The following is a 57,671-nucleotide window of genomic DNA, read 5'->3' as shown; positions in this document are numbered from 1 at the left end:
CTTCCACATAAGGGGAATAATATGGCCAGTGGGGAACAAATCGGTAATACATGTACAAACATCCTCTCAGAATGACATATATCAGCTTATGCCCAACAAGTTTGGGTGGTGTCTAAGACAGTTTCGTGTGAGTGACAGTTCTGTGACTGTGAGGAAACCCAAACGAAGGATTATACAAGACTTTGTAAGCCCAAAATACTCTAGGTCAAAGTTTTGGGAGCTATGGAATCTTTGGTGGAGTTCCGCAGTGCAGTTAAACCCATAAATCCTAACGCCAACATTCTGGGCGAATATTTGGGGGAACGCGTCATCTTGGACGGCGGCTGGTGATCAGTGGGACGGAGCGACGAATTTCGATGGCTTCACACAGCCGGTATCGGAATGGATTACAGGTAAAGACTATAGCAATAATGCAGCATCGATACCGACATCTTAATTTGACAGTTGGCTGCTAGGCACTCGGGCGAATTATCCGTCGAACGTCCAACAGGTGATGAGCAATCATTTGGGCAATCATGACATTACGCGATTCGGAACGAGGGCGGGAGGAGACATTTGGAAAACATATCTCACTCTATTTTTCCAGATGACCTATGTTGGAACACCAACCATCTATTATGGGGATGAATATGGCATGCAGGGCGGTGCGGATCCCGACAACCGTCGCCCATTTGATTGGGCGCAAGGAACTACCTCTAACAGCGCTGTTTCTCTGACGCAGCAATTAATTAGTATTCGTAATCAATATCCTGCACTAAGGATGGGGTCGTTTATGACACTGCAGGCAGATGATGCCTCTGACATTTATTCATATGGTCGACTTGATAATGCAAACCGAATTGCTGTTGTTTTAAACAATGATACGGCCCGGAAATCCGTTACGGTTCCTGTGTCGAAGCTGAGTGTTGTGGACGGAAGCATTATGACTGATCAAATGACAGGAACGGCATACATGGTTCAAAATGGTTCAGTGACCGTTTCTGTGAATGGGCATTACGGGGCTATTTTAACCCAATAGAGAACTTCCGGTCACATGAAAAATGACAGTTTTGTGTGATTTTACACCAGTTCTGTTCCTAGAATCTATGTTGACTATCACGTACAATTGGATTTGTAGGAGCAAAGACTGAGAGACGTGAAAGCGTTATCTTTAAAAAGATGATGAATCTAGGGGGTTAACCATTTTGGTCAAAAACAGATTGCGTAAGGTAAACACGCTAGCAGCGACAGCCGTTCTAACGGCCTCATTAATTGGCTGTTCTTCCGCTTCAACCACGAATTCATCTTCTGGAGATTCGAAAGCTGCTGCACCGATGGATTTAAGCGTGATGTTTTACACATCGGCTAATATCCAGATTACACATGACGATAATGAGGCTATCAAGTTTTTGGAGAAAAAGTTTAACGTTAAGCTGACGATTATGGACACGCCAATTAATGATTACACAACCAAGCAAAACACGATTGTGGCTTCTGGCAGTATACCGGATGTGATGGTCTGGAATGCATTTCCCGATGCGGCTTTAAGCGGCTATTTGAAGCAAGGGGCTTTCATGCAATTAGATAAATATATTGATAAAGCGCCTAATTTGAAAAAATACCCGCAAATGATTTGGGACAATGTGAAAGTAGACGGACATTTCTATATGATTCCGAGGGTGAGGCCGATTGTGCGCACAGGCGTCCTTATTCGGAAGGATTGGCTGGATAAACTTAATTTACCCATTCCCAAAACAACGGAAGATTTTGCTAAAGTCGCAATCGCCTTCACCAAAAATGATCCTGATGGCGATGGCAATGCAGATACGTATGGGATTGCCACAGATCCCAAATTATCGAATTTGAACCCATTGTTTGGTGCATTCGGAACAGGAAACGGCTGGTTGAAACAGGCAGACGGGAACCTTGTCAATTCATTTATTACCCCAGGAATGAATCAGTCGCTTCAATATTTACGGGATTTATATGCACAGGGAGCCTTAAGCAAAGATTTCCCGGTTCAACAAGGAAACACTCGAAAAGAGATTCAAAGCGGAAAAGCGGGGATTATGCTAGAGAGCTATATCATTGACTACGCTCAGGACATTGCTGCGTTGAAAAAAGTGGATCCAAAAGCGGAGCTTATTTATATCGATCCTCCTGTAGGGCCAACTGGAGCCAGTGGATACTTTGCTGGCAGCGGCAACGCTGCTGGATGGGTCATACCTGCAACCGCAAAACCAGAGAAAGTAGAAAAAATACTAGAGATTATGAACTGGGAAGCAAGTGATGAAGGGTATCATTTCAATAAATACGGGATAGATGGTATCCATAACACGAAGAATGCGGACGGTACGTTCACTACGAACGAGAAATACATTAAAGATGATCTTAAAGAATTGATCATGGTTTCACCCTATGACATCTACAGCTATTCCGATACGGGAGCACCGCTCGATGTCCAAAAAGTTCAGCGTGATGCGCTCGATAAAAATAAGGACAAGGGAATTGCCTTAACGCTTCCATCCTACATATCTCCTACTCAAATTCAGAAGAACGAAGAAATAAACAATAAGCTTAGATATGATTACTTTACAAGAATTATTACAGGGCAGCTGCCGGCCAATGCATTCGATGAGTTTGTTACGAAATGGAAATCCGGTGGAGGCGATCAAATCACGAAGGAAACCAACGAGTTCTATAAATCTCAGGGAACGAAATAAAGGAAGCCGCATTCGTTCAGTTCACTTGTCGTACAGGGTGCGGCAAGTGAACTAGTATCATTGGGGGATGACATGTATGAACCAATTTTCAGGGCAGTCCAGCTTAACCCAGCCGATAACGAAGAAGGCAACGAAACGGAAATTTGTTGCTTTTATACAAGATTGGGATCTTTATTTGCTTGCCCTTCCTGGGATCGTTTATTTTCTTTTATTTAAATATCTGCCCATGTGGGGAATTTTGATTTCCTTTCAGGATTTCAGTCCCTTTTTGGGGTTTTGGAAAAGTGAGTGGGTTGGGCTTAAGCATTTCCAGGAGCTTTTTGCTTATGATCATTTTTGGAATTTAATGAGAAACACGTTGTTAATTAGTTTCTATCAGCTGATCTTTTTCTTTCCCGTTCCGATCATTTTTGCCCTAATGCTGCATGAAATAAGCAAAACATTTTTTAAAAAGTTAATCCAGACGATCATTTATCTCCCGCATTTTATTTCTTGGGTCGTCATTGCCTCAATTACGTTTGTCTTGTTGTCAGGCGGGGGAGTCGTTAACCATATCATTGAAGCAATGGGTGGAAAAACGGTCAATTTCTTGTCGGAACCGGCCATTTTTAGAACACTGATTGTATTACAAGATATTTGGAAAGAAGCGGGTTGGGGAACCATCATCTATTTGGCTGCACTCGCAGGTGTCGATCCGCAATTGTATGAAGCTGCGGTCATGGATGGAGCGAACCGATGGAAACAGTTATGGCATGTTACGCTGCCAACGATTCGCAGTACGATTATTATTTTGTTTCTACTGCGACTGGGACATATTATGGATGTCGGATTTGAGCAAATTTTCCTCATGCTAAACAGTTTGGTGCGAAATGTAGGAGATGTTTTCGAAACGTTTGTCTATCAAAAGGGACTGGTTGAGGGGCAATTAAGCTTTTCTACGGCGGTTGGACTCTTTAAATCAATCATCAGTCTCATTGTTGTTGCGGTTGCGAATTGGTTGGTTAAAAAGGCCGGCGAAGATGGCATCTACTGAACAGGGAATGAGAAGGAGGATTACAGCATGATTCGAAATAGAGGGGTAGGCAGTCGGATTTTCGATGGTGCAAACTATCTATCATTGTTCTTAGTAGCGGTAATAACCTTTATTCCCTTCTATTATGTCATTGTCGCATCCCTATCACCGATCAAGCAGGTGCTTACGGAAAGCATTATTTTATGGCCGGAGAAGTTTACTCTTACGTCCTACCACATGATTCTTACCACCCCGTCGTTTGTAAGAGCGCTACTCTTTACCCTATTTATTACTGTAGTTGGAACAGCCATCAATATGTTGTTTACCTCAACGCTGGGTTATTCTTTGTCAAAAAAACGATTTCGTGCGCGTCGGGCTATTTTGATGCTCATTGTGTTTTCGATGATGTTTAGCGGTGGACTTATCCCGACCTATCTCGTTGTTAAACAGTTGGGGATGATCAACAGTCTTTGGGCTTTAATGCTGCCTGGTGCTATTTCAGCTTTTAACCTGATTGTATTGAAAAATTTTTTCGCAAGTATCCCGCAAGCGTTAGAAGACTCAGCAAGGATTGACGGTTGTAGCAACTTTGGTATTTTTATGAGAATCGCGTTACCGCTGTCTTTGCCTGCACTTGCTTCCTTTACGCTATTTTATGCCGTTGGGAATTGGAATCAGTTTTTTGCAGCCATCATGTATATGAATAATTCGCGTTATTGGACGCTGCAGGTCGTATTAAGGCAGCTTGTCATCATTGGAGACTCCACAGGATACGGACAAGTCATCGATGATGCCAATAAAACGGCGTTTCCGGAAACATTGAAATATGCGGCTATTGTGGTCGCCACACTCCCCATTTTGTTGGTATACCCATTCTTGCAAAAATATTTTGTTAAAGGGGTATTAATGGGTTCGGTTAAAGAATAGAAAGAACAGAAAAGATCAGCTTGGTAGGATCTACAGGAGGGAAATTTATGTTTAAGTTAGGTTTGATGGGTTGTGGGGTTGTTGCGAATTACGGACATATTCCCTCAATAATGAATTCGTCTAAATTTGAATTAGCTGCTATCTATGAACCTGTTGCTGCTCGAAAAGAAGAGCTGCAGAAGAAACATCAGGTTGAAGTTTTTAGTGATGTAGAGCTGTTTTTCCAATCCGGAATTGATGCCGTAGTGATTACATCGCCAGCACCTTCTCATTATCAAAATGTTCGCGACGCTGCACGTTATGGCAAGCATGTCTTATGCGAGAAACCATTGGCTATGGATGACGAAGAGGCTGCAGAAATGATCGCTTTGATGGAAAAAGCGGGATTAATGCTGTTTACAGCCTTTGACTACCGGTTTAGCACCGTTTCTCAGATGATCAAAACCATCGTTGAAAATAAGAGCATCGGTGACGTTCGCTCACTGAGGTTAAGCTATATTTGGAATAATCATGGAAAATATATAAATTATGACGGAATTCCTTCACAGTTAAACCTAAGACGTGCAAACCGAATGATCGAAGGCGGACCTATGGTTGACTGCGGTGTGCATCAGATTGACCTTGCAAGATGGTGGTTGAATTCGGATGTACAGCTTCAGCATTCGGAAGGAGCCTGGGTGGACGAATATGAAGCTCCAGACCATATGTACCTTCATATGAAGCATGCAAACGAGGTACATACGATGTTGGAAATCAGCTATTCTTACTGTTTTACGGCTAAAGAACCGGTGTCTCACTTTATTTATGAACTGATCGGGACGGACGGAGTTATTCGTTATGATCGCGAAGCCAAAATATTTGAAATGCGCAATGCATCTGGCACGACCCGGTTTCCTTATACGTCTGAAAAGAATTTCAAGGGGATGTACGAGGCCTTTGCTTTATCGCTTGAGACCGGTCAAACGGGAGATATGCCGACCGGACTGGACGGGCTAATTGCAACCCGTATCGCTCGCAGAGCAACTAATGAACTGATCCAAAAACGCGCGATGCTGCAAACAAGCGAGTAGTTAAATATAAAAAAGTGCCCTTCCGACTGCGGAAGAGCACTTTTTTACGTTAAACGAACGATACAGGTTTTTGTATTCGCTTTTTTCGGAATTCGGAAGGCGTGTACTCGTTATAGCGTTTGAAAATACGAATGAACATGTTGACGTTCGGGAAACCCGATTGAACCCCAACATCGGCAATATTTAACGATTCGGTAAGCAGCAGATGCTCAGCTGTTTTAATTCGTCTTAAATGAAGATAATCGACAAAGGACATACCGATACACTGTTGGAAATATTTGATGAAATAATGATACTCCAAATGCACAAGATGTAGTACATCCTGAATTCGAATCGGGTTTTGATAATTTAATTCAATATAATCCAATACGGGCTTGAGACGCTGCCAATCTGCAGGTGATATGGGAGGAGAAGAGGGAGCATGACGAATGAGCAGGGAAAGCAGCTGTTTGAAGGCGCCACTTATCGCCAGTTCGTAGCCGGCCTCCATCTGGCTTGCTTCTCGGTATACTTGTACTAACAGGTGAAACATCGTTTCTTTGACAGATGGGTTGTTAGCCAGCACCTCATTAATACGATCCAGCGGTTCCGATAATTCCAGCAAAATAGGTGAGAAGTCCTTGGTATACTGATCTAATTGTGCTAGGATGTCCAATTGCAGTACAATTTGCTTAACTAACTTCTGTCTTCGGGTACGGTGCAACCGAGATGATCCTATAATTAAGAGATCCTGATCTTGTAATTGATAAATCGTGTCGACTGTTTCAACTTGCATGGAGCCTTCAAATAAGAGAATAATTTCTATTTCTTTATGATAATGCCAGATATTCCAAGGTAACGAAGGCAGTGGCTCTAAAGTAATGTCCCATATTTTGTAACGCAGCAAGGGATGATGGTAATTAACGTGTTCATTTTTTGCGTTTTCTTCCACATTTGTCCCTCCAGCTTAGAGCTTCTTCAGAACCTCGAAAATTCGCAAATCATTGATGGTTTGGATAACCATTGCGGAATCAGGCATTTGAAATTTCTTCAGAATTGAATTTATTTGTTTCTTAATGGTTTCATATTCGACAAATCGCTCTTCGGCAATTTGTTTCCTTTTCTTGCCTTCGCATAGTAAGCGGAGGACCTGCAGTTCGCTTGGCGTAAGCTCTGAAATGATCTGAATAATATTCAGCAGGCTGTTCTCTGCTCGCTTCACGCGTGCAAATTCTTCACGAATTTTCTCGGCAATCATCGGGCGGATTGGGGATGCGTTCATGTAGGCGGCGCGTATGGCTTCCATAATTTCGACGTCAGTAGCGGTTTTTAACAAATAGTCCGTAATGCCTGTCTGAAAGGCGGCAAAGATGAAGTTTTCGTCCTTGTGAACGGTGAGCACGATGATTTTCATCTGGGGATATTTGTCGTGAATGATTTTCGCCGCTTGAATACCCGCGAATTGGGATTCCATCTCGATGTCCATGAGAATCACATCCGGTTGATGCAGCGCTGCTTGAATAACGGCATCGTGCCCCGAGGAAACACGCGCGACACAAGCAAAATCATCATGTCCGGCGAATGTCCTTTCCAGCCTTCGGAGGTGAGCTTCCATGTCATCAGCGATGAGAATACGGATAGGTTGATGTGTCATTGTACAGGATCTCCTTTCGTCAGCTGTCCGTTCTTTTAGATAATCGGCAAGTAGACCGTAAAGGTCGTACCGACGTCTTTCTTGCTCTCTACGACAATCTTACCATCGTGGCCTATGATGATCTTGTGGCAATAGGACAAGCCGATTCCCCAATTATTAACCGATGCTTTGGTAGTGAAAAAAGGATCGAAAATCGCCTCCAAATGCTCCTCGGCGACACCGGGGCCGTTATCGGTAATTCGAATAAGTGCCCAACCGTTCTGCTGGCTCCGTTCGACCACAATGCGGCCGTCATCCCGAAATAGTAGTGATTCACTGGCATTGAGAAGCAGGTTGTAAATGGCTTCAGTCAAGTGATTGAGGTCGATATAACAATTAGCGGGCAGCGAACCCGGCGAATAATCGACTTGGCAGCGGCTGGCCTGTTCGTTTAAGCGGGCAATCGCCTGCTGAACCGGAAGATCGATAGACATCGGTTGGAGATTCAGACTTATATTTTTTAATTTATCAGCGGCATCGTTAATGCTGGCGAGCGCTGATTGCGACGATCGTAAGATGAGGTCAAGGCTATATATGGATTCGCTGTCCGCCTGATGGCGTTCTTTCAGATAGGCAGCCTCGGACTGAATGCCGATCAAATGATTTTTGAGGGCATGTGTAAAAGCGCGCGTACCAAGCGTTGCCGTGTCGATGCTTTTATTAATTTGAATATCGCGGTTTTTGCGGTAATTTTCAATGGAATTAAACTTGTACACCAGGTAAATCATCAAAAACAAGATTAAATAGATGGCAAATGGAAACACAGGCAGAAGGATCGACTGATAGCCAAGAGGAGGCTGCAGATAGTTGAAATAACCTTTCAAATACGTTTCTTTAACCAATACTTTCGGAGCCCAGGAAAAAATAAACAGATGGATCACGACAAGCGGAATAAAGAGCAAGACATGATATAAGGTTAAATTTTTGATAAATTTAATTTTCGGATAATTCAAATAATAGTTGATCAATAGGCCAAAAGCAACAAAAAGTATGAGGAAGCGAAGGCTCTTTATAACCATTTCAATCACACTAAAGAAGGTTAAGCTATCAATCTGATTGCTTAGAGCGATATGAAGAGAAGGATCAAAGTAGGCGGTCTCGATGATGAAAAAGAGCAAGATACCTCCATAACCGATCCTTTGTTTCCATATGCTTAAGCTGCGGGTGAAGGCAATGGCGAAGCCAAGCAGCGAGCAGTAGAATAGCCCAACGCCGATATTCAGCATGCGAATAAGCCAATCGGGATTGAATTTGGTCAAAACCAAATAATTCCAGGTACCGGGACTGAAATCAAAAAAGGTATGAATCACATTGAAATAGTAATTAAATTTACTCAGATACAACGTAAAGGCTACAAAAGAGAGCACCCAGCCGATGATGATGCCGTACATGAAGCGGGTTGACGCATGATTTAGCTTTTTGTACGTGAACAATATGGTGAAAATGAGCAGTACAAGAGTAACGAACAGCATAGAATCACTTCCTTCTCTTCAGGCAAAAGGGGGGGAATAAAACATTCATCTGTCGGCCTGATTGGTGTCTACGTATAATTCAAAATAAGAAAGCGCACACAAATCATATCAAAAAAAGGGTGGGTGTCAAATGAAAAAAAGTTTAAAGCTTGCTGTGACAGGCTCTTTGCTGTTGGGATTGCTGGCTGGATGCGGGTCCGCCGGGCAAACGGCAGGAGATAAAAGCGCGGCATCCCCAGACGCTAAAGCGGCTCAAGTGAGTTTGAAAGCAACGGTACTTCAGGATGATTTGGAAACGTTTAAAACCGCTTACGAAGAATTTAGTAAAGAGAACCCGACGATCCAAGTGCAATTTGAAACGATTCCACAAGCACAGTACTACGAAAAGCTCCGCATGCAGCTGTCTTCTGGGGATAATATCGATTTGTTCGGCGGCAACATGGATGTGTTTCTGGACACAGGCATTTTGGAGCCGTTAGACGATTATGTCAAAAAGGCGAACGTGGATGTTTCTGGATATGGTCCGCTGTATGATGCGTTAAAAGTTAACGATAAAGTTTTCGGACTTCCTTACCGGAAATCCAACTGGATGTTGTTCTACAACAAAACATTGTTCGATCAAGCCGGCGTTGCCTATCCGAAAGCGGATATGACATGGGATGAATTCCGTGAACTGGCGAAGAAGATGACCAAAGGGGAAGGCGCCAATAAAACGTACGGGGCATTCTTGCATCCATGGGCACAAACGTGGTATATGCAAGGCGTTCAAACCGGCGCTTCGATCATCGATAAAGACTTATCGGCGTTCAAGAAAGGCCTTCAATTCCGTTTGGATATGGAAAAAGACGGCTCGATGATGGGGTGGGCCGAACAGATTACGACAAATGCACATTACAACGCCGCTTTCCAGAAGGGCAATATGGCAATGAATCTGATCGGGGACTGGCATGTGGCACAGCTTAGACAAGCGGAAGCCGAGAAGAAAATCAGCTTTGATTGGGACGTTGTTCCCGTTCCGCATCCGGAAGGCGTAGCAGCCAATACGAGCTTGGCGACTCCGGTGTCCTTGATGGTGAACAAGAATTCCAAGCACAAAGAAGAAGCGTTCAAAGTGCTTCAGTTCATGACCGGCGTGAAAGGTGCGAAGCAGTTTGCGGCGAAAGGCTTTCTCACAGGATATATAAACGATGAAATCCGCAAGACGTATATTGGTGACGGCAGCTTGAAGCCTAAAAACATCCATTATTTCGTGGAACAAAAAGAATATCCGGAATATCCGCTGCTGCCTGGTGTGAAAAACATTTTGGTGAACAGCGTTTACAAGCAAGAAGGCGAAATGGCTTTAACTGGTGCTCAGACCGTCGATCAAGCGATTCAAAAGATCGGCCAGCGCGTTGCCTCCGAATGGGCCGATAAATATGCCAAGGATTACAAAGCAGGCAAAAAGTAAGGGACAGAACAGAAACGGCCGAGCTTCGCTCCATGTAGTGAAGCTCGACTGCTTTGATAGGGGTGAAGCATATGAAGGGTTCGAGCAAAGCATTACGGCGTAATCGATTGACAGGGTATACATTTCTGCTTCCCAATATACTTGGATTTTTGATTTTTATTTGCTTACCAGTGTGTGCTTCCTTCCTCATGAGTTTTACGGAGTGGAACGGGTTTGGTGAAATTGAATTTGCGGGATTATCGAATTATACGCGTTTATGGAGCGATGAAACGTTCCGGATCTCCCTGCTCAATAGTTTACTTATGACAGCCGTTTCCGTACCGGTGACGCTGATTCTTGCGATTTTGGCAGCAGTCGCCCTCAATAAAGGCTTGAGAGGCGTTAAAATATTTCGAACGGCAATTTTTCTACCGCATATTACGGCAACCATTGCCGTAGCTGTCGTGTGGCAGCTGCTTTATAACCCGACCATGGGGCCGATTAACGGCTTTCTCAGAAGCCTTGGGATGGACAATCCGCCAACTTGGCTTGCATCGACACATTGGGCGCTCCTCTCGGTCATTATCGTCAGCATCTGGCATTCGATAGGTTACTATATGGTGCTCTATTTAGCCGGCTTGCAGGGAATTCCTAAGGATCTCTATGAAGCAGCGGAAATTGATGGCGCAGGCAAAGTCTCACAGTTCCGCAATATAACATTGCCGATGCTGTCGCCGGTCATTTTCTTTACCATTATTATGGGCATTATCAATTCGTTCAAAGTATTTGATCTGGTCTTTGTCTTGACCAAAGGAGGCCCTGGCCGTTCAACGCACATGCTGGTTTACGACATTTATTATACGGCCTTCCAGCGCTTTGAATATGGCTATGCCTCTGCCATGGCTTATGTGCTGTTCGCGATTATTCTAGTCATTACATTGATTCAATTTAGAGGGCAAAAACGTTGGGTGAACTACTCCTAACGAGTTTAACGGGTTAGAGAAGGGAGAAGCCAACATGAATACACGAATAGAATCAAGTCGGTCTATGGTGACGTTACCGAGGCGCACCCAACTTGGCGCATGGATTAGAAAAGCGGTTTTATATGTGGTCGTGACCATTGTCGCCTTGTCCATGGTTGTTCCTTTCCTCTGGATGCTTTCCGCATCGGTGAAGTCGGAGGCGGAAATATTCAGCTTCCCGATTCAGTGGATACCGAGTCATTTTTACTGGTCGAATTACAGCAAGGTGTGGACGCAGCTTCCTTTTTTCACCTATTACTTGAATACGATCAAAATCGCCGTGCTAACTACACTGCTGCAAATTATTACATGCTCTACGGCTGCTTATGCGTTCGCCAAAGTGAAATTTCCGGAGAGGGATAAACTGTTTTTCCTGTATGTGGCAACGATGATGGTACCTTACCAAGTCATGATGATCCCACAGTTTATGTTAATGAAGAAAATCGGGCTAATCGATTCACATTGGGCGTTGATTTTGTTGGGGGCTTTTAGTCCATTTGGCGTGTTCTTGTTCAGACAGTTTTTTATGTCTATTCCAGAGGAGCTTTCGGAAGCTGCCAGAATTGACGGCTTAAGTGAGTTTGGCATCTATGCAAGGGTCATCCTGCCACTCATTCGGCCGGCGATTGCCAGCTTGACGATCTTTACCTTCATGCACGCATGGAATGATTTCCTCGGTCCTTTGATCTACTTGAATTCGGATAACTTATTTACGCTCCAGCTCGGCATGCAGCATTTCCAATCCGAGCATGCTACGGAGTATGGCCCGTTAATGGCAGCAGCGGTTTGCGCCATTATTCCGACTATCATCATTTACTTTATGGCTCAAGACCATTTCGTCGAAGGGATTTCCGCAGGCGCGGTTAAAGGGTGAGTCTAACATGAAGCCAAATATCATTTATATTTTTGCTGATCAATGGCGGAAGCAGGCTGTCGGTTTTGTGGGGGAGGATCCTGTCATCACGCCCAATATCGACCGATTCGCGCAGGAGAGCCTAGTGTTTAACCATGCGCTCTCTTGTACACCGCTTTGTTCTCCGCACCGGGCGGCGCTCATGACAGGCAGATATCCGCAATCGACAGGTGTCTATACGAACTGTAAGATCGGAGCGGAAATTATGCTAAGCGCGGACGAAGTTTGTGTGGGAGATGTGTTGAAGGCAGCTGGGTATCAAACAGGTTATATTGGCAAATGGCATCTGGATTTACCTGAGCAAAACCGGTGTCCAGAGCCTGAATCCGGAGCGCGTGAATGGGATGCGTACACACCGCCGGGGTCGAAACGGCACGGCTTTGATTTCTGGTATTCCTACGGCGCATACGATCATCATCTGAAGCCGCATTATTGGAAAGACACGCCGGAGATGATTCAAGTCGACCAGTGGTCATTGGAGCATGAAACGGATGTTGCGTTAGACTTTATTCGGGCAAAAGGGAAAGAAACCGAAAAGGATGATCGACCGTTTGCTTTATTTGTCTCTTGGAATCCGCCTCATAGCCCCTTTGAACTTGTGCCGGATCGCTACAAGGAAATCTATCGTGGTCGAGAGTTGAACTTGCGACCGAACGTAAGTTCGGATCATCTTGCAGCGCATACCGGTGAGCCCTTTGAAAGCGGGGATGAGGCGCTGAATCGGTATACCCGCGATTACTTCGCAGCGGTGTCTGGCATGGATGAACAATTCGGCCGAATTTGGCGGGAAGTCGAGCAGCTCGGGATGGCGGAAAACACGTTGATCGTACTTTCGTCGGATCACGGTGAGCTCATGGGCTCGCATGGTTTAATGGCGAAGCATTCTTGGCATGAGGAATCCATCGCGATTCCTTGTCTAATGAGTTGGAGAGGCATGATTGAGCAGGGTAGCACGAATTTGCTTTTTAACAGTGTGGATATTATGCCTACGCTGCTCGGTCTTGCCGGCATTCCCGTACCTGCTGCTGTAGAAGGTATGGATCTGTCCGGCGATATCCTAGGTACGAAACAAACCGACATATCCTCGGCCTTCCTTTCCGCCTTTCCTGGAAGAAAGGATGCGATGGAGCTCTTCGCCGCTTCTGGCTTGGACAACCGCCGATATGGTTGGCGGGGTATCCGTACAAGCTTGTACACCTATGTCGTACATAGAGGATATGTACCTGGAGTAGAAGTGCAACGCTTCTTCTATGATCATGAGAAGGATCCTTATCAGCTGAATCCTGTTGTGCTGTATGAGCGGCCGCAGACGGAACTTTTGATATCGCTGGAAAAAGAGCTGCAAAGTTGGTTAGATCGGACAATGGATAAGTTTGATCTGGGTTGATAGATGTTTGCAGAAAGTTAAAAAGAGTGCACAGAGTATAAAATGTGCGCTCTTTTTTTGTTGTTTCTTTCATTATCTAAATGTAATCGCAAGATATGCGAGATTTGTATATTTTTTAGTTAAAAATGCGGAGAATGCCCTCGAAAATTATGCTATTTTTATAGGTATATGTGCGTTAAGGCTATAAATTTCTTCAGGCAGAATAGATGGAGGTATCGATCCTATGCGGAAATTTGAATGCAATGAAAACGAAGTAAAAGAACTCATAGACCGGGTAGTCCGCAGAACGATGAATATGGATTTCACATGGAACTGGTCTTGTGGAGTAGCTTATTATGGAATCTGCAAAGCATGGGAAGTAACGGGGAATCAGGAGTACATCGATTTTCTGGTGAAATGGGTGGACGAGTACCTGGAGCTCGGGTTGCCGCCGATGATGGTTAATGCTTGTGCGATGGGGCATACCATGCTGACCTTGTATGAAGCTACGGACGACTCCAAGTACCTTGACCTGGCACTCTTGAAAGCCGAATATCTGCGAAAGGATGCCATCCGATTCGGTTCGGGTGTTTTCCAACATACGGTATCCTCCAAAAATGATTTTCCAGAGCAGGCATGGGCGGATACGTTATTCATGGCGGCGTATTTCCTACTGCGGCTTGGATTCAAAATAGACAATAAAGCTTACATTGAAGATGCGCTGAATCAATTTTACTGGCATGAAGAATACCTGCAGGACACGAAGACGAATTTGTTCTACCACGCATGGGATAATGTGAGACAAGATCATTTGTCCGCTATTTACTGGGGTAGAGCCAATGCATGGGCTGCTTATACGATGGCGCAAGCGTACAAAATGCTGAATCCCTTCATGCCCATGTGGATGCAGATCGGAGGGGCCCTTGGCGATCAATTAAGCGCTCTGGTCAGGCTGCAGTCAGAGAATGGGCTGTGGCGCACGGTATTGACTGATGAAACCTCTTACGAGGAAACATCAGCCTCAGCCGGTATTGCTGCTGCACTCACCACGTATGCGCACCCGCTGCATCAAAATTATATGGCCAAAGCTTATGAGGGCATTCTGGCAAACATTGATGAAGACGGTTCCGTGCGGAATGTATCAGCAGGCACGGCCGTGATGTATTCCGTAGATGATTACAAAGTAATCTCCAAGAAAAGAGTACAAGGATGGGGGCAAGGATTGACCTTGGCCTACCTGGTTGCTCTGCTTCAAAATAGGGAAGTTGTTAGCAAAATTTAAGAGTCAGCGGCAGTCTGGGGCCTGATCTTCTCCCGTGACTGCCGCTTTTATTTATCAGAATTGTTGCAATCGCTTGAGCGGTTCCTCCCTGGCCAGCGATGGGAACTACAGGGCGCTATTTCATCGAAATAAGCTATTTTTCGCGCGGAAGGGAACTGTGGGCCGCTATTTGTCCGTTTTTTTAAAGAAAATGGTTTAGCGGTCAAATAAGGCCCTGCAGTTCCGCTTGAACGCGGACACGGGCTGAACGCGCTAGAATAGCGGCCTGTAGTTCCTCAAGGATGCAGCGTTAACCAACTTAACGCTAGGACGAGGTTCCCTCCTCCGTCAAGTATTTTAGTAACGCTGAATTGCCGTGGTATAATAAGTTGCTATTGTATAGTTTTACGGATTCTATAGGAGGCGTGGCAGGTGGATATCAAAAAAATCTTGGTGACCGGGCGGATGTTTAAAGAGCTGGAGAAGTTAGCTTTGCTGGACACTAAGCGGGAGTATTTGTTTCTTCCAGAGGCGGAAGTGCGCCCGAATCACTTCGAATGGGCCGATGGTTATGTGGCTTTTAAACCGACGGAATCGTTTCATTTCGGTAAGCTTCGGTGGGTTCATGCGCTTGGAGCTGGCGTTGATGCCTTTTTACATAATCGTGAGTGGAAAGAGGATGTATTATTAACCAGAACCGTCGGCAGCTTTGGGCTTAAAATAGGGCAGTATTGCTTAAGTTATATGCTTGCCGATGTGCAGCATCATAAAAAATTTCAACAAAATCAAACAGAAAGACATTGGCAGCCTTCACAGCAGTTGCTTCTACAGCAGCTTAGCATCGTTGTTTTCGGTACCGGAACAATTGGTAGTGAAATTGCGAAGATGCTTAAATCTTTCGGGGTAACCGTTTATGGTATATCAAGCAGCGGAGCATCGAACCCTCATTTTGATAAGGTGGTTCCGATTAACGAAGCGAACTCGTTGTTAGCCGAGGCCGACTGGGTAATTAACACGCTTCCTTTGACTCCAACGACGGATAAATTATTTGGAAAGCATTTGTTCGCTTGCCTGCAAGGTGCTAGCTTTATTAATGTTGGCCGGGGAGCCTCCGTAGATGAAACCGCACTGCTTGAAGCAATAGACCGAGGCCAGGTGCGCCGAGCTGTTCTTGACGTGTTTCGAGAGGAGCCGCTGCCTGCAGAATCACCATTGTGGTCCCATCCGAACGTGACCATTACCCCGCATATTTCCGCCGTTACAGGGGTGGATGAAGCGATGGATGGTTTGCTCGCCGTACTGGAAGACATGGACAGTGGACAAGAACGAATTCGCCATTCGGTGGACGTAAGCCGAGGATATTAGCGCATTTAATTACGAGGACATAGATAAAAAAGGTGGATTTTTTATTCATTTTCACGTACAATGACCTAACTCTAGCTTGTTACATTACATCATAAGTGAGGTTAGGTTGAATGAGTACAATTGCAAAAGTAAGCCGGTTCGTAGGAGGAACTTTTTCTCTATGGGTTATCCTATTTGCTTGTCTGGGATTTTTTTGGCCTGAGGTATTTACGCCGCTGAAGGGCTACATTTCCATTTTTCTTGGTGTCGTCATGTTCGGGATGGGACTTACGCTGTCCTCTGCTGATTTCCGTGAAGTATTTCGTCGTCCGCTAGAAGTGTTGATTGGTGTTGTCGGTCATTATATTATTATGCCGCTGCTCGCCTATGTGCTGGCTATTGTGTTGAACTTGCCGCCGGAGATAGCTGTTGGTGTCATTCTCGTCGGCTGCTGCCCAAGCGGCACATCCTCCAATGTGATGGCGCTGCTTGCAAAAGGCGACGTTGCACTTGGTGTGTCCATTGCTTCCGTTTCCACACTCATCGCACCGCTGGCTACACCAGCTTTGATCAGCTTGCTTGCGGGACGCTGGATGCCGATCGATGGTGGAGCGCTCATTAAGGACATTTTGACAGTTGTTATTTTGCCTATTATTCTAGGTGTTGTCGTAAAAAGTCTGTTCAGAAAACAAGCTGAAGCGAGTGTACAGGCACTCCCGCTCGTATCCACACTGGCAATTGTCATCATTGTGGCCATTGTAGTTGGTGGCAGCAAAGCAAAAATTATCGAAAGCGGTTTGCTAATTTTTGCGGTTGTCATTTTGCATAACGGCCTCGGGTATTTATTAGGTTACTTGTTCGCTAAGCTGTTCCGGATGAATTCAAGCAAGCGTAAAGCCATTTTATTTGAAACTGGCATGCAGAACTCCGGTCTTGGGGCGGCGCTAGCCTCGGCTCATTTTAGCCCGATCGCAGCCGTTCCTAGTGCAATCTTTAGTGTGTGGCATAACATTTCCGGTTCTCTGCTGGCTACATGGTTTGCGCGCCGTGCTGAGAAAGAGGCATTGAAGGCAAACCAAGCCGAATGATAGTTTATCTATACTCTCTTATACGCGAAATGAAAAAGACCAATTTGCAGGCCCTTGATGGGCCTGTATTGGTCTACATACGAATTAACTCCTAAACTCAACTTGTTGTGGTTTATCAATAAATTTGCTGAAGTGATCGAGTCCCCACATCCAAACCGTTCCATCTCTCTTGATAATGGACTCCGTCGGCGAAAAGTAATTATTAATATTAACGGAAGCAGCATCTTCAATGCCATCTAATTTAAATAAATTCTTCCAAATGGTTTGAGGCTCAATACCAAGAGCTTCCCATTTCTCCACAAAATAGCCCTTGCCCCAACTGATATGGTGCTGCAGGAGTGAGAGCTACATTGACGAAGTCTCTACTTTTTGAGAAATCCGTTGTTCTCCCCCAGTTCCACACGGTACCATCTTTCTTTATGGCAAAATGGTTGTTTTTAAGTTGGACAATGTCTTTTAGATTTTCGAGTTGCACAGGCTTAGAATAGCGGATCGTGTCATATAAGGGTGTGCTCGAACCCCATGGGCTATATTCATCGATGTTCCAAACCGTTCCATCCTCTTTTAAAAATGTTATTTCATTGTAGTCAGTAGAAACTAACACGTCTTTAACATGGTCGATACCTTCAACAAGAACCGGTTCTGCTTTCAATGGCATAGTCAGATCATATTTTACGGTTTCAATGATCCATACTTTTCCGTCTCGATCAATAGCTAAAACGAGAGTGCCAACCTCATCAACTTTTACGATATTTTCTAAGTGAGGGATTCTCTCTCCCAATGTTTCAGAGATATGCTCCTTGTAATTGGGTTGCTCAGCTTCTGATGTTCGTTCTATGGCCCATACAGTACCATCATTTTTTAAGGCAACTCTCGAAGCAATGCTTTTAACATTTGTAATACTTGTTGCTTTAACCATGGGATTAGGAAAAAAACCATCTTTTACGGAAATGGCATGAAGAGCCAGACATATAAATGAGTTAATCATTCAAAGTGAAAGGTAGGTATTCCCATGGCCGAGGAAGTTATAATTACAGAATATACGCCTGAATGGGCTGCAGAGTTTGAGAGGGAGAAGGCGAAGATACAGCAATCTCTGCAACATAAGGCTGTCTATATCGAACATATAGGCAGCACCTCAGTGGTCGGATTACCCTCAAAGCCAATAGTGGACATTGCGGTTGGCGTGCATCATCTTGAGGAAGCAGACTTATTCATTGGACCTTTGAATACATTGGGTTACAAATATGTTCCCAAAATGGAGTTTCACACTCGCCGATTTTTTCGTAAAGGAGAATGGCGGAAAGGAACGCATCACCTGCACGTTTATGAAATTACCAGTAATGAATGGGAAAGTAACCTTTTATTCCGCAATTATCTCAGAAGTCACCAAGAGAAAGTAGGCGAATATGCCACACTTAAGAAGCATCTTGCATCCATATATTCTGAAGATCGAGTGACATATACGAAAATGAAAGCACCTTTCATTCAATCGGTTATAGAACTGGCGAGGAAATCATGAAGAAATGTCATTTGGCTATTTGCTAAGTGGCTTTTTTCAGGCATAATCAAAATTGAATAACTATGTATGGGAGGGCTTATGTTAGATTACATACTCTTAAACTTTCTATTTATTCTGGTAGGTGCCCTTTCATACTTTGCTTTTGGATTATACAAGAATAAACACTCCAAATTAATTATCGGAGTGTTTTCTGGTGTATCCGTCGTATTTTGCATGTCTTTTCCTTTCACCGTTTTTCCAGGATATATCTATGATTTGAGAATCATTCCATTTCTGGTAGCGCTGATTTACGGGGGGTATGGCGCAGGAGGGCTCGTAGCCGTTACGTTACTTCTCTATCGCCTTTATCTTGGGGGCAGCGGGTTTATCGTAACCACGTTATCTTACATTCCCATCTTCATTCTTGTTCTTGTCTTTCTAAAGCTTCGAAAAGAAGGAAAACAAAATGTCTTATTTGGCATGTTGTTCTCCTTATTGTCAGCTTTGATTGTATCTGTATGGAGCTCCATTCAACTGCAACATGATATCGATCATCATGAGATCTTCTTTGTATATTATTGTGTCATTCTAACGGTTTGTTCATGGATCACTTTCTTTTTCATTGAAACGATGCGGGACAACATCCATATGCGGGATGAAATCTACCGGTCTGAGAAACTTAGTGTGTTGGGCGAGCTTGCCGCAACCATCGCTCATGAAATTCGAAATCCCATTACCGTATCCAAAGGTTTTCTTCAACTATTAAAATCCCGCTCTCAGAATGAAACAGATCTTAAGTATTCTCTCCTTGCATTAGAAGAAATTGATCGAGCGGAAGCTATCATTTCCGAATATCTCATGTACGCCAAGCCTCAGGCTGAAAAAGTAGAAAAAATTGATGTTAAAGCCCATTTGAGTAACGTAATAAGCATGACGGAACCCTATGTTACGTCAAAAGGGCATATCGTAGATAGCCAGTTGGAGGATTTGCATGTTTATGGAGATTCCAAAAAATTAACGCAAGTCATGATCAATTTAATTAAAAATGCCGCTGAAGCGATTGAGAAAAACGGTAAAATAACGATTCATGCTTTTTCCCAAAATAACTACGCTGTTATTGAAGTTATGGATACGGGAATCGGCATGAATGAAGAACAGCTTCAGCGATTAGGGAATCCCTTCTATTCGACGAAGGCGAAAGGAACGGGGCTCGGACTTATGGTCAGCTACCGAATCATTGAAGCTTTGGGTGGAACGATTCGCGTTCAGAGTAAACAGGGGATGGGCACGAAATTCAGCGTTCTCATTCCTTTGGAGGCAGAGGCAAAACAATAAGATGAACTTATTCCGATAGAAGCTTGTTAAGCTTGAGAGTCGTATCACTATCGAGTGTCGGTACATTGATTGTCACTGTAAGGTGCGGCGAATCCGTTACATGGAAAGAAAGTTGATCAAAGATCAGTAATCCGGCTGCCGGATGATGATTGATTTTCTTTCCTTCGGGCCCATTCAGAACATCATGCTGTGGCCACCATGCCCTGAATTCCGCACTGATCTGATTCAAATCCCCAATAAGCTCCATCCACCAAGGATCACCAGCAAACTTGCCATAGTTGGCTCGAAAATGAGCCAAACGGTGCCGGGCATGCGTTTCCCAGTTGTCTTGAAGCATTTCACGCACGTATGGCGAAGTGAACGTTCGCCATACCGAATTGCGCTCGCGCATCGACATGGCACGATAATCCCCATAAATCAGATTTGCTGCTCTGTTCCAAGCAACAATATTCAGGCGCTGATCGGTCACATAAGCAGGACTCGTCCCTTGTAGGTCAAGGAAAAGCTGAAGCGTCGGACTAATCGTAGTTTCAACGGGCGTCAGATCGGCAGGCAGTTGCTGTAAAGCCAGCAGAAATAAATGCTTGCGTTCACTCGAATCCAGCTGGAGAGCCCGAGCAATATTGTCTAGCACTTGAGCTGACACTTGAATATTTCGCGCTTGTTCCAGCCATGTGTACCAATCCACGCTAACGCCGGAGAGCTGCGCCACTTCCCCGCGTCTAAGACCGGGTGTGCGCCTTCGCCCTCCATGCGGCAGACCCACTTGCTCGGGCGAGAGGCGTGCGCGACGAGTTTTAAGAAACTGCGCCAATTCTTCAAGGCGCGTATTGTTTGAATGCTCCATATATGGGCGTCCACTCCTCGTATCTGGCTCCTATCGTAGGAGCTCATCTCCTAGGATAAACCATCATCTTATTCTATTATACAATCCATTATACACTTTCTATTGAGATGAATTTCATATCGCAATGGAAGGGGACTTAAATTTGGAAAAAGCAATACAAATACAACACAACCTTACAGGGAAGCTAGCTAAAACGCTGCTGCTTCTTGGACTTTCGCTTGGATACTTTATGGTACTCCTGGACATGACAGTGGTGAGCGTCGCGCTGCCTGCGATCCGCACCGAGTTAGGCGGGGGAATATCCGGTCTGCAATGGGTGGTCAACGCATACACAATTGTGTTTGCCGGTTTACTGCTATCCATGGGTTCGTTAGCGGATAAACTTGGTGCTAAACGGGTCTATGCCGGAGGGCTGGCCCTTTTTCTCGGGGCTTCGGTCCTAGCCGCATTTGTTTCATCGCTGGGGATGCTGATCGGCTTACGCGCAATACTCGGCATTGGAGGAGCAGCGCTGATGCCAGCCTCGCTCAGCCTGTTGGTCCATGCCTACCCAGAGGCGGCCGAACGTGCCAGGGCGATTGGCATATGGGCAGCGGTGACTGGGGCAGCGATGGCGGCTGGACCTGTGATCGGCGGACTCTTGGTAGATTCGTTCGGTTGGCGAAGCATTTTCTTGCTTAATGTGCCGCTTGCAGTCATTAGCCTAATCTTGACGTTTCTGCTCGTCAGGGAAACAGACCGTAGAGCGCAGAGAAGCTTTGACATGGGGGGCCAAATGACGGCCATAGTCGCCATAGCAGCCTTATCGTTCGGACTGATGGAGGGGGACACCTATGGATGGCAGTCTCCGACGATTATCGTGGCATTTGGCGTGGCCCTGTTAAGTGTTATTCTATTTTTAATTTTTGAAGTCAAGGGCGAATCACCATTACTTCCTTTGTCGTTATTTAAACATGCGACAGTATCGGCGGGTATGATAGCGGGGATGGCTATTAACATCGGCCTGTCGGGTATTTTATTTATACTGCCGGTATTTTTTCAACAAGTGCGCGGATTATCGGCTCACATCACGGGACTCTTGCTTCTTCCCATGATGATTCCGCTTGCTTTTAACCCGATTCTGACGGGGCGAATAGTTGGCAAAATCGGAGCACGGATACCGATGACTGTCGGTTTTAGCCTTGGTGCTGTGGGTACACTGCTTCAGGTGTGGACGGAAGTGAACACTAGCTATGTGATTACGATGATTGGATTGCTGTTCATCGGTTTCGGAGTGTCCTTTACGATTCCCTCGCTGATGGCGGCTGTAATCTCTTCGGTCTCGAAGGAACAGACCGGTGCGGTTTCTGGCGCTCTTAACGCAAGCCGTCAGATCGGCGCCACGCTAGGGGTCGCCATTCTCGGTTCGGTCCTGAGTAGCAACGCTTCGTTTATTGACGGTATGCATCTGTCGTTCATCGTGACAACCGTTATCTTGTTTGGCGGCAGTGCCTTGTCGATCTTATTTATCGATAGAAAAAAATAAACAGCGGCAGCCAAGGACGAGATGTTCAGTCCAAGGCTGCCGCCGTTTGTTGTCTCAGGCCATCGCTTAGGTGGATATCCCACTTTTCCTCGCCCGTTTCATGGTATACATAGCCTCATCCGCATTCTTCATTAGTGTAGTGATATCGGTGGCATCTCGAGGATATTGACTGACTCCGGCGCTAAATGAAATCGGAATTTCAATCCCTTTATACGTAAAAGGGGTCTTCTGCAAGAGAGACAACTGATGGTCGACTATACGGTCTAATTCACTATTTTCATCCATGGAGGAAATAATCCAAACGAATTCGTCTCCCCCAATCCGTCCTATTTTATCATCAGGTTGGGAGCAGTTTTCCAACCTATATGCAATATGCTTTAGATAAAGATCACCAACAAAATGCCCGTATCGATCGTTAATTGGTTTGAAATTATCCAGGTCAATTAAGATAAGAGCAAAACGTTCACGGCGCTCTATCTTTTCTAATAGCAGTTCATGGAGGGCAGCCCGATTATATAAATCCGTAAGTGAATCATGGTGCGCTAAATATTTGTAATTTTGTTCAGATTTCAATAATTTACGTTCCGCAACCTTGAGAGAAGTAACATCCGTCAGGTGCATCACAAATAGCTTCTCGTCGGTTTCTTCGATCATTTCAAGGCCCATAATCAAATCCAAATCGCCTTTCTTCGGATTATGCAGTTGAGCCTCCCACTGGACTTCATTCTCTTGCTGAACCAGAGCCAACATGTCGACTACGGGCATGTTATTTTCAAACTGGAAATAGCTCATGATATGATGAACAGGAATCCCTTCCAACCATTGTTTGGCTCGGGGATTCATTTCTTTAACGGCCCCTTTTTGGTCCAGAAGCAGAATGGCAGTCGGCGCAGACTTGAAAAGAATATGGAAAAGCTTGCGGTAATCCGGCATAATGTCATATTTACCAACCAAATGACGGAGGGTAACAGCCCATAGCAAATAGCCGATAAAAAATAGGATCATGGCATTCCGTGACGTTAGTACCTTCGATTGTAAAAGGAATATAACAAGGACAAACCAGGCAAACAGCAAAAATAAGCTGAGAAGCAGGGAGCGCAGAACCTGTCGGTGTTTTACTTCTTTGACACGATACCAAGAAACGGCGAGGATGATCACCGAAAGAAGGATATATCCTGCAATAAAGAGAACGGTAATAAGTAGAAACTGTGGATCAAGCGGACTTCGTCCATCCGTCACTGCAGCGTTATATAATACGCGATGATCTTTGGTGATTAAAAACCCAAGCCACAATGTATACGGGGCTGCGTAAATGAATGGCAATAATCGCTTGAAAGCCGAAGTTGCAGGGTTTCCGATGAGTACGCTAAGATGGACCAAGCAGCAGATGACCAACAGAAGCATCGGGCTATTCCCATACAGAACTATCTGCATCTGATACTGAGGCAGCAAAGATGTTTTAATGTACTCTCCTAAAAAATAAAACTGAAAAGCCAGCATGAGGAGAGCGGCAATTCGGTTCAACATGCTCTTTATATTTCGATGTATTAAGGTTACTGCCATGTAGAAAAAGAAAAAACTAGGGAGCAAAATCGTTAAGAAGTCCATGAAAAGTTCGTTCATTATAAAATGTACCTTCTCGTGATCGTATAGTGGAGTGTTCACTCTCACAGTAGCATGAATTTTACTTGCTACGCAATAACAAAACAGGAGGAAAATACAAGGTGATTTGACGAGTATTTTTAACTATCAATAAAAAGGGGATCGACTATGGAAATTAGAAATATGACTCGGCGTCTTCAGTTTCCTTTTCAAATGAGTATGAGATACAAGCTTATGATTTTAATGGTCATTATCGCTGTGCTGCCGTTAACCTTAGTGACGATTTTCGCTGCAAAGACCACCAAGCACTCACTAAGTCTGGAAATCATACGTTCTAACGAGTCAAGAATGGACTGGGCTGCCAAATACTTCGATGAAAAATTCGGCCAATTGCATTCAGTGGCGTATTCCCTTCTGATGGATAATAACTTATTTCCGAATACGAATGGTGAAACGATAAGCGCTGGTACCGGTCTGGATACAGGAAAACCGTATATAGATGAGAAACTCAGATCTCTATATGTGGCCAACAACACGAATATTGCCTCGATCTCTCTTTATCTGAATGCCAAACAGCGCCTGTATATCGTGGATAAAGATGCCGTTCGATCAACAGATCAGAAAGTGAATCCCGCTTTGGAAGGGGGAGAATCAGCCAACAACCATCAGACCGTCAATAAGATTGTGAAATCTGCACACAATAATTTCAAATTGATACGCAGCATGAATCGGTTTGAAGACCACGAAATACTCGGCGGCGTGTTCATTGAAGCCAGATGGAATATGATGGATAATGTCATTAACATGATCCATTCTGAGCCCAACAGCGAAGTGCTTGTATTGGATGCGCAGGGAAACATGATGTACAACCCTTACCCCGTACAAACGATGATGGATCAGGAGGTACTGGAAAAGGCGATACACGGTCCAATGGAACCAGGTTTTATTGAATCCAAGCAAGGGATTCTGTTTTATCAGCCTGTTGTGTCGGCCAACTTATGGATCGTGAAATTTATCCCAATTAGCTATGTGAATGAAGGCGCTTCCACAACGCTGAGTTTTAGTTTTTATACAGCTATGGTCTCTACACTGTTGGCGATTATTCTTTCCGTATTAATTGCTTATTTCACGACGAAGCCGATCATTCGATTAACGAGGTCGATGAAGGCTGTAGAGCATTTAAATTTCAACGTGGGTGTCGACAAGGTGCGAAGCGATGAAATCGGTACGCTGGAGAGACGGTTTAATTCCATGCTGCTGAAAATTAAAGAGCTGGTTCAAATTGAGTATAAAAGCAAAATTGAGAAGAGGACCGCACAGCTAAAAGCGATGCAGGCACAGATTAACCCTCATTTCCTGTATAATGCGCTGCAATCCATAGGTGGGGTTGCCCTCTCCCGAAATGCACCGGAAATTTATGAGTATGTCAGAGCGCTTAGCGAGTTATTTCGTTATACGATCAAAATGAAATCGGATCTGGTCACCGTGGCTGACGAAATCGAGCATGTTACAAACTATTTGCAAATTCAGAAATTGCGTTTTCAAGACATGATTCTTATTCAAATGGATATCGAAGATGACTGTGGGAATTACGAGCTTCCCAAATTTATTCTTCAGCCAATCGTAGAAAATTGTTTCGTCCATGGTTTGGAAGGAAAGATGGGCCAATGGATCATCACGATTAGAGTCGAGAAGATGATGGATGACATTGAAATTAGTATTGAAGATAACGGAATAGGCATAGATGAGGCGCGTTTGGAGGAAATTCGGCGACATTTAAGTCGCCCTGGGGAGGATTCAGTGATTGGGGAAAGCATGGGAATGAACAATGTGAATTCACGGATTAAGCTTATTTTCGGTCAAGAGTATGGGATGTTTGTTACAAGCTCGAAAGGTGCCGGAACGACGGTCAAAGTCGTTATCCCCGCCATTGTTAAAGGAGAGGAGCCTCTACAATGAAAGCTGTCATTATTGATGATGAGTTCTGGGTCCGCAACAGTATAAGGCATTTGGCTGATTGGGAGAGACTAGGCATCTCTCAGGTTGAGGAAGCCGAAGATGGGCTTAGCGGCCTAGCGATCATTGCGAAGATTCATCCTGAAATCGTCATAACGGATATGAAAATGCGAGGCATGGACGGAGCTCAGCTATTGCAAAAAATAAGTGAAGACTATCCGTTTATACGCAAAATTGTCATTAGCGGATTTGATGATTTTACCTATACGAAACAGGCGATTTTATCCAAGGTGGATGAATATCTGATCAAGCCGATCAATCCGGAAGAGCTGAATAGAGCTTTGGAGAAAGCGGTACGAGAGCTGGGCGTAACACGGGGGATTCATGCGGCTAAGCCGCTGGACAAACAGTTATTAAAGGTCATTACCGAGATGAAGCACACGGTCTCCAGGCATTTTCAAGAGATGAACACAGAGGCGATCAAAAAAAGTTTTAAGCAGTTGGAGCAAGTGTTGAGCGATCAAGAAAGCCTGCAGCCTGGACTGAATAATTCACTCTACAAGCAATTCATGCTGCTATTGGAAGAGCAGTGCGCCTTGTCAGGAAGCGAATTAACGCCTGATGCTCAAGCAAGTGCCAGCCATTTTTTCGTCACGGATGATACGAAGGTAGTAGAGTGGATCGAGGTGTTGACCACCACGTATGTCGGGATCTTGGAAGCGCTTATTCACCAAAGAAAAAACAAGAATCGTATTAATATCGAGGAGATTCGGAAGTATCTCGATCTTTCCTATGCCGAGCAAGTGAGTCTTGGAACTATTGCCAGCACATTTTTTGTCAGTAAAGAGCATCTGTCCCGCACGTTCAAACAAGAAGTCGGTGTTACCGTCATGGATTACTTGATTGCCAAGAGGATGGAGAAAGCGCTTGACCTTCTTCAGGACGCCTCCGTATCCATCAAAAGCGCCGCAGAAGCAGTCGGCTATTCCGATCTCACTTATTTTCACCGCATATTCAAAAAAATGACAGGAATGACACCATCTCAGATTAGACAGGATGATGAATGAACTTAAGTCAGTCGAGTGATATCAATATTATCCAATCCGAGATGCTTTTTCTGTCCAATGAATGGTGGCGCTTTCTTAAGTATACTAGGTTCGTAAGCGTTACCATAACAAAGGGGGCGACAAAATGAAGAAAGCATTTGTAATGATAGTTGCTATGGCTCTACTAGGAAGCACGGTAGCTTGTTCTTCGGGTCAAAGTACACCAAGTGCGGGAGAAAGCAGCAATTCCAAAAGCGAGGGTGCGGCTAAAAAGGTTGAATTGAAAGTATTCCTTGGCGGCTTGGACCGTTTTCGCGATCAATTTGAGAAGTACTTCGCTGAATTTGCTAAAAAAGAAAAGAAAGAGAAAAATATCGAGGTTACGATCAACACCGAGTATCCGGGCTCCGATAATTCAACACAAATCTTGAAAACGCGTCTAGCCACTGGCGACGTACCGGATATTTTCAGTCTGCATGCCGTGAATGACATTCCGGACTACTACAAAGCCGGTTATTTGGACGATTTAACGAAACAACCGCTTTCCCCTAAGCTGATTGATGGCATTAAATCACTTGTGACGATTGATAACAAAGTTGTAGCGGTGCCTATGGAAAGCTTGGCATGGGGGTATCTTTACAACAAAAAAATCTTTAAAGATCTAGGAATCAAACCGCCGTCTACTTTGACAGAAATGAAGGCTGTTGTTCAAAAGCTGAATGACAATAAAATCAAGCCGTTTATGCTCAGTTACAAAGAAAGCTGGATCCCTCAGTTATTCTTGCCTCTGGCCATTGGCGGATTAGGCAACTCCAGCCACAAGGATTTTGTTGATAAAATGAACAAAAACCAAGGAAGCTTTGCAGATGTGAAAGAGATGTTCGGGATCATCGATCTTGTTAACAGCAACGGCACCGATCGTGTATTCGAAGTAGGCAACGATGACGGGGCTGCTGATTTCGCTGCCGGCAAAGCCGCTATGTGGGTGCAAGGTCCATGGGATGCAGACAGTCTATTGAAGGCTAATGATAAGTTCGAATTCGGGGTTGCTCCTCTTCCTATTAATGATGATCCTGCTGCAACACTAATCAACGTATCCGTGTCAACTTCCTTAGCGATGGCTTCACAAGGCAAGAATAAAGAAGTTTCGGCGGATCTGCTGAACTTCATTTTGGATGATCAAGCGTCAAACGACTTGTATCAAGGATTGAAGTTCAATCCAGTGTCCAAAAACCACACGTTCAAACCGTATCCTTGGGTCGAGGACGCTTCCGTTTTTGTAAACAAAGGGCAGTCGTATAAAGATCCGCAGATTCCAGCAGCCGTGAAGGATGAGTCGGGCAAAGCGCTTCAAGCTTATTTTAACAAGAAAATGTCCGCAGATGATGTCATTAAGGATCTGGATAAAACCTGGAAAGATGCGAATGCCATAGCCAACAAAAAATAAAGATTGGAAGACATGTTGTGCTCTGCCCTGGTCTTGGAAAGATCAAGGCAGAGCACGAGATTTTCCTAAGGAGTGAGCCCACGTGCTGAAACGCCTTGCCAAAGACCATACATCGTTGATCTTGTTCGTGCTGCCCGCTTTTATCATGTATGTGATATTTCTGGTTATTCCGATGCTCCAAGGCTCGTATTACAGCTTTACAAATTGGGATGGCTTGAACAAACATTACAGCTTCATTGGGATAGAGAACTTTATTGAAGCTATTCGCGATGATGTGAATTTTCGATCGTCGATTGTATTCACGGCCAAATATGTCTTGTTTGCTGTCGTTTTTCAGAACGCCATCGCGCTGCTGCTTGCGCTAATGATAGAGTCTCAAAGCAAAGGAAAAGGGTGGCTTAGAACGATCTTTTTCATGCCAAGCATGTTAAGTATTATCATTAGCACGTTCATGTGGGTATTCGTGTTTACAAAGGTCATGCCCGCATTGTCCAAGTATGCCGTTTTGAAATTTCTCGATATTTCCTGGTTAGGCGACCCCAACGTCTCGTTTTTCACGATCATGCTCGTTTCTGTTTGGGGCGGTATTGGAACTTTAATGATTATTTACATGTCGGCCATTCAAGGCATTCCCATGCATCTCAAAGAAGCGGCTATTATTGACGGCGCCAAGCCTTATCATATGCTGCGCTATATTACTCTGCCGTTGATTGCGCATGCGCTCACGATCTGCATCTTTTTAACCTTGAACAACTCCTTTAAAGTGTATGACCTAATCTATGCTTTGACAGGCGGAGGACCTGCCCGGGCAACGCAAGTTATCTCTATGAATATTCTGGAAGAGGCTTATCAGCGCAATTTCCGATACGGATATGCGAGCGCGAAAGCAATTATTCTCTTCCTGATCATACTTGTCATTACGCTTATTCAAGTGTCGGTGATGAAGAAGCGGGAGGTAGAGGCATGAACAAGCGGCAGTATTCGGGGCTGTCTCTATTGGTACTAGGCATCTTGGCTGTTTTTTTTCTTTTTCCGATCTACATGGCCATATTGAATTCTTTCAAAACGCAGGGAGAGATGTACAGCTCCGTTCTAGGCTTACCCGTCAAGCTCCACATTGAGAACTATGTGCAAGCTTTTAGCAAAGCGAACATGCTTAAGAGCGGCTGGAATACGATTGTTGTCACTGTAACTGGCATCGTGGTCATTGTGTTGTGCAGCTCTTTGGCAGGCTACAAGCTTTCCCGAACGCCTGGAAAGTTGAGCAACGTGATTTTCATGCTGTTCGTATCCTCGATGCTGATTCCTTTTCAGACCATTATGGTTACTTTAACGAAGATGGCAAAATCGCTAGGACTTCAGGGTTCGCCATTTGGTTTGGGCATTGTTTGTGCCGGACTTGGCGTCAGTATGGCCGTGTTTCTGTATCACGGTTTTGTGAAAGGCATTCCACGAGAGCTCGATGAGTCTGCGAAAATGGATGGATGCAGCGAAATAAAAACCTTTTTCATGATCATTTTACCGCTGCTGCTGCCGATTACATTCACGATTGGTATTCTCAATCTGTTGTGGTTGTGGAACGATTTCCTCTTGCCGGTGCTCATGCTGACCGATTTCCGCCAATATACGTTAGTTTTGACAATCAATATGTTCTTCGGCAAGTACAGCCGGGAGTGGTCACTGATTCTGGCCTCTCTGATTTTGTCATCGATTCCGATTGTCGTCATATTCGCCTTGTTCCAACGTTGGATTATCCAAGGGATTACGGACGGAGCTGTAAAAGGCTGACGAAACGGCAAGAATTATGCATAGGAGTATTGCGAAAATAGTCGAAACGAGTCGAATGATTTTCGGGGAACTGCCCATATTGGGTGGTTTTTTCGTTTTTTCAGGCCTATTATCCTACGGGAATCGCGTGTTTTTCCTTGTTTTTACATATTCTTCACATTTTAATCACACTTCTATCATCAATGTCAAATATGGTGAAAGAGAGTATTTGCCCAAATGAAAAGAATCAGACGGAGGTTTCCATCCCATGAGGAAGTACAGTTCACTCAAGAGTACCACAATCATCGCAGTCGTTACCGCGATAACCGTCACCATAGCGGGTTGCAGCACGCCAGCAAGCACCGCTAAACCAGGGGCAAACGGACGAACGGGAACACGTCAGATGACCGTAGAAACACAAGTTGTTAAATTGTCGGACATCGGTGGCGGACAAGTCTTTACAGGCTCGATCACGCCGGCTTTCACTACGAATCTTTCTTCCAAAGTGAATGGCCGCATTACATCTCTTGATGTGAATATCGGGGATAAAGTGACGGTCGGACAGGCTTTAGCGCACATTGATACCACCACGCTTCAGCAATCTGTTGAGCAGAGTAAAAGCGACTATGCTTTGAGTCAGGTGCAGTACAACAAAGTGGTGAATGATCAGGCCAACAGTCTGGCTTTAGCTCAGAAAACGCTGGCCGTTCAGCAAGCCGCTTACGAGAAAACCATTAATGATCAGAAAAATGCTGTAGCGCTGGCGCAAACGCAATTAAATAATGCGATTACGACTCAGCAAAATTCGATTGAAACCGCAAAACAAGGGGTTTCTACTGCACAGGTAGGATTCAGTAAAGCACAAGCTGATGCCGCTACCGCAGTAACTGTCGCACAGACGAACTTGAATTCACAATTAGACAGCTTATTAACAACACAAAATAATAATATAGATACTTCTCAATTAAGCGTGCAGCAAGCTGTTGCTGCTTACAATGCAGCTCTTCAGTCCGGTAAGGACGTAGACAGTGCATTCGCTAAGCTGCAAACGACACAGCTTGCCCTGCAGCAGGCGCAGCAGGCGCAATATAAAGATACACAGTCGGCGCAGCAATCGTTGACGAGCTTACAAAATGCGCTGTTGACGGCACAAAGCTCGCAAGCGGTGCAAGTTGCGCAGGAGTCCTTAAATTCAGCGCTATTATCACTTGCTAATACACAAGCGACAGCTGCAGCTCAGCTTGATCTCAGCCGTACTCAGCTGGCACAAACACAATCGTCGCAGGATATTTCCAAAAACAGTGCGGAGGCTGCGCTCGAACAATCTAAACAGCAGCTGAAATCTGCCCAGTCTACGGATTCCTTGGAGGTAAGTGCTGCTCAGCTGCAACAAGCTCAAACTAGGTTGAGCATTTTAAGCGAACAGCTTCAAGATGGTGTATTGACGAGCCCCGTTGCAGGGATCGTAAGCGCGATTCTGGTTCCAGTAGGACAGAATGCAGGGCAATCTGCCGTCATGTCGATTTCTACGGTAGATCCATTGTTAGCAACCGTAAACGTATCTGAGGCATCTATTGGCAAAATCAAGTCCGGCTCACCTATGTCGGTTAAAATTCCTACGTTGAATAAAACGTTTGATGGAACCGTGTATACGATTCATCCAACCATGGATGCTACGTCCAAATCTTTCTTGGTCGACATCAAAATTAAAGATGATAACCATGAAGTATTGCCTGGGATGTTTGCGGAATCGTCACTCAAAAGCGAAGGTAAACAATCCATTGTTGTCCCTGCAGACGCCGTGCTCAGCCAACCAAGCGGTAATGCGGTATACATTGTGAAAGACGGGAAAGCGTCGAAGGTGCTTGTAAAAGTAGGCGTAATGACCAGTTCGTCCTTCGAAATTACTAGCGGGCTGAAAGTTGGAGATGAGCTTGTCGTTAAAGGACAAGAGCTGCTTTCCGATAACGTTCCGGTTCAGATTAATCAACCAGGACAAGAAAATGGAGCAGGCAAAGGCCAGGGGCAAGCCGGTCAAGGTCAAGGCAAAAGCGGAGCCCAAGGGCAAGGTGGTCAAGGCCAGGGACAAGGTCAAGGCCAAAATAGAACTGGCGGCCAAGGTGGTCAAGGCGGTCAAGGTCAAGGCCAAGGCCGAAGCGGGGGCCAAGGGCAAAACGGACAAGGTACCCCAGGTAAGGGAGCTGACCCATCAGGGGCTAAGCCAACCGGCAACGGCGCTGATGCAGCAGCTCCGAAAGCGGGGGCTGGACAGTGAAATTAGCTAATTTCTCCGTTCATCGTCCTGTCACCATCTTGATGATCATGATTTCACTCGTGATCGTAGGTTCGATCGCAATTCCGCTTCTCCCCGTGGATCTGTACCCGAACCTGGAAATTCCATCGGCAACGGTATCGGTTTCTTGGAGCGGCGCATCACCAGGACAGATCGAGCAACAAATTACGAAGCCGATTGAGAATGCGATGGCTACCGTCACAGGAGTCACGAGTATATCCTCCAGCTCTCGTACGGGATCAAGTAACGTTACCCTGCAATTTAATTACGGAACGAATATTGATCAGGCAACCCTGACCATGAGGGATAAATTGGATCGTGTCCGAAGGCAGCTTCCTACGGATGCGGATGCCCCCGTCGTTTCACGTGTTGATCCGAACAGTACGCCGATTATGACGTTAGCCTTGTATGGTAAAACAGATCTGGTCACACTGCGCGACATTGCTGACAATATTGTGAGTCCTGATGTTCAGCGATCCGATGGCGTTGCATCGGTTGGGGTTACCGGCGGACGTGTCAGACAAATACAAATTCTTGTCGAACCAAGTCGATTACAGCAATACAATATCTCTTTCAGTACGTTGGTTTCCGCTCTCGGTAATGATAACTCTTCCACTGACGCCGGACTTGTGAATAAAGGCAGTCAGCTGGTGCCTTTGCATATTGATGGAGAATTTAAGTCAACGGCTGATATCGGAAAAGTACAGGTTCAGCTAGGACGTGGACAAACGATCGCGCTAAGCGAACTTGGTACCATTATTGACACTTATCAAGATGTTACGCTTGAAGCGCGCAAAGACGGAGAAGTCAGCGTTTCCCTCTCTGTTCTTAAGCAATCGGATGGCAACACGGTTTCCGTGTCCACCAACATTCAGAACTCGCTTCAAGAGATTCAATCCAAGCTTCCGGAAGGCATGCATATCGCGGTATTGAATGATTCTGCCAAGTTTATTCGCGATTCCTTGCGTACCGTTGTTGAGCATACGCTGCTTGGAGGCGTGTTCTCGGTCATCATCTTGTTGTTCTTCTTGCGAAGTGTAAGGGCGACACTCATTATCGGTGTCGTTATCCCGATTTCAATCATAAGCACATTCAGTATGATGTATTTCGGTCATCAGACGATTAACACCATCACGCTCGGAGGCTTGGCGCTTGGTCTTGGTTCACTCGTAGACTTCGCGGTCGTTGTCTTGGAAAGTATTTTCCGTAAACGCCATGAAGGCTTGTCTCCTGAGGAAGCCGCCAAAGTGGGAACAGCTGAGGTAGGCACAGCGGTTATGGCTTCAGCATTGGCCCAAATTGCGGTTTTTGCGCCGACGGCTTTCATTAGTGGCTTGGTTAAACAATTTTTCTGGCCGATGGCGCTGGTTGTTTGTTTCTCTCATATAGCCGCATGGTTTGCTGCTGTAACGCTGGTGCCAATGCTAGCTGCGAAAATTTTGCGTCGCAAAGTCGATGAAGAGCTGCCAACCGGTAGAAGCTTAAATCCTTTCGTTTGGTTCGGCAGAGCCATGGAGATGCTCACGAGGGTGTACGGAAGGCTGCTGCGGTGGTCGATGCTTCATCGTTGGGTGATTATCTCCATTACAGTTCTGTTATTCGCTGCGAGCGTGTACTCGGTTCGTTTTGTGGGTAGTGAATTAACGCCAAAAACAGATCAAGGGCAAGTGAATCTAAATATTAATCTGCCGCAAGGGACAGATTTCGCTGTGACGAATCAAGTAGCTACTACGCTGGAGACGAGATTGAAGGACGTGCCGGAAATTGATACCGTTTTTACCTCTGTCGGATCTGCCGGTGGCGGAGCCTTTCAATCAGCGTCAACGAATACGGGAAGCATTCAGATCCGATTAAAACCGCTCAGTGAAAGAAAGAAAACGACCGATCAAGTCGCTGAACAAATCCGGACGCTCACTACTGGCTTTGCAGGTGCACAAATTGGTGTAAGTGTTCCATCAGGGGTACGTCTGCCAGGGCTTGGCGGTGGGGGTAACTTTGGCGGCGGTGACATTCAAGTTGATTTATCCGGACCGGATTTAGCCGTCTTGCAAAAGCTGGGTGACCTCGTCGCACAGGAAATCACTTCCGTAGATGGCACGCGCAATGTGCAAAATACGTTAGATCGTTCAATCCCACAGTTTAATTTAACTATCGATCGTGATGCAGCGGCGCATTACGGCGTTTCGTTAAGAGACGTGATGACCGCATTGCGTACAGCTTATCAAGGAAGTGTGGCTACACAGTTTAAAACCGCTAGCTCGCAAATTTCCGTTCTAGTGAAGTATCCGAATGAATTCACGAATAAGTTGGAGAATTTCAACAATGTGACGATCAATACGGCAAGCGGTACGATTGTCCCTGTTAGTCTCATTGCCAAAGTTGAACCAGGTACAGGGCCAGCCCAAATTCGCAGACAAGATCAGAACCGTGTGGCGTCGGTGCAAGCTTCCGTATTTGGCGCTTCTGTCGGAGAGGTATCGGCGCTCGTCAAAGCGAAAATTGATGCGATTCAACCACCTGACGGTTACCAAGTTAAAATGGGCGGCCAGCAGACAAGTCAGAATGATTCTTTTAAAAGCTTATACTTAGTTCTTATTCTATCCGTTGCTTTGGTGTACATGGTTATGGCTAGCCAATTTGAATCGTTATATGGTCCATTTATCATCATGTTCTCCTTACCGCCAACGTTTATTGGCGGCATACTGGGACTTCTCGTCACACATCGAACGATTAATATGAACTCTATCATTGGAATGATCATGCTAATAGGGATTGTCGTTAATAATGCCATCGTATTAATCGATTATACAAACCAATTGCGTGCCAAAGGGATGCCGCTGTTCGATGCTTTAATTGAAGCGGGTAAAGTGCGGTTGCGGCCGATTCTAATGACTACGGCGACAACTGTTCTTGCGATGCTGCCCCTTGTTATCGGCTTCGGGGAAGGCGCGGAGACACAAGCTTCCATGGCAACCGTTGTAGCTTTTGGTTTGACTTTATCCACTTTAGTCACACTTGTATTGGTTCCTGTTGTTTACACATTGCTGGATGGTTGGAAAAATGGCATTACAAAAAGATTTAAACGCAAACCAACCATTACCCAGGAGCCAGGGACGATTGCTTAGTGATAGAGATCTACGAAGATAGCTTTCTTGATGGAAAGCTTTAAGGAGAAGGAACATGAAAACAGTGAAACGTAACGTTACTTTCTGGCTGCTAGGTTTTCTGCTTTTTAGTTCCTTTACAGCTTTCTCGGTATTTCCCGGGAAAGTTTTTGGGGAAACTAACAGCCCTAGTGCCGCCACAGCAGACATAAACTCTGCCTCGATTCAGCAAATTCGGGGCGGGAAAGGTTTTACGGTAGTTTTGAAGAAAGACGGCACCGTTTGGACATGGGGAAATAACCTTCGCGGTAAGTTGGGGGGAGGACTGAGCAATCGTAATCAAGCGACACCAATCAGCGGATTATCGGGTATCACGGCAATTGCGGTTGGTTCGGCTCACTCCTTGGCACTCAAATCCGATGGTACCGTGTGGTCTTGGGGGGAGAACACATTTGGCCAGTTAGGCGACGGATCTACGATCGATCGGTCTGCACCTGTCCAGGTGGCTAATCTCACTCATGTTACAGCAATTTCCGCCGGTAATTTCCACTCGGTTGCCATCAAGGACGATGGTACTGCTTGGAGCTGGGGAGATAATACGTACGGTCAACTCGGAGACGGTACGAATACAACCCAAAATAAACCCGTTCAAGTCATCGGCAACATCGCATCCGTTAAAGCAATAGCGAGCGGTGCTTACCATACTTTAGCGCTTGATCAAGACGGCGTTGTATGGGCTTGGGGCGATAATTTCTTTGGCGAGCTTGGTTATGGCTTTGATCAGAACCGTTTGAGTACGCCGATTATGGCTACAAGCGCCAACTGGCATATTACTCAGATAGCTGCCGGATTCGACTACTCATTAGCTCTTAAAGATGACGGTACCGTGTTAACTTGGGGACTGATCGATTCGGACCCAAGCACGATGTATAGCGCTATTACGACGAATACGCAGGATGCGCATAAGTTCCCCGTACTTATTACCGGGTTGGATCATGTGACTCAAATCATGGCTGGAAGTTCGCATGCAGTGGCATTAAAAGATGATGGCAGCGTTTATACGTGGGGGAATAACACCTCTGGTCAATTAGGCGTAGGAACCGGATTTGATGGGAAAACATGGAGCCAGTCGTTTCCCAACCATGTCAATGATCTGCCCGAGACAGCCAGCTTAGGGGTAGGCTCCAATGACACTTTTGCGATCGATAAAGAGGGTAAGCTTTGGGCATGGGGGAACAACAGTTACAGCCAACTTGGCGACAATACCCTGAACAACCAAGCCGCTCCGGTTCAAACAAAAGTGAACGAATGGTTGAGTCCTCCCGTGCTTAAGCCCGGCGAAGGAACGGTTATCATAAAAGCACCTAAAAATCAGCCCCTTACGGCGAGCGAAAGTAACACATTTATTATCAAAAATAATCAACTGTACGGTTGGGGCAGTAATACGTTCGGTCAATTGGGAGACGGAACGCATACCTCCGCCATTGCTCCGAAAGCCTTGAGTTTGGATGGGATTGCTGCCATTGAAGGCGGTGATACGCACATGGTTGTCGTTAAGCAGGACGAGACCCTATGGACATGGGGGCAAAATTTCTTCGGTCAATTGGGCGATGGAACAACGACGCCAAGCACGGTGCCAGTTCAAGTAAGAGGCTTGAATGGTGTGGTAGCCGCGACAGCAGGAAGTAATCATACTTTGGCCTTGCTTAATAATGGTTCGGTTTGGAGTTTTGGCGACAATACCTATGGGCAATTAGGCCATGATACAACGGCAGCGTCGAATCAAATTATCCAACTATCCAACATTGTTGCTATCGCTTCAGGCGCCAATTTTAACTTAGCCCTTGAAAATACCGGTAAAATATGGGCATGGGGAGATAACACGAGTGGACAGCTAGGAGATGGGACGCTTGCCAGTAGGCAGCAGCCTGCACAGATTTATGATCTAGCTGGTGTTATTGCGATATCGGCCGGCAAGAACTTTGCGCTTGCTCTAAAGGATGACGGCACCGTCTGGGCTTGGGGCTACAATGCCTTCGGGCAGTTAGGCAACGGAACAACCGTTAATCAATCAAAGCCAGTTCAAGTGACGACATTGCCTTCCATGAAGTCCATACATGCAGGCTCTTATCACAGTCTAGCGATTGCAAATGACGGGAGTGTTTGGGCTTGGGGCCAAAACCTTTTTGGACAAATCGGCGATGGTACGAAGTCCAATCAGAATAAACCGGTACAAATCAAGGAGATTGCCAAAGCCGATGACGCTGCAGCAGGCGGGACTCATAGCGTAGTGAAAGGAACGGATGGCACCATTTGGACATGGGGCGGCAATTACACAGGCCAACTGGGCAGCAATTCCTTAGCCAATCGCAATCAGCCGGCGGTTGTTACTGGGCTAAACGCTTCGTTTAATGACCTGGAAGGTCACTGGGCGAAGGAAAACATCCTTCAAGCAGCGGAAAAAGGTATTGTAAATGGCTATAGCGACGGCAGTTTTCTTCCTGATCGTGTCATTACAAGAGGTGAATTTCTGAAGCTTGCCGTTACGGCTATGCATCTGCCTATTGCTTCAGAAAGTACAGGCGGAGCCTGGTATCAACCTTACGTCGACGCTGTACAAAAGGCGGGCATTCTGCAAGCGGGGGATCTGCAGCAAGGCTGGGATCTTCCGATTACCCGTCAGGAGATTGCAACAGTTGCCCTTCGTGTGATCACTCCGGATTTGCAAAAAGTAAATACCGTCATGGATCCGAGCTTTGTGATGAGCGAAGCTGTGAGCAAAGGAATTATACAAGGTTTAAGCGACGGAAGTTTGGCGCCGAATGAGGCAACGACACGAGCGCAAGCGGTTGTCGTCGTCGAGCGTGTCGGAAACATTTTGCAAGGCAAGTAATCCTAGACAGATAGCTAGATAGGAACATATAAAAAGGTACAGCTGGAACACGCAGAGTGAATCTTACTCTGGTGATCCAGCTGTATTTTTTTCATGCTGCACCAGAAAAATGGATAGAAAGATTTTCCACCTATCCTACTTTCCATATTTATGTATAATAGAAAGGGAACTATTTTCCATAAACTAGTTAAGGAGAGATTTATTTGAAAGTGCACACTCGCTATGTAATATACACTTTACTAGCACTCACGCTTTTGGGAGGAAATGGCCAAGTATTCGCAGCTCAACCCACCAGTGTTTCGCATTGGCAAACGAAGGAGCTGGACGGTGAGGTCTATGTGAAGGCATCCGACGTTGTCAAAACGCTTGGGGGAAGTGGAGATTACCGGGCTGAAGCGAATGATTTTAGCTATACTTCTACATCTCGTATAACGGAGGTAGTCAAGAAGGTATCTCCATCCATAGTCGGAATTATTGGCAAGCCGATGAGTGGGAGTCAAGCGTCGTCGGACAACCGTTTTAATTTGGCCCATGGCACCGGAATTATTGTTCAATCCGATGGGCTCATAGTAACCAATGCGCATGTAGTCGAAGACATGAAGCAGATTATCGTTGTAACCTCAGACGGTAAGCAATATGCGGGGAAAACGATTCATTTGGATGAAGAAAGCGATTTGGCGGTCGTTCAAATTGACGCCAAAGACCTGCCGGCAGCCACATTTGCCAAAAGCAGCACTGTTGAGGTCGGTGAACTTGTTGTTGCGATCGGTACGCCGATTACTTTTGCACTTCGCAACTCTGTAACCTATGGCGTGATTAGCGGGACAGACCGCTCTCTGCACTCAACGTATCGTTTGCTCCAAACTGATGCGGCTATTAATCCAGGCAATAGCGGTGGCGCATTAGTTAATTTGCAGGGTGAGGTTATCGGTATTAATTCGTTGAAGTTATCTGCGGCAGGTATCGATGGACTTGGATTCGCTATACCCTCAGACACCGTTCAATATATTTTGAATCAGTTTTTGAAATATGGCAAAGTCAAACGTCCTGCCCTTGGTCTGGAAGTAGAGGAGAGCTGGGCGGCTGTTGTCGGCCTTCCTACGGATGAGCCGCTTAAGGTTTCGCGCGTAGATCCAAATACGTCCGCTTCCGCTGCCGGCATTAAAGAAGGCGATGTCCTGTACTCTGTTAATAATTCAAATGTGAAAACACTGGTTGATCTAAATGAATTATTGAAACAATACTTACCCGGAGACAAGGTTACTTTGACCCTGCAGTCTAACGGAGACATTATCCAGAAAGATATTACTTTGCTGGATGCTACCCAAACCCAATAAACTCGGAAGGTGACAAATGATTAAATTACGCACTACATACCTGATTTTACTAGCATTTATACTCATAATGATTCAACCGCTCAGCGCTTTTGCGGATACAGAAACGAAAGATAAAGATCAATCGGTGCAGATTCAATTGAAGCTTGGTGAAGATCATATTACTATTAACGATCAATCCATTACCGTTGAAACCCCTTATGCGAACAATGGCGTGACGCTTGTTCCTCTGAGAGTCATTACATCGGCGTTCGGTGCAGCGTTAAGCTGGGCATCTGAAACACAGACGGTAGGACTCACCTATAATGGCACATCCATCTCGTTACAAATCGGCAGCACGACAGCCACAGTCAACGGGAAAGAAGAACAGATTGAAGTTGCGCCCGAGCTGAAAAATGGTACGACCATGGTACCTCTCCGCTTCATTTCGGAAAAGTTCGGAGCCAGCGTGAAGTTTGATGAAGCAACTTCAACGATTGCGATCTCGAGCACACGTGCAGCTGGCACGGATGCAGGAGGCATTGATTCAGATCTAGGAAAGACGCATATCGGCAACAGCTATTATGGCTGGTCGATGAAATATCCGACAGGTTTGGTGAAGAGTTATCAGAGCTTTAAGGAAGACTATGTTTCATTCAATGATGCAAATGGAGAGTACCACATTAACATTTCGGTGAAGTCCGATATGACCGAGAATATGTCGGAGGATGCTCTGCTGGACTTGCTGGTGGATCAAACGGATGGTGAACCGCTGCTAGAGAAAAAGTATGTTTCAAGCGGTGCACATCCATACGCGCTCCTTAAATCCAAGGATGATGGTGAACTCTTTGAGTATCGCGCTTATCAAAGCGGCGACAAAGTATATATCCTTATTTTCACGATTGTAAAGGAAGAAACGGATAAAGTTATAACGAAACATAATGCTTATCAGGATCTTTTAAACAGCTTTCAAATGTCATTCGATACAAGTGTTAAAACCTTGAAAGATCTATCGACAGTCAAAGATGGATTACGTATGTACACGGATGAAACGTACGGGATTTCCATCAAGATTCCAGCCGAATGGTCGAAATCCGGAAGCAACAGCGAAATGATTCAGTTCATTGATCCTAAGAAAAAAAGAAGTATTGGCTATAGAGTGACTTCCAAGTCGGACAGCGATACGCTGCAAAAATGGTCTGATCGTACTGCTCAAAATTATACGCAGTTGTACGCTTCAGCATATAGCAAATCGGAAGCTGCACGGAGTATCGTCGTTGATGGGAATCAGGCACTTGTGAGCCGAACGTCGAACACATTTGACAATCGCATCTGGGATTCGACGGAGAACGTGTATCTCATCAAAGGAAATTATAAATATTATATTGTGATTGATTTCAGTAATAAGGATGATCTTTCCGATAGCTTCATTCAATCCACGTTGCAATCGATTAAAATCGGTAAACCTTCCAGTTCGATCGGGACGATTAAAGACAGTTCGGAAAACTTGGATCGTTCGAAAACGAGTGTAGTGAAGAATAAGAATTATAACTATACAATTTCAATTCCTGATTACTGGAAGCTGAATGCAGCTAAAAGTAAAAATGGCATACTGGAATACACGTTTGGGATGGGGCATTTTCTTTTTCTAGCTGCTGATTCGGAGTTAGCTGGTTTAACCACCCAAGAAATTGTAAAGCAGTTTAAGGAAAATGCTCTCGTTCAGTACGGTGGCACTGATGTCAAAGAGACCGTCAACCGAACGGAAACCGTTGACGGTGTTCAAGCGGTGTGGATAGAATGGGAGGTAAAGGATCTTGTAACGACAATGAGCCTCCTTCAAAAGGACGGCAATTATTATCTGTTTACGGCCGTTTATCCGAAGGCAATCCAAACGGAGTTCTTGCAAAAACAATTGTTGGATACAATCAAATCATTCCAAACAACAAAATAAAGCACAAAAAAAGCCGGAGGCCATCTCCGGCTTTTTTTGTGCATCTTTTATACAGACAATTAAATATCGTCCGTCAAAACAAGCGTATCCCCGTTAACTGTTCCTTTCAGCTTCAGCAAGGAAAGATTAACGTAGACCGTACCGTCATAGGTAAAAGATCCCGTTCCTTTGGAATATTGACTCTTGGTGGCAAATAAGCCGACAAGCTGACCATTATAGCTAAGCTGCAGCATGGGCTCGCCCCAGCTAATTGTGTAAAAGCTGCTTAAGGTCGCAAGAGAGACATAACGCGCTCCGTCCACTTGGATGAGGCCAAAATCTCCCGTGCTTTTTTGGGACTTTTCATCCTCTAAACTGAGAATCACCGTTTTAATTGCTTGGTAGCCGCTGCTTAGGTCGCCGGGCACTTGCGGATCAGGTGTTGCGGACGGGGAAGGCGTCGGAGATGGCGTTGGCGTTGGGAGGGATGGCTGTACCTCTTTTTTCTTAAGCGAAATGCCGAGGTCGGCATCGAAAGAAACATCGTATCCGGTTGCTTCACCAAGAGCACGTACCGGCAAATAAGAAGTACCGTCCACAACGATAGCCGGAGTTGCCAATGTTTTGCCTTCAATTTGGAAGGGGAAAGCCCCCTGAATCGTTTTCCCTATTAAACTAGTAACTTCTTCTGCATGCGCAGAAAGTGTCGTAGCCAAGAGGAATCCGGCGATACCGCCGATGATATACTTTTTCAAATGATGCACCGCCTATTGGGTAGATTGTCTATGATTAATAATACGCTATGTTGTTTTTGTGCTGCAACTGTATGGCCTTTTGAAATTTACATAAAGTAAATGCAGAATTTATATAATCCCCGAACTCCTTTTATATACTTAAATTGTTTGAATATAGGGACTAGGTGGTAGAACAAAATGATCAGAAAACGCAACTTGCAAGAATGCCATTCTCTGTATAATTTATTAAATGATCCTGAGGTTTTTCCTTATGTCCGTTATAAATGCCAGTCGTATGAAGAATATTTATTCGTCACCAAGCAGTTAATTGTGGAAGAAGAGCAACAGACGTGTATTTCCAGAACGATTCTTAACGAGATCGGTCATCCCATTGGTACAATTGATTTATATAACATTGAGAGTAAAGCGGGCTTTTTGGCGACATGGATTGGAGCTCCTTATTTTGGCAAAGGTTATAATCAAAGGGCGAAGGAATCCTTTTTTACGGAGGTCTTCCTTGAACATAGGATTGAAACGGTATTTTTGAAAGTCAGGAAACAAAATATTCGCTCAAAAAAAGCCGTTGAAAAACTGCCGTATGCCAAGTTAGCCAATGATTTAAACCCGCATGTCTACGCGTCTATCAATCCTTATGAACAAATCTATGATTTGTATCAAGTGGAGCAGTCGGACTTTTTAGAAGCTAGTGAAGGTATGCAGCATGAGGTTGCTACATAACAGCAAATTTCAAAAGGTTTAGCGAGAGTTTTGCTAATGAGAGAACTGGAGTCCTCTATAATGGAAAAAATGGGTCTGTATCCTCTCTGAGGGGAACTACAGGCTCTTATTTGGCCTTCATGAGCCGCAGTTCGCGTCGAATTGGCAAAATAGCGGACTGTAGTTCCCCTCTACCTCTGAAACTGTGCGTTTCCCCAGAGATAGCGGACGCCAGTTCCCCCAAGGAAGAATCTTAGCCGGATTCCTGCTAGTTTCCAAGTTGAATCCACAGTTAGCGGCTATTCTTACAGAAAATGATTTTACCCCCTACGAATCATGAGATTACCTATCACCCAATCGCCTAAAAAAGCGTTAAAATAGACATATCCGTCCCATAGGGATATAGACTTATATAAAACGGTGACACGATCACAGGTTTGAAGGGAGTATGTCAATGTTTTGGACTGTTGAGAAATTGCATGCACGCATCCATGAACTGGAACCATTTCGCTACCGTGATGCTAGAGTTATCGATACTTTTCGAATGAAACACGATGCCGAAGGAGCGATTGGAGCTTACCCGACAGAAGACGGCGAGTGGGGGACTATTCAAAATGGAGATCGCTGGAAAGGGCGCGATGTCTACTACTGGTTAGCTGCAGACCCTGTTATCCCGGCCGAGTGGAAAGGAAAAAAGGTCATCGGCCGATTTAACTTAGGCCAAACGGGTGGAGGAACGAACAGCGGGTTTGAATCGCTGCTTTTTTTGAACGGGGAGCCGTATCAGGGCGTGGATTCGAATCATGAGGAAGTATTTTTCTCGGAAGAACTGATTGGTTCCACGATCCAGCTTCGCTTCCGTTTGTGGTCCGGGCTAGGCGGCTATCAAAGCCACCTTGAAATGGAGAGCAAGCTGGAGATGGCCGCATTGTGCTGGCTGGATGAAGCATGCGACGATCTGTTCTACACAGCCAAAGCTTTGTTGGAAACGATTCGCATCCTGGATGAAAATCGTCCGGAACGGCACCAGCTGCTGTCTATGCTGGATCAAGCTTTTCTGCTGCTCGATTGGTCAAGGCCAGGCAGCGAGGCTTTTTACAGTTCAGTAGCGAGCGCGCAGGAGCAGCTTCAAAATGCGTTGTCAGCGGTGCCCAAACTGCACTCGGTTGTGGTTCAATGCATCGGGCATACGCATATCGATGTCGCATGGCTCTGGCGTTTGAAACATACGCGGGAAAAAGCCGCGAGATCTTTTTCAACGGTGCTGCGATTAATGGAGCAGTACCCGGAGTACATTTTCTTGCAAACACAGCCGCAACTGTATGAATACATCAAGTCGGATTATCCGGAAATTTATGAACGCATCAAGGAACGTGTACAGGAAGGGCGCTGGGAAGCAGGCGGTGCGATGTGGCTGGAGGCGGATTGCAACTTGGCTTCCGGGGAGTCGCTTGTACGGCAGCTTCTGTATGGCACCCAATTCTTCCGTGACGAATTTGGTGTTGCCTGCAAATATTTGTGGTTGCCTGATGTATTTGGATACAGCTGGGCGCTGCCGCAGATTTTGCGAAAGGCCGGTATTGAATCTTTCATGACGACGAAAATCAGTTGGAATCAATACAATCGGATGCCTCATGACACTTTTATGTGGAGGGGGATTGATGGCACAGAAATTTTGACTCATTTCATTACTACGCCTGATCCTGGCTCCAGCGAAGGAGCCTTCTACTATACGTACAACGGAAAAGTAACGCCGTCCTCGGTACAAGGGATTTGGGACGCTTACCGTGATAAGTCGCTCAATTCGTCTTTACTGCTGGCTTATGGATACGGCGATGGCGGGGGCGGCGTAAACCGGGAAATGCTGGAGATGAGGCGCAGATTAGATCAAATACCTGGTATTCCCGAGGTGAAGACGGGACGCGCGGACACTTATTTCAACGAGCTGCAGCAACAAGTGTCGAATTCAAAATCCTATGTGCACACATGGGACGGCGAATTGTATTTGGAGCTGCATCGCGGCACCTATACAAGCCAAGCATATAACAAGCTTATGAATCGAAAGCTGGAGCTCTTGTATAGAGAAACGGAATGGATGCAGGTCATGAGCAGCATATTAAATGCCACCGCACATGTAGGGACTAGTGAAAGCTCGCTCCTTTTATATGAAGGTTGGAAGATTATTTTACGCAACCAGTTCCATGACATCATCCCGGGTTCGTCGATTCGAGAGGTCTACGAGGATAGCAGGATTGAATACAGTGAAGCTCATGCCATTGGCGAGAAGGTGTGGAATCAATCCGTTTCCTATCTAACAGACGGCAAGCAGGGGCGTGAAGTGGTGGTGTTCAACAGTTCGCCATGGGAGCAAACGGATATCGTATGCTTGCCCCAAGGAGAGTCTGCAGAAGACTGGTTGGATGCTCATCAACGTCCGCTTGAAGTGCAGAGGGCGGATGGGAAGATGTGGGTTAAGGTGGAGAACATTCCATCGATGGGTTACACGGTGATTCGTCAGGCCGATAGAGCGGATACGTATATGCAAAAAGTGAAAGAGAATCCATTCCAAAAGCTGGATCAGGGATTAATCACTCCTTTTTACGAAATTGAATGGGATGATCAGGGTCAGATTGAACGACTCTATGATCGCATAGAGAAGCGGGAAATCATTGCTGAGGGTCAGCGAGGCAACCGATTTGAGGTGTTTGAAGACAAGCCGAAAGGTCGGCACGAGGCGTGGGATATTGACATTTTTTATACTGAGAAAAAACAGGAAGTAACTTGTGTGACTCGGTTGGAAGTGACGGATACCGGAGCTTTGGCTGCTATCGTTCGATTCGAATGGTCCTACATGGATTCAACCGTTGTACAAGATATGGTGCTCTACGCGCATAGCCGCAGAATAGATTTCAAAACGCATGTTAATTGGAATGAGCAGCGAAAATTGTTGAAGGTAGCATTTCCTGTGCGCATCCGGGCGACGGAAGCGACCTATGACATTCAATTCGGCAATGTAAAGCGGCCTACGCATTGGAATACAAGCTGGGACTATGCACGGTTCGAGACGGTTGGCCATCAGTGGGCTGATTTGTCCGAACGGGGATATGGCGTCAGCCTCTTGAATGATTGCAAATACGGCTATGATATCAAAGATCATGTCATGAGACTCACGCTGATTAAGTCCGCAAAGGTTCCGGACCCTACAGCTGACATTGGTGAGCATCACTTCACGTATTCACTGCTTCCGCATGCCGGCGATTGGTATGAAGGTAAAACGATGCATTCCGCATGGTCACTTAACAATCCTTTGACATCTGCCTCCGGTGCGCCCGATCAAGCCTCGTTCAGCCTGTTCCAGCTTTCCTGCGATCATGTCATGATTGATGCAGTCAAACGAGCTGAGGACCAAAATGGAGTCATTCTTCGTGTACACGAGTTCGCAGGAATTAGCGGACAAGTGGACATAACGAGCGATGCACGGATAGCGTCTTGGCAGGAATGTAATCTGCTCGAACGCCTGGAAGGCGAGCAGCAGCATGACGCTCGAATAAGCGTTCAAATGAAGCCTTATGAGATCAAGACCTTTATAATCCATTTTAATTAGCTTTCATGTAAACGAGGCCGCGAATTTTTCGCGGTCTATTTGCGTTTGCCGTGCATCCACTGCGTATCTGCTGAGCGATTCCCAATTCCCTCCCCTTAAGAGGAAGACAGTTGATTTGTCGCACGGACATAGTTGGATTACCACTCCCGCCTTTCTGCGCGGTTGTAATATGCTTAATCTACTAATTAAGTCTAAGGAGTAGATCACATATGCGCAAAAGGAACTCCCTTTTCAATTCCTATGTTTTTATTTTTCCAAGTCTTTTTTTAACTTTGGCGTTAGGCATCTATCCGCTGATATGGGCGTTTCGCTATATGTTTTACGATTATCAGGGATATGGAGAAGAGAAATTTATCGGTATCGATAATTTTACAAGATTGCTGCGCGATACGGAATATTGGCATTCGGTATATAACACTATGATCTATGCGGGTGGCAAGCTGATTATCGTGCTGCCGCTTTCGCTGATCCTTGCCGTTATTTTAAATCGGGGGATCAAAGGGAAGGTACTCTTGCGTGCCGTGTATTTTATGCCGACGATTATAAGCACATCCGTCATGGCGATCGTATTTTTCACCATTTTTAATTCGTATAACGGACTGCTCAATCAATTTTTGCTAAAATATGGCCTGATCTCCAAAGCGATTGATTGGCTGGGCCCGGATTATGCCATGATCACGGTTATTATTATGGCCATATGGGGGGCGATCGGTAACTATATGCTCCTTTTCATTGCCGGATTGCAAGGGATTCCAGATGATTTATACGAAAGTGCTTCCATCGATGGAGCAAATGTGGTTCAAAAGTTTTGGTACATTACCATTCCGATGCTCGGACCTGTCTTGCAGATGATCGTTATGCTTGCCATTATCAACTCCTTGAAAGGGTATGAAAGCATTATGGTCATGACCGAGGGAGGACCTTTCGGCAAAACCGATGTCATGTATCTATATGTGTACAAGCTATTTTTCCCAGTCTCGGCTGTTTCTCCGACCGTCCAACAAATTGGCTACGGCAGCGCCGCCGGTTTCGTAACAGCCCTGATCGTCGGGTTGATTACCATTGTTTATTTCGCGATGTCCAAACGATTGAATCAGGATTAACATGGGAGGGTATACAATGACTACTAGCACGAAATCTGGCGGTTACCTCGGCGGCCGCATTATCTGGCACAGTATCAAATGGATTTTTTTGATCGCAGTTGCTTTTTTCACGATATTCCCTATTATTATGGCGATGTTGGGCTCTGTAAAAACGAATGCTGAATTGACGACCGGTGCCACCTTATTGCCGACCGTCTGGAAGTTCTCCAACTATGCTACAGCCTGGAAACAGGCCAATTTCGCTCAGTTTACGTGGAATAGCCTTTTTATCAGCGTAATTGTGACGATTGGCACGCTGCTCGTTGCAACCATGTCCGCTTATGCCGTGGATAGAACGAGGTTCCCAGGCAAAAAGCTGTACGTAGCTCTGCAAGCGAGCACGATGTTTATCTCCATTGGCGCCGTCGTCTTGATGCCGCAGTTCAATCTCATGGTTAAACTTGGTTTAAACAAATCCCTTTGGGGCGTCATTATCATTCTGATCAGTTCCCATGCGGTGATTTACTTCATGTTGATCGGCTTCTTTAAGGCCATTCCGAAGGATTTGGATGAAGCGGCTTACATCGACGGCTGCAATTTCTTTACCGTGTATTGGCGAATTATTCTCCCGCTCTTGAGCCCTGCACTAGGCGTTACTGCCTTGTTCACGTTCCGCGGCGCTTGGAATGAATATATCTTGCCGTTGGTCTTCACGATGACGAATCCGAAACTGCAAACACTGACGGTTGGGCTTGCTAATTTACGCTACGGCATTGGCGCCGCAGCCGAGGCACATCTGATGATGGCTGGTGCCTGTTTATCTTTCCTACCTATTTTGGTCGTATATATATTGGCAAATAAGTCATTTATTCAGGTGACGGCAGGAAGTGTAAAAGGATAAGGGTTACAGGAACATACAAAAGAGTTATTTTCCCCCACCTGGAAAGTTGATTTGTCCTTCACGGTCAAAACGGATATAGCGTTATTATGAAAACAGTTACATGAGGCATGGTTCAGACATTTGTAAGAGAGAAACGGGAGGGTTAACAACATGAGTAAAAAAGTAGTAATGAGCACGTTGCTTGGCGTTACACTGGTAGCTTCACTTGCAGCATGCGGTGGACAAACCGGTCAGCCTACGAATAACAGTGCCGGCGCAAGTAGCGCACCTGGAGCAAGCGGGCAGAAGACGAAACTTGCCTACTGGACGATTGACCGTCATGATGCTGACTATATGAAGGAAGTTATCAAAAAGTTCAATGAAACCAACAAGGACAACATTGAAGTTGAGATGACGGTGATGGCGGATAACTTTAACCAGTCTGTCGATATTGCTTTTGCAAGCAAACAAGCACCTGATATTTTTCGGACCAACGATTTTCCCGGCTTTGTGAAGAAAGGTTACCTATTGCCCCTGAACGATATGATGACAGACGATATGAAGAAACGATATAATAATCTACTTGTTGAAGGTAGCAATATGGTCGATGGAAAAATTTATTCGCTTCCGAACACAGGGCAATATTGGAGATTAATCTATAACGTAGATCTATTCAAAAAAGCCGGCATTACGGAACCGCCAAAAACCATTCAGGAAATGGTGGAAGATGCTAAGAAAATTACGGAAGCCGGCAAAGATATCGGAGCTTACGGTTTTGCGGAAAACTTCAAAAACCCAAGTTCTGCCTTCTCACGGATTGCCAACCCTATCGGATCCTTCAGCGGAACGTCTGTGTTGGACGGCTATAATTACAAAACAGGTCAGTACGATTTTGCTGCTTATAAGCCTATTGTTGAGGCGCTTCGCCAAATGAAGCAAGACGGCAGTATGCTGCCTGGTGTTGAATCGCTTGATATTGATCCGCTACGTGCCCAATTCGCGGCAGGAAAAATCGGCATGTATTTTAACCACTCGGGTGAACCTGCCGTATATCAAAGCCAATTCCCGACCCAAATTAACTGGAGCGCGGCGCTGCCCCCAACGATTGACGGGAAACAGCAAGGAACTGTAGCCGTTGCCAATACGGGGAATTATATTGGAATCAACAAAGACACTCCAAACAAAGATAAAGCATGGAAATTCATGGAGTACATCTATAATCTGGACTTCCAAAAGGAATACCACGAAAAAGGTCTTGGAATCTCGATTGTACCGGATGTGAATGCCACTGCGAAAAAGCCGGCTATGCCAGGTATTGAAGGTTTCTTGCCTACGAAGTTCGACGCATTATATGCAACGACTCCGACTAGCGTAGCAGAAACCAAGGTGGAAGGAACAAAATTAGGGAACGTCATCATTAAATACATGCTTGAAGGCGGAGATTTGGACAAGCTTCTGAGCGATTTGAACACTCGCTATAATGCGGCATTGGACAAAGCGCGTGCCGCGGGAGAAACGAAGATGAAGGCGGATCCGGATTTTGATCCGGGCAAACTGCAGGGTAGTCTTGCCAAATAGGCGCAAAGTTTAATGGTTACAATAGGTAAGGGGCGCGCGGCCTAAAGCAGCGCGTCTCTTCCTTATTATTGTGCGGAGAAGGGGGATACAGCTTGAACAAATGGTATTATCGGCTTTCGCTCCGCCGGAGGTTATGGATCTTGGTTCTGATGCTGACGGTTGTCTCCATCTCCATCACAGGGATGATGTCGTATTGGATTGCTTTTCGATCAACAGAAAGTGAAGCCTTTATTTCCAGTCAGAATACACTCAATAAAACAGCACGCGTGTTTGACGAGAAGCTTAGACACATCATTGTTACGACTTCTTCCATGATGCTCAGCGACCCCTTCAAGAACGCTATGGAAGATGTTGTTACGAATCATTCAGCTTCCTATTATACGCGGTTATCTTCTTTACAAACGCCTCTAGGGCAAATGAAACTTATAGAGCCTTCGATTCAGTCCGTTTTGATTTACACGCCTGTTGGCGAGATGTACGCCACGAACGATCTTCGCAACGGACAGATTCGTTTCAAAGATACGTTATTTTCACAATATTTGAACACAACCGAACGTGTCGTGTGGTTGGAAGATCATGAGGATCCGCTTTTTTCAGGAAAGTCGAGGGTAATTTCGTTGATCATGAAGCCTGTTACCGAAGCGGACGTTCGTGATGTATATGTCGTCGTTAACGTCAAGGAGGATGCAATAAGCAGAGTTGTTACGGATGGTTTGTTGGATCAGTCTAAAAACTATTACCTGATATCAAACAAAGGCGAAACGGTACTGCCGTTAAGCAGCCAAGCGCCACCTTTTCAAGATGACCCTTCTTTTCTGGATCAGCTAAAGAACCAAGATCGTGGGTTTTTCAAACATGACATCGCTGGTAACAAGTATTTAGTTAATTATGCGAGGCTGACACTGGCGGACAGTTGGACGATGGTCAGCATACAGACGCAGTCGGATTTGCTTCATCAAGTGAATCGCATCAAAACAATCACCTTTTGGATCATGTTATGCTGCGCGATATTGGCTTTCGTGTTATCGAATGTCATCTCAAGCTTTCTCCTGAAGCCGCTCCACAAACTGCAAGGTTTAATGAAGAAAGTGGAACAAAATCAGCTCGATGTGCGTTTCACCAGTAAATATGAAGATGAAGTGACGCAGGTTGGGCTGAAGTTTAACCGAATGCTGGAGGAAATTTCTTCCCTCATTGAGGATGTCAAGGAAGCCGAATATGAGAAACGCAAGATGGAGGTTAAAGCGCTTCAGGCGCAAATTGATCCGCACTTTTTGTATAACACATTGAATACGATCATTTGGAAGTCGGAAACGTCTCAAAACCGGGATGTCACGGAGATGATTACGTCGCTGTCCCTCTTGTTCCAGTTTGGCTTGAATGGCGGGAATGAGATGACTACTTTAACGAAAGAGATGGATCACGTAAGGCAATATTTAATGCTTCAGCAAAAATGTTACGAGGACTTGTTCGAGTATGCCATTGAGCTAAAGGACCCGTCATTGCGGGATGTTCCCGTTTTGAAAATTATTTTGCAACCCTTGGTAGAAAACTCCATCTTGCATGGCTTTCAAAGTATGGAAGGGATGGGGAACATTCGGATATCCATCTCCAAATCTGAGTCTCATCTCATTCTACTGGTGGAGGACAACGGTGCAGGCATGGACGCCCTATCCGTCGATGCGGATATGCGGAGTGAACAGCCGTCGAAGAAAAGCTATGCGCTTCGCAATGTGTATGGGCGACTAAGGCTTTACTACGGAAATAAAGCAGATATTCGTCTGAGCAGCGAGCCTTATGTCTCCACCACGGTGCAACTAACTATCCCATTGACAGGCGAGTGATGAAGCAATGACGACTGAACTTAGAATGTGCGTAATCGACGATATCAAAACCGTCGTGCAGGGTATTGCCAATCAAATCGATTGGACATCTTACGGCGTTTGCATCTCGGGTACTGCGAGCAATGGCGAGCAGGGGATAGAACTGATCAAACAAACGGAGCCGCACATCGTTCTGACGGACATTCGAATGCCCAAAGTAGACGGGCTGGAGATGACCAGGCAGATATTGGCGTGGTTTCCACGAACGAAAATTGTCTTTTTAAGCGGCTATACCGATTTCGAGTACGCGCAGGAGGCGCTTCGTCTAGGTGCGTTCGATTATATTGTCAAACCGTATACCCCGCAAAAAATTATCGATGTTGTTTTGAAGGCGAAGCAGTCCATTGAAGAGGAATTTCATGAAACACAGCGTTATCGTGAAATGGAAAGAAAGCTGCGGGAAAGCTTGCCATTTTTGAGGCAGGAATATTTTCAACTGCTGCTGCAGTTCCGAACGACCCCTGAACAGGCCCAAAAGCGGTGGGATTTTTTAAATATTGGACTTGAGCGAGAGCGATTTATTGTGATGTTGACGGAAATCGATCAGTTCAGTGAGCAAACGGATACGCTGCCTGTTCAGGAGGTCGAACTCATCCGGTTTACGGTTCACAATATTTTGGAGGAAAGCTTGAGGGAGTACACCAAAGGTTTCGTTTTTCGGGATCATACGAACCGATTTGTTGCGATATTTAATCCTTCGGATGCTTATCATGCAGATGTCATTGCGGAAAAATGCCGTGAAAATGTCAATAAATACTCCCGATATACCATATCGATTGGACTTGGAGAAGAAGTACAGGAGATCCATCAAATCTCGTATTCGTATTCTCAGGCGTTCGCTGCCATCTCCTATAATTTCTATACGGGAGGCAATACCGTTTACACGTATCGGGATTTGAGCCCGGTTCATCAAACATTGCCCCGCTATTCTCCCGAGAAGGAGAAGGAGCTTTTTTACTGCTTAAGGTCAGGAAATTTGCAAAAAGCGTGCAGCCTTGTGGATGAACTATTTGAGGAAGCCGTTCATGCCTCGACTCCTCCTGCTCCCGAGGTGGTAAAAGGTATGTGTGATGAGCTGGCCTTTCTAATCAATCGGGTCTTTTCTGAAAAGCTGACGCGCGATGAGATGGAAGGAATTGAACGTTATTTGTATTCCATCAAAAATCTCTCCTCCTATAAGCTGAAGGAACTTCAAGAGAACATTAAGGAATTGTGCAGGTTGGGCTGCGAGTTCATTCAAAAACGCCACGTTGAAGATGTGAACCAAGTTGTCGAGCAAGTGATTGCGCATATACGGCAAAATGTCTCTTCCAACATGACCGTTAATGATTATGCCAAACTGGTTTATTTGAGCGGCAGTTATTTTGCTAATTTGTTCAAAAAAGTGACGGGTATGACAGTAACGCAGTTCGTAACAACGGAGCGGATGGAGCAGACGAAAGCTATGCTGCTTGAAGGAAAGCAGGTTCAAGAGATTGCTCAGGCTCTCGGATATGAGGACAGGCGGCATTTCAGTGAATTGTTTAAGAAACATACGGGGATGACACCCTCAGAATTTAAACAGCTGTATATAAAATGAAAATTTGGCAAAAGAGGTGCTCGATATGCGTCAAAAATACTCTTATCTTCCTCCTAAGAACGGATACCCCGAGTGGAACAATAATCCGGAGATTTTTCAATTGAATCGAATGAAAGCTCATGCGACTTTAATGCCCTATGCCTCGATAGAAGAGGCACTGAAAGGGGACAGAAGCGCATCCCCATCCACGGTTTCACTAAATGGCATGTGGCAATTCAGCTTTGCCGAAACCCCGGAACAGCGTAATAGGAATTTTTACGAAATGGGCTATGATACCAGCGGCTGGGATACGATTCAAGTTCCCGGACATTGGCAGCTTCAAGGTTACGATTACCCGCAGTACACGAATGTTAGATATCCTTGGGAAGGTAAAGAGGATATCAAGCCCCCTTTTGCACCGACGAAGTATAATCCTGTTGGCTCTTATACGCGCACGTTTACGGTACCAAGTGACTGGAAGGATTTACCCGTTTATATTAGTTTTCAGGGTGTAGAATCGGCCTTTTACGTCTGGGTGAATGGTGACTTGGTCGGGTATAGCGAAGATTCGTTTACTCCTGCGGAATTTGACCTGACCCCTTATGTGCACGAAGGTGAAAATAAATTGGCTGTAGAAGTTTATCGCTGGTGCGATGCCAGTTGGTTGGAGGATCAGGATTTCTGGCGGATGAGCGGTATTTTCCGCGATGTTTACTTGTACAGCACGCCGAGAGTGCATATTTACGATTTCAGTGCTGTAGCGGATTTGGACGACGAGTACCGGCACGGTCTTTTGCATATAAAGGCAACGGTGACGAATGCGTTCGGTGAGCATTTAGACAAGCACACGCTGGAAGTCAGCCTTTATGATCAGGATGCGAATCTTGTGCAAGCTTCATTGTCCGCGGACGTCAAGCTGGACGGCGAGAATGAGCAGGAGCTGCGTCTTCGCACAATGCTTAATGACCCCATGAAGTGGACGGCCGAGACTCCGAATCTGTACCATTTGGTTCTATCTCTGAAGGATACATCTGGGGATTTAGTTGAAGCGGTGAGCTGCCGCATCGGGTTCCGCAGATTTGAGTTGAGCGATGGGCTGATGAAGATTAATGGCCAACGCATCGTGTTCAAGGGTGTGAACCGTCACGAGTTTAACTGCGATACAGGCCGCGCCATTCACTATGACGATATGGTTCGCGATATTCAGCTGATGAAAGCCTATAATATCAATGCTGTTCGTACTTCGCATTATCCGAATCATCCGCTTTGGTATGATTTATGCGATGAATATGGGCTGTATGTTATTGACGAAACCAACCTTGAAACGCATGGCAGCTGGTCCAATTTCCAAGAGGAGGAAGGCTGGACAGTCCCTGCGAGCAAACCGGAATGGACGGCAAATGTATTAGACCGGGCAAATTCTATGCTCCAGCGGGATAAAAATCATCCTTCGATCATCATCTGGTCACTGGGCAACGAGTCTTGGGGCGGAGACAATTTTATTAAAATGCATGATTTCTTCCGGTCTAATGATCCGACTCGCTTGGTTCATTATGAAGGCGTCACGCGCTGTCGGAAATCCGATGCAGCTTCTGATATGGAAAGCCAAATGTATACACTTCCCAGCAAAGTAGAGGAGTATGCACTTACTAATCCGAAGAAACCTTTTATTCTATGTGAATATAGTCACGCGATGGGGAACTCGAATGGGAATCTCTTTAAATATTGCGAGCTCTTTGATAAGTATCCCATTCTCCAAGGGGGCTTTATTTGGGATTGGATTGACCAGGCCATCCGCACGAAAACCTCAGAGGGTACCGAGTATCTAGCCTACGGAGGAGATTTTGGTGACACCCCTAATGATGGCACATTTTGCGGGAATGGTCTCATTTTCGCAGATCGCCGTGTAACTCCTAAATTAGCTGAAGTCAAAAAATGCTATCAGAATGTAAAGTTTGAGATGATAGATTTGAATCAGTGCCGTATTCGTATAAAGAACAACTTCCTGTTTACGAACTTAATCGCTTATGATTTAAAATGGGAATTGGCGAAATATGGTATAAATATGGATGGAGGGCTCGTTCCGCTAGCTGTGGAAGCGGGTGACACCGCAGAGATTACACTTCCTATTGGGCTGCCAATGAACGTGAACGCTGGTGAGGAGTGTACATTGACGGTTCAATTGCTAGAGAAGGAGGGTAGAGCTTGGGCGGACGCAGGGCATGAGGTGGCGTTTGAACAGTTCTTGCTTCCAGTTGAGATGAAGGCTGCGCAAACTTCAGAAGTTGGGCAGTTACATACGGAAGAGTCGGAGACGTCTTTTACGGCGTTTGGTTCCGATTTTAGCGTGACGTTCAGCAAGTTGACCGGAGATTTGACTTCCTATTCGTATAAAGGCGTCGAGCTCATGAAAGAAGCTCCGAGGCCAAACTTTTGGCGTGCCAGTATCGATAATGATAAAGGAAATAAGCTCCCGGAACGAAGTAGGACTTGGAAGGAAGCCGGACAGGAGCGTAAGCTTCATGTCATGCGTGTACATTCCTATGCAGATAAGGTAGAAGTAGCGGTTGAGTATATTTTGCCGACGACACACATTTCGTTCTGCAAACTGTTCTATGTCGTGAGGGGGGATGGCAGGATTCAGCTCAGTGAGGAACTGCAGCCTGGTCAAGACCTGCCGGAAATTCCTGAGATCGGCATGATGTTTCAGCTGGATGCCAGCTTTGAGAACCTTGCGTGGTACGGTAGAGGCCCGCATGAAAATCATTGGGACCGTGCGGAAAGCGCAAGGTTGGGGATCTATCAAGGGAAGGTTGCGGACCAATATGTGCCGTATCTGCGCCCTCAAGAGTGTGGGAACAAAACCGATGTAAGGTGGGCCGAGCTCACACGTGCCGATGGTTTTGGCTTACGGATTGAGGGAGCCAAGGCTGTGGAGCTGAACGCGCTGCCTTACACACCGTCTGAGCTGGAAGCGCACGATCATATGTATAAGCTGCCTCCCAGTGACAAAATCGCGCTGCGAGTTAACTACCGGCAAATGGGGGTCGGCGGCGATGATAGTTGGATGTCGAAGACGCATCCGGAGTTTACCCTTTATGCAAACCGCAGTTACGCCTATAGCTTTTCTTTTAAAGGTATAACGCACTAATTGAATAGGAGGAAAAGGCAATGACACTACAAGCATCCATGATTGTCGACAAAGACTTTATTCTCGATGAGGTTGATCCGCGGATATACGGTTCTTTTATCGAACATTTGGGTCGTGCCGTATATGGAGGCATTTATGAACCCTCCCATCCAACAGCAGATGAACGCGGATTCCGCCGGGATGCCCTGGAGGTTATTCGGAGATTACAGGTTCCGATCATTCGATACCCTGGCGGGAACTTCGTATCCGGTTGGACGAATGGAACGTATGGAATTCGATCGGCACCAGCCGTGCTACGGAGCGCTGGCAGATTGCGCCGGCCGAATTCGAGGACACTTACACCCTTGAGGATGCCCTTGCCGTTGGCTGCTTTTTGATCACTATGCTCAAGCATGCCGATCGGGTGAAAATGGCGTGTATGGCACAATTGATCAATGTCATCGCACCTATCATGACCGAGAACGGTGGGCCTGTCTGGCTGCAAACGACCTATTACCCATATCTGCATGCTTCTCTTTACGGTAGAGGAAAAGTGCTGCACCCTGTTATCCGATCGCCGAAATACGACTCCAAAGACTATACCGATGTTCCGTATTTGGAAGCCATCAGTGTTTATAACGAGGAACAGAGTCAAATTACGGTTT

42 protein-coding genes and 1 pseudogene (2 of these 43 cut by a window edge) are annotated in these 57,671 nt (G+C 45.5%); 34 read left to right on the top strand and 9 right to left on the bottom strand.

Annotation, left to right across the window (positions count from 1 at the left end; genetic code table 11):
• On the bottom strand, positions 1–52 hold the 5' end (the start) of the coding sequence (locus RQP52_RS11860; protein ID WP_315951664.1) for an alpha/beta fold hydrolase. Its footprint begins 794 nt before the window's first position; the window shows 52 of its 846 coding nt (coding positions 1–52); the start codon lies at positions 50–52; its stop codon lies beyond the left edge, outside the window.
• 441 nt (positions 53–493) lie between these two features.
• On the opposite strand from RQP52_RS11860, the gene RQP52_RS11855 reads away from it, so the two are divergent.
• From RQP52_RS11855 to RQP52_RS11835, 5 genes are all read left to right on the top strand, one after another.
• On the top strand, positions 494–1,018 hold the full coding sequence (locus RQP52_RS11855) for an alpha-amylase family glycosyl hydrolase (RefSeq protein WP_315951663.1): 525 nt from the start codon (positions 494–496) through the stop codon (positions 1,016–1,018).
• Positions 1,019–1,184: 166 nt separating this feature from the next.
• Positions 1,185–2,702, top strand: a complete 1,518-nt coding sequence (locus RQP52_RS11850) for an extracellular solute-binding protein (protein WP_315951662.1) — start codon at positions 1,185–1,187, stop codon at positions 2,700–2,702.
• 76 nt (positions 2,703–2,778) lie between these two features.
• Positions 2,779–3,735 (top strand): ABC transporter permease, encoded by a 957-nt coding sequence (locus RQP52_RS11845; RefSeq protein WP_315951660.1) that lies wholly within the window; start codon positions 2,779–2,781, stop codon positions 3,733–3,735.
• Between the two features lie 27 nt (positions 3,736–3,762).
• The gene (locus RQP52_RS11840) at positions 3,763–4,641 is read left to right on the top strand and encodes a carbohydrate ABC transporter permease (protein WP_315951659.1); all 879 of its coding nucleotides are present in this window, start codon (positions 3,763–3,765) and stop codon (positions 4,639–4,641) included.
• 47 nt (positions 4,642–4,688) lie between these two features.
• Positions 4,689–5,711 carry a Gfo/Idh/MocA family protein gene (locus RQP52_RS11835; RefSeq protein ID WP_315951658.1) on the top strand — a complete coding sequence of 341 codons (1,023 nt, stop codon included), beginning with the start codon at positions 4,689–4,691 and terminating at the stop codon, positions 5,709–5,711.
• A 49-nt stretch (positions 5,712–5,760) separates the two neighbouring features.
• Here the strand turns inward: RQP52_RS11835 and RQP52_RS11830 are convergent, their stop codons facing one another.
• The 3 genes from RQP52_RS11830 to RQP52_RS11820 are packed head-to-tail and all read right to left on the bottom strand — an operon-like array spanning position 5,761 to position 8,855.
• The gene (locus RQP52_RS11830) at positions 5,761–6,642 is read right to left on the bottom strand and encodes an AraC family transcriptional regulator (protein WP_315951656.1); all 882 of its coding nucleotides are present in this window, start codon (positions 6,640–6,642) and stop codon (positions 5,761–5,763) included.
• Between the two features lie 15 nt (positions 6,643–6,657).
• The gene (locus tag RQP52_RS11825) at positions 6,658–7,344 is read right to left on the bottom strand and encodes a response regulator transcription factor (RefSeq protein WP_157317339.1); all 687 of its coding nucleotides are present in this window, start codon (positions 7,342–7,344) and stop codon (positions 6,658–6,660) included.
• A gap of 35 nt (positions 7,345–7,379) precedes the next feature.
• The gene (locus tag RQP52_RS11820; protein ID WP_315951652.1) at positions 7,380–8,855 is read right to left on the bottom strand and encodes a sensor histidine kinase; all 1,476 of its coding nucleotides are present in this window, start codon (positions 8,853–8,855) and stop codon (positions 7,380–7,382) included.
• A 130-nt stretch (positions 8,856–8,985) separates the two neighbouring features.
• Here RQP52_RS11820 and RQP52_RS11815 point away from each other — a divergent pair, with 130 nt between their 5' ends.
• The 7 genes from RQP52_RS11815 to RQP52_RS11785 all read left to right on the top strand — a co-directional run bounded on the left by RQP52_RS11815 (position 8,986) and on the right by RQP52_RS11785 (position 17,278).
• Positions 8,986–10,305: an ABC transporter substrate-binding protein gene (locus tag RQP52_RS11815; protein ID WP_315951650.1), complete on the top strand. Its 1,320-nt coding sequence runs from the start codon at positions 8,986–8,988 to the stop codon at positions 10,303–10,305.
• A 188-nt stretch (positions 10,306–10,493) separates the two neighbouring features.
• Positions 10,494–11,267 carry a carbohydrate ABC transporter permease gene (locus RQP52_RS11810; protein ID WP_315951649.1) on the top strand — a complete coding sequence of 258 codons (774 nt, stop codon included), beginning with the start codon at positions 10,494–10,496 and terminating at the stop codon, positions 11,265–11,267.
• 34 nt (positions 11,268–11,301) lie between these two features.
• Positions 11,302–12,180, top strand: coding sequence for a carbohydrate ABC transporter permease (locus tag RQP52_RS11805; protein ID WP_315951647.1), 879 nt, complete (start codon positions 11,302–11,304; stop codon positions 12,178–12,180).
• 7 nt (positions 12,181–12,187) lie between these two features.
• A complete protein-coding gene (locus tag RQP52_RS11800) occupies positions 12,188–13,606 on the top strand; it encodes a sulfatase family protein (RefSeq protein ID WP_315951645.1) in 1,419 nt (472 codons plus the stop codon).
• A gap of 223 nt (positions 13,607–13,829) precedes the next feature.
• A complete protein-coding gene (locus tag RQP52_RS11795) occupies positions 13,830–14,867 on the top strand; it encodes a glycoside hydrolase family 88/105 protein (RefSeq protein ID WP_315951643.1) in 1,038 nt (345 codons plus the stop codon).
• 411 nt (positions 14,868–15,278) lie between these two features.
• Positions 15,279–16,211: a D-2-hydroxyacid dehydrogenase gene (locus RQP52_RS11790; protein WP_315951641.1), complete on the top strand. Its 933-nt coding sequence runs from the start codon at positions 15,279–15,281 to the stop codon at positions 16,209–16,211.
• A gap of 110 nt (positions 16,212–16,321) precedes the next feature.
• Positions 16,322–17,278 (top strand): bile acid:sodium symporter family protein, encoded by a 957-nt coding sequence (locus tag RQP52_RS11785; RefSeq protein WP_315951640.1) that lies wholly within the window; start codon positions 16,322–16,324, stop codon positions 17,276–17,278.
• An 84-nt stretch (positions 17,279–17,362) separates the two neighbouring features.
• Here RQP52_RS11785 and RQP52_RS11780 read toward each other — a convergent pair whose 3' ends face one another.
• Both RQP52_RS11780 and RQP52_RS11775 read right to left on the bottom strand, forming a co-directional pair.
• Positions 17,363–17,578, bottom strand: a complete 216-nt coding sequence (locus RQP52_RS11780) for a hypothetical protein (RefSeq protein ID WP_315951639.1) — start codon at positions 17,576–17,578, stop codon at positions 17,363–17,365.
• Positions 17,550–18,266 (bottom strand): RCC1 domain-containing protein, encoded by a 717-nt coding sequence (locus RQP52_RS11775; RefSeq protein WP_315951637.1) that lies wholly within the window; start codon positions 18,264–18,266, stop codon positions 17,550–17,552. The genes RQP52_RS11780 and RQP52_RS11775 overlap by 29 nt, the downstream gene beginning before the upstream one ends.
• Before the next feature lie 24 nt (positions 18,267–18,290).
• On the opposite strand from RQP52_RS11775, the gene RQP52_RS11770 reads away from it, so the two are divergent.
• Together RQP52_RS11770 and RQP52_RS11765 are read left to right on the top strand one after the other, a co-directional pair.
• Positions 18,291–18,800, top strand: coding sequence for a GrpB family protein (locus RQP52_RS11770; RefSeq protein ID WP_315951636.1), 510 nt, complete (start codon positions 18,291–18,293; stop codon positions 18,798–18,800).
• 66 nt (positions 18,801–18,866) lie between these two features.
• Positions 18,867–20,114 (top strand): ATP-binding protein, encoded by a 1,248-nt coding sequence (locus RQP52_RS11765; RefSeq protein WP_315951635.1) that lies wholly within the window; start codon positions 18,867–18,869, stop codon positions 20,112–20,114.
• A 7-nt stretch (positions 20,115–20,121) separates the two neighbouring features.
• On the opposite strand, the gene RQP52_RS11760 is transcribed toward RQP52_RS11765, so the two are convergent.
• Positions 20,122–20,961 (bottom strand): helix-turn-helix transcriptional regulator, encoded by an 840-nt coding sequence (locus RQP52_RS11760; RefSeq protein ID WP_315951634.1) that lies wholly within the window; start codon positions 20,959–20,961, stop codon positions 20,122–20,124.
• A 142-nt stretch (positions 20,962–21,103) separates the two neighbouring features.
• Between RQP52_RS11760 and RQP52_RS11755 the strand changes: the two genes are divergently transcribed.
• Positions 21,104–22,486: an MFS transporter gene (locus RQP52_RS11755; RefSeq protein ID WP_315951633.1), complete on the top strand. Its 1,383-nt coding sequence runs from the start codon at positions 21,104–21,106 to the stop codon at positions 22,484–22,486.
• A gap of 66 nt (positions 22,487–22,552) precedes the next feature.
• Here the strand turns inward: RQP52_RS11755 and RQP52_RS11750 are convergent, their stop codons facing one another.
• On the bottom strand, positions 22,553–24,109 hold the full coding sequence (locus RQP52_RS11750) for a GGDEF domain-containing protein (protein ID WP_315951632.1): 1,557 nt from the start codon (positions 24,107–24,109) through the stop codon (positions 22,553–22,555).
• 192 nt (positions 24,110–24,301) lie between these two features.
• Here RQP52_RS11750 and RQP52_RS11745 point away from each other — a divergent pair, with 192 nt between their 5' ends.
• From RQP52_RS11745 to RQP52_RS11700, 10 genes are all read left to right on the top strand, one after another.
• Positions 24,302–26,047 (top strand): sensor histidine kinase, encoded by a 1,746-nt coding sequence (locus RQP52_RS11745; protein WP_315951631.1) that lies wholly within the window; start codon positions 24,302–24,304, stop codon positions 26,045–26,047.
• Positions 26,044–27,111: a response regulator transcription factor gene (locus tag RQP52_RS11740; protein ID WP_315951630.1), complete on the top strand. Its 1,068-nt coding sequence runs from the start codon at positions 26,044–26,046 to the stop codon at positions 27,109–27,111. Before RQP52_RS11745 ends, RQP52_RS11740 begins: the two co-directional genes overlap by 4 nt.
• A gap of 124 nt (positions 27,112–27,235) precedes the next feature.
• Positions 27,236–28,537, top strand: coding sequence for an ABC transporter substrate-binding protein (locus tag RQP52_RS11735; RefSeq protein ID WP_315951628.1), 1,302 nt, complete (start codon positions 27,236–27,238; stop codon positions 28,535–28,537).
• Positions 28,538–28,682: 145 nt separating this feature from the next.
• The gene (locus RQP52_RS11730; protein WP_315952231.1) at positions 28,683–29,504 is read left to right on the top strand and encodes a carbohydrate ABC transporter permease; all 822 of its coding nucleotides are present in this window, start codon (positions 28,683–28,685) and stop codon (positions 29,502–29,504) included.
• Positions 29,501–30,325 carry a carbohydrate ABC transporter permease gene (locus RQP52_RS11725; protein ID WP_315951626.1) on the top strand — a complete coding sequence of 275 codons (825 nt, stop codon included), beginning with the start codon at positions 29,501–29,503 and terminating at the stop codon, positions 30,323–30,325. Before RQP52_RS11730 ends, RQP52_RS11725 begins: the two co-directional genes overlap by 4 nt.
• A 247-nt stretch (positions 30,326–30,572) precedes the next feature.
• The gene (locus tag RQP52_RS11720; RefSeq protein ID WP_315951625.1) at positions 30,573–32,579 is read left to right on the top strand and encodes an efflux RND transporter periplasmic adaptor subunit; all 2,007 of its coding nucleotides are present in this window, start codon (positions 30,573–30,575) and stop codon (positions 32,577–32,579) included.
• Positions 32,576–35,722, top strand: a complete 3,147-nt coding sequence (locus RQP52_RS11715; RefSeq protein ID WP_315951624.1) for an efflux RND transporter permease subunit — start codon at positions 32,576–32,578, stop codon at positions 35,720–35,722. The genes RQP52_RS11720 and RQP52_RS11715 overlap by 4 nt, the downstream gene beginning before the upstream one ends.
• Before the next feature lie 55 nt (positions 35,723–35,777).
• Positions 35,778–38,594: an RCC1 domain-containing protein gene (locus RQP52_RS11710; RefSeq protein WP_315951622.1), complete on the top strand. Its 2,817-nt coding sequence runs from the start codon at positions 35,778–35,780 to the stop codon at positions 38,592–38,594.
• Positions 38,595–38,797: 203 nt separating this feature from the next.
• A complete protein-coding gene (locus RQP52_RS11705; protein WP_379172419.1) occupies positions 38,798–39,931 on the top strand; it encodes a S1C family serine protease in 1,134 nt (377 codons plus the stop codon).
• A 16-nt stretch (positions 39,932–39,947) separates the two neighbouring features.
• Positions 39,948–41,861, top strand: coding sequence for a copper amine oxidase N-terminal domain-containing protein (locus tag RQP52_RS11700; RefSeq protein ID WP_315951620.1), 1,914 nt, complete (start codon positions 39,948–39,950; stop codon positions 41,859–41,861).
• 59 nt (positions 41,862–41,920) lie between these two features.
• On the opposite strand, the gene RQP52_RS11695 is transcribed toward RQP52_RS11700, so the two are convergent.
• Positions 41,921–42,595, bottom strand: a complete 675-nt coding sequence (locus RQP52_RS11695; protein ID WP_315951619.1) for a hypothetical protein — start codon at positions 42,593–42,595, stop codon at positions 41,921–41,923.
• A gap of 177 nt (positions 42,596–42,772) precedes the next feature.
• On the opposite strand from RQP52_RS11695, the gene RQP52_RS11690 reads away from it, so the two are divergent.
• The 9 genes and pseudogenes from RQP52_RS11690 to RQP52_RS11650 form a co-directional block, all read left to right on the top strand.
• Positions 42,773–43,312 carry a GNAT family N-acetyltransferase gene (locus tag RQP52_RS11690; protein WP_315951618.1) on the top strand — a complete coding sequence of 180 codons (540 nt, stop codon included), beginning with the start codon at positions 42,773–42,775 and terminating at the stop codon, positions 43,310–43,312.
• 433 nt (positions 43,313–43,745) lie between these two features.
• Positions 43,746–46,895, top strand: coding sequence for an alpha-mannosidase (locus RQP52_RS11685; protein WP_315951616.1), 3,150 nt, complete (start codon positions 43,746–43,748; stop codon positions 46,893–46,895).
• A 209-nt stretch (positions 46,896–47,104) separates the two neighbouring features.
• Positions 47,105–47,998, top strand: coding sequence for a carbohydrate ABC transporter permease (locus tag RQP52_RS11680; protein ID WP_315951615.1), 894 nt, complete (start codon positions 47,105–47,107; stop codon positions 47,996–47,998).
• A 16-nt stretch (positions 47,999–48,014) separates the two neighbouring features.
• Entirely contained in the window at positions 48,015–48,878 is an 864-nt protein-coding gene (locus RQP52_RS11675; RefSeq protein ID WP_315951614.1) for a carbohydrate ABC transporter permease, read from the top strand.
• A 150-nt stretch (positions 48,879–49,028) separates the two neighbouring features.
• The gene (locus tag RQP52_RS11670; RefSeq protein ID WP_315951612.1) at positions 49,029–50,435 is read left to right on the top strand and encodes an ABC transporter substrate-binding protein; all 1,407 of its coding nucleotides are present in this window, start codon (positions 49,029–49,031) and stop codon (positions 50,433–50,435) included.
• Positions 50,436–50,527: 92 nt separating this feature from the next.
• On the top strand, positions 50,528–52,279 hold the full coding sequence (locus RQP52_RS11665) for a sensor histidine kinase (protein WP_315951611.1): 1,752 nt from the start codon (positions 50,528–50,530) through the stop codon (positions 52,277–52,279).
• Between the two features lie 7 nt (positions 52,280–52,286).
• On the top strand, positions 52,287–53,897 hold the full coding sequence (locus RQP52_RS11660; RefSeq protein ID WP_315951609.1) for a response regulator: 1,611 nt from the start codon (positions 52,287–52,289) through the stop codon (positions 53,895–53,897).
• Between the two features lie 25 nt (positions 53,898–53,922).
• The gene (locus tag RQP52_RS11655) at positions 53,923–57,027 is read left to right on the top strand and encodes a glycoside hydrolase family 2 TIM barrel-domain containing protein (RefSeq protein ID WP_315951607.1); all 3,105 of its coding nucleotides are present in this window, start codon (positions 53,923–53,925) and stop codon (positions 57,025–57,027) included.
• 20 nt (positions 57,028–57,047) lie between these two features.
• Positions 57,048–57,671, top strand: a pseudogene (locus RQP52_RS11650) (alpha-L-arabinofuranosidase C-terminal domain-containing protein); it runs 248 nt beyond the window's last position.

The organism is Paenibacillus violae (genome assembly GCF_032461945.1).
Taxonomy (GTDB): Bacteria; Bacillota; Bacilli; order Paenibacillales; family NBRC-103111; genus Paenibacillus_E; species Paenibacillus_E violae.
The sequence above is the reverse complement of the archived record's forward strand: the minus strand, read 5'-3'. Positions and strand labels throughout refer to the sequence as shown.

Bases quoted from the DNA above. Each gene is read 5' to 3' on its own strand.
- RQP52_RS11680 (WP_315951615.1), top strand. From the start codon at position 47,105: ATGCGCAAAAGGAACTCCCTTTTCAATTCCTATGTTTTTATTTTTCCA.
- RQP52_RS11730 (WP_315952231.1), top strand. From the start codon at position 28,683: ATGTATGTGATATTTCTGGTTATTCCGATGCTCCAAGGCTCGTATTAC.
- RQP52_RS11760 (WP_315951634.1), bottom strand. From the start codon at position 20,961: ATGGAGCATTCAAACAATACGCGCCTTGAAGAATTGGCGCAGTTTCTT.
- RQP52_RS11800 (WP_315951645.1), top strand. From the start codon at position 12,188: ATGAAGCCAAATATCATTTATATTTTTGCTGATCAATGGCGGAAGCAG.
- RQP52_RS11775 (WP_315951637.1), bottom strand. From the start codon at position 18,266: ATGATTAACTCATTTATATGTCTGGCTCTTCATGCCATTTCCGTAAAA.
- RQP52_RS11675 (WP_315951614.1), top strand. From the start codon at position 48,015: ATGACTACTAGCACGAAATCTGGCGGTTACCTCGGCGGCCGCATTATC.
- RQP52_RS11690 (WP_315951618.1), top strand. From the start codon at position 42,773: ATGATCAGAAAACGCAACTTGCAAGAATGCCATTCTCTGTATAATTTA.
- RQP52_RS11725 (WP_315951626.1), top strand. From the start codon at position 29,501: ATGAACAAGCGGCAGTATTCGGGGCTGTCTCTATTGGTACTAGGCATC.
- RQP52_RS11825 (WP_157317339.1), bottom strand. From the start codon at position 7,344: ATGACACATCAACCTATCCGTATTCTCATCGCTGATGACATGGAAGCT.
- RQP52_RS11660 (WP_315951609.1), top strand. From the start codon at position 52,287: ATGACGACTGAACTTAGAATGTGCGTAATCGACGATATCAAAACCGTC.
- RQP52_RS11805 (WP_315951647.1), top strand. From the start codon at position 11,302: ATGAATACACGAATAGAATCAAGTCGGTCTATGGTGACGTTACCGAGG.
- RQP52_RS11840 (WP_315951659.1), top strand. From the start codon at position 3,763: ATGATTCGAAATAGAGGGGTAGGCAGTCGGATTTTCGATGGTGCAAAC.
- RQP52_RS11820 (WP_315951652.1), bottom strand. From the start codon at position 8,855: ATGCTGTTCGTTACTCTTGTACTGCTCATTTTCACCATATTGTTCACG.
- RQP52_RS11750 (WP_315951632.1), bottom strand. From the start codon at position 24,109: ATGAACGAACTTTTCATGGACTTCTTAACGATTTTGCTCCCTAGTTTT.
- RQP52_RS11700 (WP_315951620.1), top strand. From the start codon at position 39,948: ATGATTAAATTACGCACTACATACCTGATTTTACTAGCATTTATACTC.
- RQP52_RS11855 (WP_315951663.1), top strand. From the start codon at position 494: ATGAGCAATCATTTGGGCAATCATGACATTACGCGATTCGGAACGAGG.
- RQP52_RS11795 (WP_315951643.1), top strand. From the start codon at position 13,830: ATGCGGAAATTTGAATGCAATGAAAACGAAGTAAAAGAACTCATAGAC.
- RQP52_RS11745 (WP_315951631.1), top strand. From the start codon at position 24,302: ATGAGTATGAGATACAAGCTTATGATTTTAATGGTCATTATCGCTGTG.
- RQP52_RS11685 (WP_315951616.1), top strand. From the start codon at position 43,746: ATGTTTTGGACTGTTGAGAAATTGCATGCACGCATCCATGAACTGGAA.
- RQP52_RS11835 (WP_315951658.1), top strand. From the start codon at position 4,689: ATGTTTAAGTTAGGTTTGATGGGTTGTGGGGTTGTTGCGAATTACGGA.
- RQP52_RS11785 (WP_315951640.1), top strand. From the start codon at position 16,322: ATGAGTACAATTGCAAAAGTAAGCCGGTTCGTAGGAGGAACTTTTTCT.
- RQP52_RS11845 (WP_315951660.1), top strand. From the start codon at position 2,779: ATGAACCAATTTTCAGGGCAGTCCAGCTTAACCCAGCCGATAACGAAG.
- RQP52_RS11655 (WP_315951607.1), top strand. From the start codon at position 53,923: ATGCGTCAAAAATACTCTTATCTTCCTCCTAAGAACGGATACCCCGAG.
- RQP52_RS11815 (WP_315951650.1), top strand. From the start codon at position 8,986: ATGAAAAAAAGTTTAAAGCTTGCTGTGACAGGCTCTTTGCTGTTGGGA.
- RQP52_RS11810 (WP_315951649.1), top strand. From the start codon at position 10,494: ATGAGTTTTACGGAGTGGAACGGGTTTGGTGAAATTGAATTTGCGGGA.
- RQP52_RS11720 (WP_315951625.1), top strand. From the start codon at position 30,573: ATGAGGAAGTACAGTTCACTCAAGAGTACCACAATCATCGCAGTCGTT.
- RQP52_RS11770 (WP_315951636.1), top strand. From the start codon at position 18,291: ATGGCCGAGGAAGTTATAATTACAGAATATACGCCTGAATGGGCTGCA.
- RQP52_RS11740 (WP_315951630.1), top strand. From the start codon at position 26,044: ATGAAAGCTGTCATTATTGATGATGAGTTCTGGGTCCGCAACAGTATA.
- RQP52_RS11670 (WP_315951612.1), top strand. From the start codon at position 49,029: ATGAGTAAAAAAGTAGTAATGAGCACGTTGCTTGGCGTTACACTGGTA.
- RQP52_RS11735 (WP_315951628.1), top strand. From the start codon at position 27,236: ATGAAGAAAGCATTTGTAATGATAGTTGCTATGGCTCTACTAGGAAGC.
- RQP52_RS11710 (WP_315951622.1), top strand. From the start codon at position 35,778: ATGAAAACAGTGAAACGTAACGTTACTTTCTGGCTGCTAGGTTTTCTG.
- RQP52_RS11765 (WP_315951635.1), top strand. From the start codon at position 18,867: ATGGGAGGGCTTATGTTAGATTACATACTCTTAAACTTTCTATTTATT.